Source organism: Sulfitobacter sabulilitoris (genome assembly GCF_005887615.1).
Taxonomy (GTDB): domain Bacteria; phylum Pseudomonadota; class Alphaproteobacteria; order Rhodobacterales; family Rhodobacteraceae; genus Sulfitobacter_E; species Sulfitobacter_E sabulilitoris.
The window spans coordinates 285,671-339,064 of the sequence record NZ_VANS01000001.1; the positions used below are offsets into that span (position 1 = coordinate 285,671).

A 53,394-nucleotide genomic window follows, 5' to 3' on the forward strand; every position below is an offset into this window, starting at 1 on the left:
ACGGTGGGATCGCTGGGCATTCCCGAGACGCTTCTGGGCCCAATCGCCGCGATCTGGAATGCGCGCTACACCTTCCACGATACCAACCTGTCGCATCTGGTCGAGGCCGCGCGCCATGCCGTGGCGCTCGACGAGCGACGGGTGTTCTATGCGCCCGCGCTGTGGGACAACCTCGAGGCATCACGCGACGGGCCGGGGCTGAACGCCGGGGACAGGGGGCCGACGCGCCCCTATCAGCAGGTGTGGTTCGTCGGTGATCACGGCATCGCCGGCGGCAGCGGGGCCGCGCGGGGGCTGTCGGCGATCACGCTCGACTGGGTGCACGACGGCGCGCGCGAAGCGGGGCTGACGCTCGCGCCCGGTGCGCGCCTGCTGGATGCCGACATCGACCCGCTGGCCCCGGCGCCCGAGATCGACGACCCCAGCCTTTTCTACCGTGTTGCGCACGGGCTGTTGCGGTGGCGCGACGGTCCGGGCCACGACATCGACCTGCATCCGACGGCGCGGGCCCGGACGCAGGCCGACGCATCCTACCGGCCCGGCAGCCTGCGCAACCTGATGCGCGACCTGTTCACCTGATACCCGCGCCTCAGATCAGCGCGCCATCGGCACTCAGTAGCGTCTTGCCGCCAAGGTAGGGCGCCAGCACATCGGGCAGCAGCACCGATCCATCGGCCTTCTGACCGTTCTCGAGCACCGCGATCAGGCAGCGCCCCACGGCCAGCCCCGACCCGTTGAGCGTGTGAACGAACTGCGGCTTGCCGCCATCGGCGGGTTTGAACCGGGCATTCATGCGCCGCGCCTGGAAATCGCCGGTGGTCGAGACCGAGCTGATCTCGCGATAGGCGTTCTGGCCGGGCAGCCAGGCTTCGATGTCATAGGTGCGGCGCGCGCCGAACCCCATGTCGCCGGTACACAGGATCACGGTGCGATAGGCGATGCCCAGCCGCTCGAGGATATCTTCGGCGCAGCGCAGCATGCGCTTTTGTTCGTCGTCGGAATGATCGGGGTGGGTCACGCTGACCATCTCGACCTTCTCGAACTGGTGCTGGCGCAGCATTCCGGAGGTGTCGCGGCCCGCCGATCCGGCCTCTGACCGAAAGCACAGGGTATGCGCGGCATAGCGGCGCGGCAGGTAGCTTTCCTCGATCACATGATCCGCCGCGATATAGGTCAGCGGCACTTCGGAGGTGGGCACAAGCCACCAGCCGTTCGTCGTGCGATAGCTGTCCTCGCCGAATTTGGGCAGTTTGTCGGTGCCATACATCGCCTCGTCGCGCACCAGCACCGGCGGATTGGTTTCGGTCAGGCCGTTTTCATCGACGTGGGTGTCGAGCATGAATTGCGCCAGCGCCCGGTGGATCCGCGCCACAGCGCCCGACAGCAGCACAAAGCGCGCCCCCGAGATCTTGGCGGCGGTATCGAAATCCATCGAGGGGGCGACGCCCGCGATCTCGTAGTGTTCCTTTGGGGTGAAGTCGAAGCCGGGCACATCGCCCCAGCGGTTGACCTCGACGTTGTCGGACTCGTCCGCGCCGTCGGGAACGTCGTCGGCGGGCAGGTTGGCGATGCGCGCCAGCATGTCGGTCAGTTCCGCGTCCAGCGTCTTGGCCTGGGCCTGCATCGCGGCGACTTCGGCCTTCTTGTCACTCACCAATGCGCGCAGCCGTTCGAATTCGGCCTCGTCGCCCTTGGCCTTGGCCGCCCCCACCAGCTTGGAAGCCTTGTTCTGCTCGGCCTGCGCGGTCTCTGCCGCCGCGATCTTGGCGCGCCGCGCCTCGTCCAGCGCGAGGATGTCGGAGGACACCGGCGCATCGCCCCGGCGCGCAAGTGCGGCATCAAAGGCGGTGGGGTTTTCGCGGATGGCGCGGATGTCATGCATGGGGGCGGTCCTTTTGTCAGGCGCGGAAGTGTGGGGGGAGATATGCCCGATCGGCCCCGACAGGAAAAGGGGGGATTTGGCGGCGGGCGCAAGGTGCTACACGCGCGGCGCGCGCCATCACATCGGGCTGGGCGGTTTGTGCCCGATGGGGCGCTGCAAGGCGCGGCATGCGGTGATGAAGGCAGACCAACCGTCGGAGTGCTCCAGGAACCGGTCGGGAGCGGAAATGACGGCGACCGACAACACTGCGCTGTCCGGGAGTGTCTGAAAAATACGGATCACCCGCGTGCCTGTACTGCAACCTGCGTACGATCACCGACCTGTGGCTTCGTGTCCTCCCGATTCACGGCCTTTCCACCTTGCGTCCGTCCCCGCGCGGCCATAGGTTCTGCCAAAATTCGGGCACCCGCCCGCTTGGTTAAAAAAGGACATATCCCATGGAAGCCATTGGCCAGTTCGTGCCCCTTATCCTGATCTTCGCGATCATGTATTTCCTGTTGATCCGCCCCCAGCAGAAAAAGGCGAAGGAACATGCCGCGATGGTGCAGGGCCTGCGCCGCGGCGATCAGGTGGTCACCCAGGGCGGGCTGATCGGCAAGGTGGCCAAGGTCAAGGATGACGGCGAGATCGAGGTCGAGATCGCCGAGGGTGTCAAGGTGCGCGTCGTGCAGTCGACCATCGCCACCGTCGTGTCCAAGACCGAACCGGCCAAGTAAACGCGCCGTCACACCCATCTGAAAAAGGCGGTTTCATGCTGCAATTTGATCTTTGGAAACGGGTTGCGATCTGGCTGACCTGCGCGGTGGGCCTTTGGCTGGCGTTGCCCAATGCCTTCTACACCAGGGTCGAGCAGCACAACGATGCCGCCGCCGCCATCGCCGTGGCGGGATCCACGCCCGAGCTTGAGGCGCAGCTGAGCCGGTGGCCAGACTGGATGCCGTCGGGGCTGGTGAATCTCGGGCTGGACCTGCGCGGCGGTGCGCATCTGCTGGCCGAGGTCAAGGTCGCGGATGTCTATGCCAGCCGCATGGAGGCCGCATGGCCCGAAATTCGCGATGCCCTGCGCCCCGAGCGCGCGACCATCGGCACCATCCGCCTGCAACCCTCCGCCCCCGACGAGATCCGCATCCGCATCAGCCAACCCGAGGGGATGGAACGCGCGCTGGACGTCGTCCGCGGGCTTGCGCGGCCCGTGCAGACGCTGACCGGCGTGGGTGCCAACGACATCGAGGTACGCGGCGAAGACGACGAGATCGTCGTGACCCTGTCGGAGGCCGAGAAACTCGCCAGCGACGAGCGCACCGTGCAGCAAAGCCTCGAAATCATCCGCCGCCGCATCGACGAGGTCGGCACCCGCGAGCCGACGATCCAGCGCCAGGGCGCGGACCGAATTCTGATCCAGGTGCCCGGCATCGGCTCCGCCTCAGAGCTGAAGGCGATCATCGGCACCACCGCGCAGCTGACATTCAACCCCGTGGTCACGCGCGGCACCGACCCCGACGCCGCCCCCGGCATCGGCAACAAGATCGTGCCCTCGCTGGATGATCCGGGTGTCTATTACACCATCGAATCCGCCCCCGTCGTGACGGGCGAGGAGCTGGTGGATGCGCAGCCCTCCTACGATCAGAACGGGCGGCCCGCGGTGTCGTTCCGCTTCAACACCTCGGGCGCGCGCAAGTTCGGCAATTACACGGCGGAAAACATCGGCAGCCCCTTTGCCATCGTGCTTGACGACGAGGTCGTCAGCGCGCCGGTCATCCAAAGCCATATTCCCGGCGGGTCGGGCATCATCACCGGCAACTTCGACCTGGCCGAAAGCACCAACCTGGCCATCTTGCTGCGCGCGGGCGCCCTGCCTGCGGGGCTGGAGTTCCTCGAGGAGCGCACCATCGGACCCGAACTTGGCCAGGACAGCATCGACGCGGGCAAGGTCGCCACGATCGTCGCCTCCATCGCGGTACTGGTGTTCATGCTTGTCAGCTACGGGCTGTTCGGGTTGTTCGCCAATGTCGCGCTGGTGATCAACATCGGGCTGATCTTCGGCCTCCTGAGCCTTGTCGGCGCGACGCTGACGCTGCCGGGCATCGCGGGGATCGTGCTGACCGTCGGCATGGCGGTCGATGCCAACGTGCTGGTGTTCGAGAGGATCCGCGAAGAACTGCACACCGCCAAGGGGCCGGCGCGCGCGATCGAGCTGGGTTATGAAAAGGCGCTGAGCGCGATCATCGACGCCAACATCACCACGCTGATCACGGCCGTGATCCTGTTTGTCATGGGCTCTGGCCCGGTGCGCGGCTTCGCCATCACGCTGGGCTTTGGCATCGTCACGTCGGTCTTCACCGCAATCTACGTCACACGGCTCTTGATCGTCATGTGGTTCCGGGCGCGCCGCCCCAAAACAATCGAGGTCTGAGATGCGTCTGCGACTGGTCAAACAGAACACGAGCTTTGATTTCTTCAGCCGCTGGAAGATCTGGCTGGGCATTTCCGGCCTGATGATGGTGGTGGCGATGATCTCCTTCCTCGTGCAGGGGCTGAACTACGGCATCGACTTTCGCGGCGGCACCACGATCCGCACCGAAAGCCCGCGGCCGGTGGATATCGGCGAATATCGCGGTGTGCTGGATCCGCTTGGCCTTGGCGACATCACGATCACCGAGGTGTTCGATCCGACCTTCGGCCCCGATCAGAACGTGTCGATGATCCGTATCCAGGCACAGGACGATCAGGAATCGGTATCGGCAGAGACGGTCGCCGCCCTGCAGGAGGCGCTGGTATCGGTCCGGCCCGACCTCAAGTTCATCTCGGTGGAATCGGTCGGCCCGAAGGTGTCGGGCGAATTGATCCAGACGGCGGCCATCGCCGTCCTTCTGGCGATCGGGGCGGTGCTGATCTATATCTGGCTGCGGTTCGAATGGCAGTTCGCCCTGGGCGCGGTGCTGGCGCTGGTCCATGATGTTGTGCTGACCATCGGCGTCTTCTCCGAGGTGCAGATCAAGTTCGACCTGGCGATCATCGCGGCCCTGTTGACCATCGTCGGCTATTCGCTGAACGACACGGTCGTGGTCTTTGACCGGGTCCGGGAAAACCTGCGCAAGTTCAAGAAGAAGGACCTCAAGGAGGTTCTGAATATTTCGATCAACGAAACCCTCAGCCGGACGTTCATGACCTCGGTCACGACGCTGATCGCGCTGATCGCGCTGTTCATCCTGGGCGGAGACGTGATCCGCGGGTTCGTCTTTGCGATGATCTGGGGCGTGATCGTGGGCACGTATTCCACCGTTTTCGTGGCGACCGCGATTTTGCTGTACCTCGGCGTCAAGCGCGACTGGTCCAAGCCCGACGCGAATGCCGGCAATCAGTTCGCGAACGTCGATGCCTGACATCGCCGCCCAGACTCTCGCCCTTCCGGGGCTGGTCTGGGTCGTCGCCATCACGCTGGTGGCCGGAATCGTCTATGGCTTTGCGGGCTTTGGCGCGGCGCTCGTATTCATGCCGGTGGCCAGTGTCTTTGTCCCCGTCGAGGTGGCCGTCGCCGCCTTTTCGGTTTCTGCGCTGGCATCGCTGGTGACCGTCGTGCCGCGCGCCTGGGCGCAGGCCGACCGGCCCGCCACGCTCTGGATGATCGGCTGCGCCACTCTGACCGCCCCGCTGGGCATCTGGGTGCTGCGCACCACCGATGTGGCGACCCTGCGCTGGGGGCTGCTGATCGTGGTGGCGGTGACGCTGCTGGCGCTGATGACCGGGTGGCGCTATTCCACGCGACCGGGCCGCATGACGCGCGCGGGCGTTGGTCTTGGCACCGGGTTTCTGGGCGGGGCGACCGGGCTGTTGGGGCCCATCGTCATCCTGTTCCAGCTCAGCGGCGGCGATACCGTCGCGCGCAGCCGGGCCAACACGCTGGTCTTTCTGACCGTGACCAGCTTGCTGTTGCTGCCGTTCATGGCCTTGCAGGGCATCCTGTCGCCCGAGGCGGTCGCGCTGGGGCTGGTGCTGCTGGTTCCCTACGGTCTGGGCGCGCGGATCGGGCAGGGCCTGTTTGATCCCGCGCGCGAAACCTTATATCGCAACTGTGCCTATTGCATCATCGCGGCGGCCATCGTGCTTGGCCTGCCCCTCTGGGACTAGGAAGACCGACATGCGCCTGAACGAAGTTGTCTTTACCGACGCCAAACCCGTCGAAGGCTACGGCCCCGGCTTTTTCCGCATCGGCGGTCAGGTGATCCGCGGCGCGGTGATCGCGGGCCCCAAAGGCACCGGGACATGGGGCGGCTATGACGACACGGCGGCGCTGCTGGATCTGGCGGGCCAGATCGACGTGCTGTTCGTCGGCACCGGACCCGAGATCGCGCATATCCCCGACGATTTGCGCAGCACGCTGGAAGACGCCGGGATCGGCGTCGAGGTGATGGCCAGCCCGGCGGCCTGCCGGACCTACAATGTTCTACTGAGCGAAGGGCGGCGCATCGCGCTGGCCCTGATCCCGGTCTGACGGCCCGCGCGTGCCGCTGATCGTGACCGACCTGGCCGTGGCGCGCGGCGGCGTGCCGGTGCTGACCGGCGTCACGCTGCGACTGGACCCCGGACAGGCGCTGATCTTGCGCGGGCCCAACGGATCGGGCAAAACCACGCTGCTGCGGACGCTGGCGGGGTTGCAGCCACCGCTGTCGGGCACCATCGCCGGGGCCGAGGACCGCATCGCCTATGCCGCGCATTCCGACGGGCTGAAGTCGATGTTGAGCGTGGCGGAAAACCTGATCTTCTGGGCGCGTGTCTTTGGCCGTCGCGAGATCGACGCGGCGGTGCAAGCCTTCGATCTGCACGACCTGCGCAACAGGCTTGCGGGCACCCTGTCGGCGGGACAGAAACGCCGCCTGGGCCTGGCGCGCCTGCTGGTCACCGGGCGGCCGGTCTGGATGCTGGACGAACCCACCGTGTCGCTGGACACCGGGGCCGTCGCGCTGTTTGCGGATGCGGTGCGCGCCCATCTGGCGCAGGGGGGGGCGGCGCTGATCGCCACGCATATCGAGCTTGGCCTCGATGCCGCGATGCTTGATGTGACGCCCTTTCGCGCGACCCATGACACCCGTGCCGGGGCCAGCGACGAGGCCTTCCTGTGAACGCGCTTCTGATCCGCGATCTGACGCTCGCGTTCCGTGCCGGCGGGGGATTTGGCCTCGGGCTTGCGTTTTTTCTCATCGTCACCGTGCTGGTTCCGTTCAGCGTCGGCCCGCAAGAGGCGCTCTTGTCGACCATCGCGCCGGGGGTGTTGTGGCTTGGCGCCTTGCTGGCCTGCCTGCTGTCGCTCGATCGCCTGCTGGCGCTGGATTTCGAGGATGGCACGCTGGATCTGCTGGCCACCGCCCCGCTGCCGCTGGAAGCGGCGCTGAGCGTCAAGGCGCTGGCACATTGGATCACCACCGGCCTGCCGCTGGTGCTGGCCGCCCCGGTGCTGGGGGTGCTGCTCAATCTCGGGGGCGATGGCTATGCGTGGTTGGTCGGGTCGCTGGCGCTTGGCACGCCCGCACTGTCGGTGATCGGCACCTTCGGTGCGGCGCTGACGGTCGGGATCAAGCGGGGCGGCTTGCTGATGTCGCTTCTGGTCCTGCCGCTTTACGTGCCGACGCTGATCTTCGGGGCCGAGGCCGCCCGCCGCGGCGCCACCGGGCTCGACCCCACGACGCCGCTGCTGATGCTGGCGGGGATCACCGCCGGGGTGATTGCGCTGATGCCCTTCGCCAGTGCGGCGGTCCTGCGGGTGAACTTGCGGTGATCTCGGTCTTTTGCCCATTGAGCGCCCCCCGACAACATATTAGGTAATCGCCATGTCTCTCTGGCAATATGCAAACCCCGTCAAATTCCTGTCGCTGAGCGAGCGGCTTTTGCCTGTCTTGTGGGTCGGCGCCGCGCTGTGCCTGGCGGCCGGGCTGATCTGGGGCTTTTTCGGCACACCCGACGATTACCGCCAGGGATCGACGGTCAAGATCATCTACCTGCACGTGCCGTCGGCCCTGATGGCGATCAACGCGTGGTTCATGATGCTGGTGGCCTCGATCATCTGGCTTGTCCGCCGCCATCACGTCAGCGCGCTGGCGGCCAAGGCGGCAGCGCCGGTGGGCGTCGTGATGACGCTGATCGCGCTCGTCACCGGGGCGATCTGGGGTCAGCCGATGTGGGGCACCTGGTGGGCATGGGATCCGCGGCTGACGTCGTTTCTGATCCTGTTCCTGTTCTATCTGGGCTATGTCGCGCTGTGGGAGGCGATCGAGGATCCCGATACCGCGGCCGACCTGACGTCGGTCCTGTGTCTGGTGGGGTCGGTCTTTGCCGTGCTGTCGCGCTATGCGGTCAACTTCTGGAACCAGGGTCTGCACCAGGGGGCGTCGCTGTCGCTGGACAAGGAAAAGAACGTGGCGGATGTGTTTTACCAACCGCTGTTGCTGGCGATCGCGGGCTTTGTGCTGTTGTTTCTGGCCCTCGTGCTGTACCGCACCGGCACCGAGATCAGGATACGCCGCGCGCGGGCGCTGCGGGCGCGGGAGGTGCGGACATGATGCCCGATCTGGGGAAATACGCGGCCGCCGTGCTGTCGGCCTACGGCGCGTCGCTGGTGCTGCTGGCGGCGCTGGTGCTGTTGACGCTGCGGCGGGGCCGCCGCGCGCGCGCGGATCTGGCCGAGGTCGAGACGCGGAGCAAGCGACGTGGCTAAGATTTCACCGCTGATGATCGCGCCGCCGCTGATCTTCGCGGGGTTCGTCGCGCTGGCCGCCTTCGGCATGTTCCGCGACAATCCCGACGATCTTCCCTCGACGCTGGTGGGGCAGGCGGCCCCGGCCATTGCCGCCACGCCGCTGGCGGATTTCCCGCCGGTCACGCCCGACATGATCGGCGGCGGAGAGGTGACGCTGGTGAATTTCTGGGCCAGCTGGTGCCCGCCCTGTCGTGCCGAGCACCCCAAACTGCTCGAGATGCAGGCGGCGGGGGTGCGCATCATCGGCGTGAATTTCAAGGATACCCAAGGCCCGGCGACCAGCTATCTTGTGGACGACGGCAACCCGTTTGCGGGCGTGGCGTTCGACCCCAGGGGCCGCACCGCCATCGACTGGGGCGTGACCGCCCCGCCCGAGACCTTCATTCTGGGCCGCGATGGCACGGTGCTGTTCCGCTTTGCCGGGCCGCTGGTCGGCAGCGATTACCGACAGCGTTTCGTTCCCGCGCTCGAAGCCGCGCAGGGCGCGGAGTAGGGCGCGCGCCGCCGCGCGCGCCCTGTCGCGGTCACAGGAAACTGAGCCCGAGCGCAATGATCGCGCCCGACAGGATCAGGTGCACCATGCAAAAGCCCATGATGTCCTTGGCGCGCAACCCCGCGATGCCGAGGATGGGCAGCGCCCAGAAGGGCTGCACCATGTTGGTCCAGGCATCGCCCCAGGCCACCGCCATCGACACCCGCGCAAGATCGGTGCCCAGGGCTTCTGCCGCGGGCAGGATCACGGGGGCCTGAACCGCCCATTGCCCGCCACCCGACGGCACAAAGAAGTTGACCACCCCGGCCGAGATGAAGGACCAGAACGGCAGGCTGGCGTCGCTGGCAAAGCCGATCAACCCCTGCGACACGGTCGCTGCGAGGCCGCTGTCGACCATGATCGCCATGATACCCGCGTAGAACGGAAACTGGATCACGATGCCCGCGCCGCCCTTGACCGCCTGGTTCAGCGAATTGAGCAGGTTGCGCGGCGTGCCGTGCAGCAGGATCGCCAGGGTCAGGAAGGCAAAGTTGATGACGTTGAGCGACAGCCCCCCGCCGGCGAGGAAATATTGCAGCAGCCATGCCGCGCCCGCCGCGCCGATCAGCATCGAAAGCGCGGGGCTGGTTTCGATCCGGTCCGCCGGCGTGCCCGTGGGGTCGCGGTCGTCCTTTTCCTCGGCCAGCAGCTTTGGGTCGATATAGACGCTGTCCTCCTCGCGCGGCATCATCGCGCGGTTGATCAGCGGCACCGCGATGAACAACGCCACCACGATCGCGAGGTTGAAGGGCGAAAAGATCGTCTGCGACGTGGGGATGATCCCGGTGATCGCCTCGAAGGGATGGCCTTCGGTCGCGATCGACAGCGGCACGCTGCCCGCAAGACCGCCGTGCCAGACGATGAAACCGGAATAGGCCGACGCCACCAGCAGGCGGTAATCCACCCGCACCAGCCGCGCCAGTTCCTTGGCGAAAAGCGCGCCGACCACGAGACCGAACCCCCAGTTGATCCAACTGGCGGCCAGCGACACCACGCTGACCAGCAGGATCGCCCCGCCGGCGCTGGAGGCAAGCCCCGCCAGCGCCGCCAACCCGCGCCGCACCAGCGGGGTCGAGGCCATCATGTAGCCGGTCACGAGCACCAGCAGCATCTGCATCGAAAAGGTCAGCAACGACCAGAAGCCGTTGCCCCACATATCGACCACCTGCAGGGGCGAGGTGCCCTGCACCAGCCCCGCGGCGACCCCCGCGATCAGCGTGAGGACAATGACAAAGACGAAGGGATCGGGCAGATACCGATCCACGATGCGCACCATCGGGCGCGAAAGGGCGTTCAGCATGGTATAGCTCCTTTTTGATTAAAATTTGCGCTGTGCCTAACAACTGGGCGTCAAAAGGAAAACCCGGCTTTTGACCTAGGGTGAAGCCGCCCGGTGTGACGATGCCGTCGGCGCAATATCCCGCAGGATCGCGGCGGCGGCTTGGACAGAAAATGTTGCAATTCCGCGCGGCCCTGGTGTTTTCATGCATCCCTGTGCGCGCATGAACAGGGAATGTGGCAAATTTCACGGGGTCGAGACCGGCTTGATTGCGGTCGCGGGGTCGCCCGGGGGCGGAGCCCGACGCGAAAAGGCCCCGAACGCAAGGTCCGGGGCCTTTTGCCGTTGTCGCGTGGTGCGGCGTGCTAGGCCGCCTTGGCCAGGTTGCGCAGCACGTAGTGCAACACGCCGCCGTGTTCGATGTATTCGATCTCGATCGCGGTATCGATCCGGCATTTCAGCATGATCTCCTTGACCGATCCGTCGGCCATGGTGATCTCGCAGGGAACTTCCTGCAGCGGCTTGATGCTGTCGAGGCCCTTGATGTTCACGCTTTCCTCACCGGTCAGCCCCAGGGATTTGCGCGTGTCGCCGCCGGTGAATTCGAACGGGATCACCCCCATGCCAACCAGGTTCGACCGGTGAATCCGCTCGAAGTTCTCGGCGATGACGGCCTTCACGCCCAGCAGTGCCGTGCCCTTGGCCGCCCAGTCGCGGCTGGAGCCCGCGCCGTATTGTTCGCCGCCGAAGATCACCAGGGGCGTGCCCTGATCCTGATAGGCCATTGCCGCCTCGTAGATCGAGGTCTGCTTGCCGTCGGGACCCTTGGTATAACCGCCCTCGACACCGTCCAGCATCTCGTTCTTGATCCGGATGTTGGCGAAGGTGCCGCGCATCATGACTTCGTGGTTGCCGCGGCGCGATCCGTAGGAGTTGAACTCGCGCACCGGCACCTGGCGTTCGATCAGGTACTGACCGGCGGGGGTGCTGTCCTTGAAAGATCCTGCCGGGCTAATGTGGTCGGTGGTGATCATGTCGCCCAGCACCGCCAGGACGCGCGCGCCCTCGATGTTGGAGATCGTGCCCGGCTCGGAGCCCATGTCCTTGAAATAGGGCGGGTTCTGCACGTAGGTCGAGGTCGGCGGCCAGTTGTAGGTCTTGCTGTCCGTGGTCTCGACGTCCTGCCACTTATCGTCGCCCTTGAAGACGTCGGCATATTTCTCTTGGAAGCTTTCGCGTGTCACGGTCTTGTCCACAAGATCCGAGATTTCCTTGCTCGATGGCCAGATGTCCTTGAGATAGACATCGTTGCCGTTCTTGTCCTGGCCCAACACGCCGTTGGCCAGATCGACGTTCATGTCGCCCACAAGCGCATAGGCCACGACCAGCGGCGGCGAGGCGAGGTAGTTGGCGCGCACGTCCGGGCTGATCCGGCCTTCGAAGTTGCGGTTGCCCGACAGGACGCTGGTGCCGATCAGGTCGTAGTCGTTGATCGCCTTGGAAATCGCGGGCTCCAGCGGGCCGGAGTTGCCGATGCAGGTGGTGCAGCCGTAGCCGACGAGGTTGAAGCCGATGGCGTCCAGATCCTCTTGCAGGCCCGCGGCCTCGAGATAGGCGGACACGACCTGGCTTCCGGGGGCGAGCGATGTCTTGACCCAGGGCTTGCGCGTCAGGCCCAGCTCGCGCGCCTTGCGCGCCACGAGGCCCGCACCGATCATCACGTAAGGGTTCGAAGTGTTGGTGCACGATGTGATCGAGGCGATCACGATGGAGCCGTCGTGCAACTGGTAGTGGCCGTCATCGGTGGGCACGTAGCCCCGCTTGTGGTGGCCTTCGTCGCCGGGGATATCCTCCGGCTCGGGGTGGCCGCCTTCGCCTTCCCAGCGGATTTCGGCGGTGGGCGAGGCATCCTCGCCGGACCGCACGCCTTCGATGTACTCCGCAAAGGCCGTGTGCGCCGAGGTCAGCGCGATATAGTCCTGCGGGCGCTTGGGGCCGGAAATCGCGGGCACGATGGTGCCCATGTCGAGATGCAGCGTATCGGTATAGACCGGCGCATAATCCGCGCCCCGCCAAAAACCGTTCTCGCGGGCATAGGCCTCGACCAGGGCGATGCGGTCCTCGTCCCTGCCGGTGTTGCGCAGATAGCGCAGGGTTTCCGCGTCGATCGGGAAAAAGCCGCAGGTCGCGCCGTATTCCGGCGCCATGTTGGCAATGGTTGCGCGGTCGGCCAGCGGCAGGTTGTCCAGACCGGTGCCGAAGAATTCCACGAATTTGCCGACGACGCCTTTCTGGCGCAGCATCTCGACGACTTTCAGAACCAGGTCGGTGCCTGTCGTGCCCTCGACCATCTGGCCGGTCAGCTCAAAGCCCACGACCTCGGGGATCAGCATGGAAATCGGCTGGCCCAGCATCGCGGCCTCGGCCTCGATGCCGCCAACGCCCCAGCCCAGAACGGCCGCGCCGTTGACCATCGTGGTGTGGCTGTCTGTGCCCACCAGCGTATCGGGATAGGCGACCTCATGGCCGTTCTGGTCGGTATCGGTCCAGACCGTCTGGCTGAGGTATTCGAGGTTGACCTGGTGGCAGATGCCGGTGCCGGGCGGCACCACGCGGAAGTTGCGGAATGCCTTTTGGCCCCACTTGAGGAAGGTATACCGCTCCATGTTGCGTTCGTATTCGCGGTCGACGTTCATCTGGAACGCGCGCGGATTGCCGAATTCGTCGATCATGACCGAGTGGTCGATGACCAGGTCAACGGGGTTGAGCGGGTTGATTTTATCCGCGTCTCCGCCAAGGTTGATGATCGCATCGCGCATCGCGGCCAGGTCGACGACCGCCGGCACGCCGGTGAAGTCCTGCAAAAGTACGCGCGCGGGACGGTAGGCGATCTCGCGCGGGTTCTTGCCGCCCTTCGTCGCCCATTCGGCAAAGGCCTTGATGTCGTCGGTGGTGACGGTGTTGCCGTCCTCGAACCGCAGCATGTTCTCAAGCACGACCTTCAGCGCGGCGGGCAGCTTGGAGAAATCGCCAAGCCCGGCCTCTTCGGCGGCGGCGATGGAATAATAGGCGACGCTCTGGTCGCCGACCGTGAGGGTCTTGCGGGTCTTGGACGTATCGTGACCAACTGAAATGGGCATTCGGGGCTCCCTTGGATGTGAATGGGTGTTGGGAAAGGTATTGCCTGCTCAATGCATCAGGACGGGTCGCGGATCAACTCAAATCCCGGGTTCTGCGTCATTTTGTATACCATTGTGTACCGAGTTGCGCGCACGACCGCACCACATTCCGGCGGAACGTGCGCTGAGGCACAGTTTGGTCGCGCAGGTCTCAAGAAACCTTGATTGGTTATTTCAGGACCGCGAGAGTACCTAGGAACCACGCCCCGAAATGAAACAGCAGCGGAATGACATGAAAAGACTGGTTCTCGCCTTCGCGGCACTATGGTTGACTGCCGCACCCGCCTTTGCGCAAGGCTCGCCGGTCGTGGTCGAACTCTTTACCTCGCAGGGCTGTTCGTCCTGTCCGCCGGCGGATGAGATCCTGCATGAACTGGCCAAGCGGGACGATGTGATCGCGCTCGCGTTGCATGTGGATTACTGGGACTATATCGGCTGGAAGGACGAATTCGCCGACCCCGCCCATGCCGAGCGGCAACGCGCCTATGCGCGCGTGGCGGGGCGCCGGTCGATCTACACCCCGCAGATGATCGTGAACGGAAAGACCGACATCGTCGGCGCCAAGCCGATGAAGCTGATGGAGGCGATCGCCGCGCACAAGGCGAATGCGCCCCGCGCGACCGTCGCCCTGACCCGCAGCGGGGATACGATCACGATCGATGCGCGGCGGCTTGATCCGACCGTGGGGCCGATGGACGTGATGATGCTTCGCTATACACCCGAACGCGAAAGCCGGATCAGCAGGGGCGAGAACGCGGGCAAGACCATCACCTATGCCAACGTCACCCAAGGGCTGACGATGGTGGGAAAATGGGACGGACGCGAGGCGCTGACCCTGACGGCGCAGGCACCCGGCGATGCGCCGGTGGCGGTGTTGCTGCAGGCAAGCGGCACGGGGCCGATCCATGCTGCGGCGGCGCTCGACTGAGCAGAGGCGCCTGCGGGGCCCGCAACGCCCGGCTCAGACGTGCCTCAGTTGTCGTGGATCCGCCAGCGGCGGTGCACCCAGAACCATTGCGTCGGGTCCGCCTCGATCCGGGCGCCGAGGCTGTCGTTCAGCGCCTGTGTCATCGCGCGCGGATCGGTACCGCTGACCGGCGCTTCGAGAACGGCATCGAACGACAGGCCGTCGGCGCGCCGGATGCCGTAGAACGGGATCAGCAGCGCATCATAGCGCAAGGCCAATTCCGCCGCCGAGAGCGCCGTATTCGCGGGTTGGCCGAGAAAATCCAACGGCGGCGCGCCGAACACATGCTGGTCGAACAGCAGCACCAACTGCCCCCCGGCCTTGAGGTGGCGCACGAACCCGGCCGTGCCGCGACGCCCTTGCGGGAACACCGGGCCGCCGAACGCTTCCATCGTCTTGACGTAATGCGCGTTGAAATAGGGGTTCGCCATATCGCGGTACAGCCCGCCGATATCAAAGCCGCGCGCGACGAGCGCCGCGCGCGTCGCCTCGTAGTTGCCGTAGTGACCGGTGACCAGGATCACAGGCTGTCGCTTGGCCGCCGCGCGCTCAAGGGCGGCCAAACCGGGCCCCTGCGGCACGACACCGGCCATGCGTTGCGGGAAATCGCGGGCCGAATAGTTTTCGATGAAGGTGCGGCCCGCGTTGTTGAGGCATCGCCCCGCGATGGCCCGGCGGCGGCGGGCGGGCATGTCGGGATAGATCATCGCCAGATTGTCGATTGCGCGCCTGCGGTAGCCCGCCAACGGCCCCAGCCCGTGTTGCACGACCCATCCCACCAGCCGGACGCGGGCGGCATAGGGCAGCAGCAGCGCCAGCCGGATGATGCCGACGATCACAAGGTTGCTGACGTAGTGGCCGATCCGGCGCGGCAGGGGGGAAGGGGTGTCAGACATCTGTCGGTCGCGGGCCTTGATCCGGGGCGCGGCAGGCGGAGCGCCTAGCGCCGTTGCCGTTCGCGGTGCCAGACATACAGACCCGTCGCCGCGATCACAAGCGCGCCCAGCAGCGTCAGCGCATCCGGCACCTCGCCGAAAAACGAAACCCCCCAGAGCGTTGCAAACACCAGTCCGAGGTAGTTGAACGGCGCCAGCAGACCCGCCTGCGCGGCGCTGAGCGCGCGGATCAGCAGCAGTTGCCCCAAGGTGCCGAAGCCCGCGATCATGGCCATCTGCACCGCTTCGCGCGGGCCGGGCGCGACCCAGACGAAGGGAATCGCCACACTCAGCAGCAGCGATCCCACAAGCCCGGTATAGAACAGCGATGTCCATACGTCCTCATCCGCGCCGACGCGGCGGGTCAGCAGGGTATAGGCGGCAAAGCAGATCGCCGCGGCAAGCGGCAGGAGCGCGGCGGGGGTGAACGCCCCGGTGCCGGGGCGGATGATCAGCAGGGCGCCCACCAACGCCACGGCGATGGCGATCAGGCGGCGGCGTCCCATCGGTTCGCCAAGAAACAGCGTCGCGCCAAGGGCGATCAGCATCGGGTTGATGTTCATCACCGCCGCCGCTTCGGCCAATTCGATATGCGCGAGGCCGGAAAAGAAAAAGAACGTGGCGCTCATCAACAGGACTGACCGGCCAAGATGCAGCGGCAGGTAACGTGTCTGCGCGACCTGCCGCAACCGGGGGGCCACCAGAACCAGCACGAACAGCATCTGCCCCGCGTAGCGCGCCCAGAGCGCGGGCAGAGTGCCAAGTTCGGGCGTTACGGCCTTGACCGAGGCATCCATGCCCGAGAAACACAGCACCGCGCCGATCATCAAGGCGATCGCCCCTGTCGGGGCCGCGGGAATGGGACGCGGCGGCGGCGGGGCCACGGTGGGCGGTGTCGGGGTCAGGGTCATGCAACGGGCTTAGGGCGCGGCGCGGCATCTGTCCAGCGATGTGATCGCGCCCGGCGGTGAGACCGCCAACGCGGAAATTTCCCTGCGCCGGACCCGTCAATGCACCGCAGGGGCGTGCCGGGCCCGCGCGGTTCGGGGATCGGAGCGGGAGCGCCGTGCCTGCCCCAACCGGGTCTTGCCGATCCGCAAGGCCGCCGCACCGAGAGGCACGGCGCGGCGCCCGTCCACCCTTTGGCCAGGCCGGCGCCGGATCCATCGCGGCTCAGCCGTCCGCCTCGTCCTCCGGCACCACGAGCAGCAGGTCGCCCGCCGCCTCCATCCTCCGGATCACCGATACCATGGTGGCCATCGCCTCCTCCACCTCGGTCGTCTTCAGCTTGCCGGCCTCGCCCATCTCTTCACGCAGCTGATCGGCCATGCGGCCCGACATGTTTTCCAGGATGAACTCCGCCGTGTCGGCCAGGCCCGCGGCCTCTGCCCCGGCAAGGGCGGTGACAAGCTGCGCCTGATCGACTTCGCGCAGAACGCGCGGAATGTCGCGCGGGGCGATCCGTTGGGGGATGTTGGCGAAGGTAAAGATCGCGCGGCGCACCAGATCGGCAAAGCCCGCGTCGGTTTCGTCAAGTCCTTCTAGAACATCGTCGCGGGTGATCGAGGTCGAGGAATTGAGGATCGCCCCCACCCGTTCGACCGGGTCGTTGTCGAAGGCCCGCAGCGGTTGCGCGTCGAGTTGGCTGGCCAGCGACAGGCCGATCCGATCCACCGCGTCGGGCGTGACGGCCCCTGTCTGCGACACGGCGTAGGTGATGCGCCGGGCGTCCGGCCCCGGCAGTCGACCCAGCAATTCCGCCGCGGCCGAGACATCGAGCTTGGACAGCAGAACGGCCCCGACCTCGATGCTTTCGGTTTGCAGAACCGGCAGAAGGCGATCGACCTCAAGGCCACGCAGCCGCGTCCACGGATCGCCGGAGGCCCGCACGCCCGCCTCCTTGCGCAGCCGGTCGGCGGTGCGGCGCGAAATCTTGCCATCCAGCGCGTCAAGCGCGCCCGCGATCCCGCCGGGAAAGGACAGGCCGATCCGCTCCAGCTCTTGCGAGAATTCGTCGACCACGTCGGCCAATGTGTCGCGGTCCACCAGGCGCATCGATCCCATCTGCTTGGTCAGATGCGCCTGCAACTCCTCCGGCAGGTCCTCGAGCGGGATATCCGCGCCTTCGTTCAGCAGCAGCCGCACGACGATGGCGGCCTTTGCCCGACGGCTCAGCCGTGGTGCGGCGCCGCCCAGGGCCCCCGGCAAGGGCGCAAGGCCGTCCATCGGAATCATCTGTGTCATCTTTGCCCGCCTCGGAATGATGTGTCCGACTGTGTGGCAGGCAAAGGTGAAGTTTCTCTGAAACCCGGCGCGGTTCAGTAGCTGTAGGTGGTGCCGGTCGCAATCGCGTTGCGCAGCGACGTCTCGGCCCATGTTCCGGTGCCGCCCTGCGCGCGGATCGCCCGCAACTGCCCCATCGCCCCGGCGACATCGCCCGCCTCGACCATGCCCTGACCCATGTAGGACCGGGCCAGGATATTGCCGGGATTGCGCGCGATCGCCCTGGAATAGAACACATCGGCCAGGCCTGTATTGCCCAGCTTGCGATGCGTGAACCCCATGTACGTCAGGCGGCGGTCGTCGTTTTCCGGCAGCGCCGCCAGCAGCATCTGCGCGTCGTGATAGCGCCCGGCATAGGCGAGCTGGCGCACGCCCTGATAGACCTCGTCCGCATCCAGATGGTCGTTGAAGGCGTTTTTGCAGGTGCCGGTCTTGTCGTCATATATTTCGCCCGAGGTGCACCCCTTGGTCGGTTTGGGCGGCGCGGTTTCATCGCCGCCACCGGCGGCAAACAGGCCGGTGGGGCAGATCAGGGCGGCAGCAAGAAGAAAACGCATGGAACACTCTCCGGAACAATGTGACTGCGCAAAAAATAGCGCAGCCTTACGAAGGGTAAAGCTGCGCGGCAGTCACGTTTTCGTTTTCCGCCCTGTCGGCGGTTGGCCTAGCTGTTGACGGAGGTCACGCAGGTGCCGGTCGCGGCGTCGTAGGTGGTTCCCTCGGCGCAGGACATCGCCTGACGGTCATAGGAACAGCCCTGCGCAAGGCTGAGTGTCGGGGCCAGTGCAAGTGCGACTGTGACGGCAAGGGTCTTGAAGGACATGACGATGCTCCCTGTCTGAAAAACACTTTGTGCGATTGCCAGACAGGGTAGCAAGAATTGCCGTAGGGTCAACTAAAACCACTTCGCAGGGCAGGGCGCGGGGCCGATCGACCGCCGAACGCCGCCGAATGAACGGCGGTCGATCCCGATGTCGGGATCCTCAGTCCTTGAACACCCGCTTGAAAATCGTGTCCACATGCTTGGTGTGATAACCGAGATCGAATTTCTCCTCGATCTGCTCGGCGCTCAGGGCCCTGAGCACATCGGCATCGCCCAGAAGTTCGGTCTTGAAGTCCTTGCCGTCTTCCCAGACCTTCATCGCGTTGCGCTGCACCAGCTTGTAGGCATCCTCGCGGCTGACCCCGGCCTGTGTCAGCGCCAGCAGCACCCGCTGGCTCATGACAAGGCCGCGGAACTTGTTCATGTTGGCCAGCATGTTGTCGGGATAGATCACCAGCCTGTCGATCACGCCGGTCAGACGCGACAGGGCGAAATCCAGGGTGATCGTGGTGTCGGGTCCGATGTTGCGCTCCACGCTCGAGTGCGAGATGTCGCGTTCGTGCCACAGGGCGACATTTTCCAGCGCCGGCACCACCGACATGCGCACCAGGCGCGCCAGGCCCGTCAGGTTTTCGGTCAGCACCGGATTGCGCTTGTGCGGCATCGCGCTCGATCCCTTTTGGCCGGCGGAAAAGAACTCCTCCGCCTCGAGCACTTCGGTACGCTGCATGTGGCGAATTTCGATCGCGATGTTCTCGATACTGCTCGACACCACGCCGAGAGCCGCGAAAAAGGCCGCGTGACGGTCGCGCGGGATCACCTGCGTGCTGATCGGCTCGGGCTCGAGCCCCAGTTTCCTGCAGACGTGCTCCTCGACGGCGGGGTCGATGTTGGCAAAGGTGCCGACGGCACCGGAAATCGCCCCGGTCGCGATCTCGCTGCGGGCCACGCGCAGGCGGGTCAGGTTCCGGTCCATTTCGGCGTAGAACCGCGCGAAGGTCAGGCCCATCGTGGTCGGTTCCGCGTGGATGCCGTGGCTGCGCCCGATCCGGACGGTGTCCTTGTGCTCCAGCGCCCGGCGCTTGAGGGCGGCCAAAAGCCCCTCCATATCCGCGATGAGAATGTCGGCGGCGCGGGTCAACTGCACGTTGAAGCAGGTATCGAGCACATCCGAGCTTGTCATGCCCTGGTGCACGAAGCGCGCCTCGTCGCTGCCCACGTGCTCGGCCAGATGCGTCAGAAAGGCGATCACGTCATGCTTGGTGACGGCCTCGATTTCGTCGATGCGGGCCACGTCGAACTCGACATCCTTGGCTTTCCACACCGCGTCGGCATTGGCGCGCGGGATCACACCCAGATCGGCCATCGCGTCGCAGGCGTGGGCCTCGATCTCGTACCAGATGCGGAACTTGGTCTCGGGCGACCAGATCGCGACCATTTCGGGGCGGGAATAACGCGGGATCATGGGCAAAGACCTTTTTGACAGTGTGTTCATCGGTTGCGCAGGCTCTTAAACTGACCTGTAGCGCACCACAAGGCACCCACCCGCGAAATGCGGCCAGGGGCAACACGAGGGATCATGGATCACGACGACACAGATAACGACGCCGACACCCGAGACACCCGAGACACCCGCGATGTCCGCGCGCGCGTATTGGCGGATTTCGAGGGCCGCTGGCGGATCGAGCGCCGCATCACGCAGCACGATGGCCCGCCCGCGCGGTTCGACGGGCAGGCGGTCTGGTCGCCGGAGGGCGACGCCCTGCGCTATGTGGAACGCGGTGAACTGCGGATCGAGGGGCAGCGCGCGATGCAGGCCGAGCGGCGCTACCTGTGGCGGGCCGATCTGAGCGTCTGGTTCGAGGATGGGCAGTTTTTTCACCTGGTCCCCCCCGGCGGCGGCGATGCGGCGCATTGGTGCGCCCCCGATGCGTACGATGTGTCCTATGACTTCGCACTCTGGCCCCGGTTTCGCGTCGTCTGGCGGGTGCGCGGCCCGCGCAAGGATTACACGATGACCAGCACCTACGCGCCGCTGTGAGTGGCGGTGATCCGGCGGAGAGGCGCCGCCGGGCGGCGGCGCCTCGTTTCATTCCGGGTGCCCGTGGCACCGCGAGCCCATGGGCTCAGCCCTCTGCGCGTGGGCCCCGCGCTGCGGCGGTCGCGTCAGGCGACGAGTTCGGTGAGCACCGTCGAACTGCGTTCCAGCGTGCGGTGAACGGGGCATTTGTCGGCGATCTCCAGCAGTTTGCGGCGCTGGGTGTCGTCGAGCGGACCGCGCAGCGTGATGCGTCGGCGCCAGGTGTCGATCTTGTCGCCCACGCCGGTGTCGGCATCCTGCGCGTGGACCTTGTCGTGGCTGACATCGACCGAGACATGCTCCAGCCGCCAGCCCTTGCGGCGGGCGTACATGCGGATCGTCATCGAGGTGCACGCCCCCAGACCCGCCGACAGCAGACCGTAGGGGGTCAGCCCGCGGTTGGTGCCGCCATAGGCCAGCGGTTCGTCGGCGAGCAGGTGGTGCGACGGACCCGATGACACGTCCTGAAGATAGCCGTCGGGGTCTGCCTCGGACACGCGCACGATGCCTTCGGGGGCGCCGGGAGGCGGGGCCGGTGCCCTGAGCGGGATGTAGCGGCGCGCCCAAGTGGCCATCACGTCGGCGGCATATTCCGCATCCTCGGCCCGGCTGATCAGGTGATCGGCCCCGTCCAGCGTGACAAAGCTCTTGGGGTGCCTTGCGGCAAGGAAAATCTCGCTGGCATTGTCGATGCCGACGATGGCGTCGCGCGGCGCGTGCAGGATCAGGAGCGCCGCATCGAGGTTGGAGATCGCCGGTGTCAGCGCGCCGGCAGCCACATCTTCGAGAAAGGCCTTGCCGATCTTGAAGGGCCGCCCGCCGAGCGACACCTCGGCCACGCCCTTGGCGATGATTTCGGGCAGGGCATCCGCGAAATTATGGGTCACGTGCTGCGGATCGAAGGGCGCGCCGATGGTCGCCACCGCCCTGATCTGCGGGATCTGCGATGCGGCCTTGAGCACGGCGGAGCCGCCAAGGCTGTGCCCGATGAGCAGGTCCGGCGGCAGGCCGCGCCCGTCGAGATAGCGGCAGGCGGCGATCAGGTCTTCGACGTTGGAGGTGAAGGAGGTATTGGCGAATTCGCCCTCGGAATGGCCCAGTCCGGTGAAATCGAACCGCAGGACCGCGATGCCCATCGTCGTCAGCCGCGCGGCGATGCGCCTTGCGGCGGGAATGTCCTTGCCGCAGGTAAAGCAATGCGCAAAGAGCGCCGTGGCCAGATGCGGGCCATCGGGCAGATCGAGCCGGGCGGCAAGCTCCGCGCCATCGTGGCCGGGAAAGGTGATGCGGTCGGTTGGCATGGCGCGGCTCCTGCGGTTTGGGATCAGAGTGGCGTTGACGCGGCGGGCCTGCAAGGGCTGTCACGGGCGGGTCACGAGGAGGTGACGGCGCGGGACCATCGAGAGCCCGTGCCGGCGACGGCGCTCCCGCAGGGCGACGGATAGGTGCGAAGGCTTGGCGCGATGGCCTGGCGGACCGCGCGGCGCAGCTTGGACCATGACGGGATCGCGGAGACAGGGCCGCGCCCGCGACATTGCCCGCGGACCCCGACAGGGTGGCTCAGGTTTGGCCCATCAACGCCGCGTCGAAGGGATAGGTGGTCAGGTTTTCGTAGCCGTCTTCCGTCACCAGCACCTGATCCTCCAGCTTGATCGAGAAATCGCCCCCCTCGGGCGAGATCAGCGCCTCGACACAGATCACCATGCCCGCTTCGAGCGGGTAGTCGAACGCGCCGTCCACCGCCTTGTCCGGGTAGGCGACCATCGGCCATTCGTCGCACAGGCCGACGCCATGCATCAGGCAGCCGTATTTCTGGGCCTGGAACTGCGGATCCAGCACATGGGTGCCCGCGGTCAGTTCGGGCATCGTGATGCCGGGGCGGAGCATGTCCATGTTGGTGCGGATGTGCTCCACCCCGTGCTGCATGGCATAAATCATGTCCGGGCGCGGCCGCCGGTCTCCGATCCACCAACTGCGCGAGATGTCGATGCAGATGCCGTAGGCTCCGACAAGGTCGGTATCGAAGCTGATGATCTCGTTGGGCTGGCAGATGCGCGGGCCGCATTCCTGAAACCACGGATTCGTGCGCGGGCCCGAGGCCAGCAGCCGGGTCTCGATCCATTCGCCGCCGCGGCGGATGTTCTCGGCATGCAGCACGGCCCAGACGTCGTCCTCGCAGGTGGAGCCGTCGCCCACATTTTCACGCGCGAATGTCTCCATCGCGCGCACCGAGGCCTCGCAGGCGTGATTGGCGCAGCGCATGGCCAAAATTTCGTCCGGGCCTTTGACGGCGCGCGACTTTTCGGTGACTTCCTCGCCATCCTCGATCGTCAGCCCCTGCGCCTCGAGCGCGCGCGCGCCGTGCAGCATGATCTTGTCCACCGCGATCCGGCGGTTGCCGGGGGCATGTTCGGCCAGCAGCACGCGCACTTCGTTGGCAAAGTCGTTCGCGGCGGGGTCGATCCGGTCGCCGTTGGAGAAATAAAACATCGACGCGCCGGACCGCTGTTCGCGCACCAGAGGGTTGAAACTGCTCAGGAACGGCGAATTCTTGTAGTCCCAGATCACCATGTAGCCATCGGCACAGAGCAGCACGGCACGGAACGGGTTGTGCGTGTTCCAAAGCTGCATGTTGGTGCTGTCGGTGGCGTAGCGGATATTGAGCGGGTCGAACATCAGCAGACCGGCATAGTCGCGCGCCACGACGTGCCGGGTCAGCCGGTCCCAGCGGTAGCGGCGCATCGCGGGCAGGTCGGGCGGCACCAGCCCCGCCGCCGCCCAGTCCTGGCGCGCCAGCAGGGTAGGGCCGATTTCGATGCGGTCGGCGTCATTGGGTGTGCCGTCGGGCAGCATCGGCCCTGCACCGGGGTCGATCTTGCGGGTGTCGCGGTAGTGTCGGTTCATGGCGGGCGCTCCGAAGGCAAGGGCGATGCGACAAGCCTGCGCTGAAACCGCCGCGCCCGTGCGACCGTTTCCGACGCTTTTCAATGTCGATTTTGGGCGGACAGCGGTGCGAAACTGACGTATGCGACGTGGATGGCCGCAATTCTACACTCCTCGCTTCCGCCCGAAATGGCCCGGCCGCGCCCTCTGCCGGGGGTTGCGCCGGCTGCCGCCGACGACTGGGTGCGGGTCGATGAAACCTATGCGCGACAGATGGCGCGCCGCGAGCAGCTGCTCGATCGGGCGCGCGCCGATGTGCTGTGGATGGGCGCGGATGCGCTCGACGCCGCGCAAGAGGTCCTGACCGAGGCGCTGGCGATCTTGCCGCGCCTGGGCTTTGCGGTCGGCCCCGAGATCGTGCGCTGCCCCGACGGGCGCCGCGTGACCCTGCGCCGCGAGGACCCATTGGGCACGCTGGGCCGGCTGGTGCAGGAAGACATCTGCATTCTTGAGAAGCGCCGCGACGAGCATGTTCTGACCGCGGCGGTGCTGTGCTTTCCGGCAAGCTGGCGGCTGGCGGACAAGGCCGGGCGACCGCTGGGGGCGATCCATGATCCGGTCGCGGCCTACGACGCCGATCTGGCGCGCCGGGTGCAGCGATTGTTCGACGGGGTGCGGCCGGGCCGCCCGCTCTGGCGGCACAACCGGCTATTGTACGCCGACCCCGAATTGCACCAGCCGTGGCGTTCCGGACCCGATGATGCGCCCGCGGCCTACCTGCGATCCGAACGGCAGTGTATCCTGCGGCTTGCGCGGACACGGGCGGTGGTGTTTTCGATCCACAGCTACGTCGTCGCGCTGGACGCGGCGCAATCTGAGGATGTCGCGCAAGATGTCGTCGGGTAGTCGGCTCAGAGCGGAAGCGCCGCCAGGGCCTCGGCCATCGCGCCGGTCGTCTCCAGCACCAGCATCAGCGCGCTGACCGCAACCGCCTGCGAGGTCAGGCGCAGGTTTTCGCCCTTGGTCAGGTTGATCGCCGCCACCGTCACTGCGACAGGTGCCGCCACAAAGGCCAGAACGCCCGTCATCCCCCAGGAACTGAGCCGCTGGATGTCGTTGTGTTCCGCCTCGGCCTGATCGGGAAATTCGGCGCGCAACTCCGCCATCGACGGGGTTTCGCGGAAGCGTTGGACAAGCCGCGCCTCCTGGGCGCGGGCGGCGCTGGCGCGTTCCGCGTCGCGGCACGACAGGCCACAGGCGCGCGCATCGATCCGGGCAAGGCGCGGCGCGCGCGACAGGCCGCCGCGGGCCGGGGCCACGCGGCGCGGGCGCGCAGGCCCCAGTGCCGCAAGAAAGGCGGGTCCGGTCAGCATCGCATCGGGCTGAAGCCATTGAACGTAATCGACATGGGTGGTGTGGATCATGCCGGCGACGGTCCCGGCAAGCGCGGCCTCCAGCGCAGGGATGTCGCACGGGTCGGCGGGCACCAGTCGCAGGACGATGCGCGTTTCGATGCTGGGATCCTGCGGTTGCGGCAGGGTGAACAGGTCGATCAGCAGAACCGCGGTCTCGCAGGTGATCTGCATTTGCGTTCCGCTCAGCCGGGTCATGCGTTCCATCCGCAGGCCGTGCTGGCCGATCAGTTGCGCGATCAACGCGCCGGTGTGGCCGATCTCTGTGCCGCAATGGCTGGTGTAGATCAGCGACGCGGTCATCTGGCCGATGGCGGTCTCGGCGCCCGGCGCCGTGGTGTTCTGTTCAGTCTGTGTCATCGCGACCTCCCCTCGGGTACGGGTTCACGCCATGGCAGCGGCGCGCGCCAAATGAATTGGCTGTTGCGACCAGTCTAGGGGCGGGACGTGACCGAAACCGGGCGCGACTGCGAAAGGTCGGACAAATTTAGACTGGGTGAAATCGCGGAAAGCGTCGAAAAAGATGACATTTGAATCAGTTTCGCCTTGTTTTCGCCTTTTGGCCGACGTGTGCGGAGCGTGGCGCAAAGCAGGCGCGTCAGCCGTCGATTCGGGCGGCCATGATGGCGATCGCCTGCTGATAGACGGTGGCGGCGTTCCACTGCTTGATGACGGCAAAGTTCGGCTCGCCCTCCTGGTAGCCAAGACCCGGCTGCCAGCCCTTCTGCCGCAGGAAATTGGCGGTGGAGGCCAGCGCATCGGTGATGTTGTAGAAATCGACCAGGCCATCGCCATTGGCATCCACACCATAGCGCAGGGCGTTGCCCGGCAGGAATTGCGTGTGCCCCAGCTCGCCGTGCTTGGCGCCCTTGGTGCCGGCGGTGATCGTGCCGCGATCAACCAGCGTCAGCGCGCCGATGGCGTGGGGGACAAAGAAATCCGACCGCCGGCAATCATAGGCCAGCGTCGCGATGGCCGACACCACCGCACTGTCGCCCATGAAGCCGCCAAAAGCCGTTTCCATGCCGTGAATCGCGATCAGCACACCGGCGGGCACGCCATATTGACGCTCCAGCGCCTGGTAGAAGGCGGCGTCGCGGGCGCGCCGTTTGCGGCCCTGCGCCACGATGGTGTCCGCGCCCCGGATCTGCATGAACTTCGGCAGTGAATAGCGAAAGGATTTCTGGTTGCGATCGGCGGCGATGGTCCGCGAGGCATACCGCGATTGCGCCAGCGCCTGAAGCCCGCGCTGGCCGACCCCGGCGCGCCGCGCCTCTGCGGCAAAGGCGGCCTTCCAGGTGTCGAACCCTGCCGCGGTATTGCCGCATGGCGCCGCCAGGGCGGCGGGCGGCGCGGCCAGAACGGCAAGCACAAGACAGGTTCGGCGAAACAGGGTCAGCGGCATGGCATCAAAGCCTCCGAAGCGATCACGGACGGCCCAGTATTGCCCGAAGGCGCGCATTCGTAAACGCCCGATTCCGATCGGAAGGCCACACGTCAGGCAACGGCATGCCGATGCGTTCGGATCCGGCGTGCCGCAGTCGGGGTCAGTCGCCCGTCGCGCTGCGCGATGCATCGAACGGGGCATCCGCGCTGGCGACATCGTTGCCGTTGCGGCCCAGCAGCGTTCCGGCGGCAGAGACCACCAACAACGCCGTGGCGGCCAGCATCACCGTCGGTGCGATCCGCGCAACCAGGCTGTGCTGCGCGGTGACGTGCCGTGGCTTCAGCGCGATCAAACCGCTCAGATCCGGATCGGGCAGTTTCGCCTCGGGGCGGTCGGTGGGCTGGCGCGCCGCGATCCGGCCGATGCGCGCCTGAAACCCTTGCAGCACGGGCGGCCGCGCGGGCGTCTTGGCCACGACGCGCACCGGCACCACGATCTGCGGCCAGAGCGACGCGACGATCCTGTCGGGACCGCCCGCCGCGTCCGGGTCGCGCCGGACATGCAGGGTCATTCCCGGCGCCGGGGCCAGCCGCGCGCCACGGCTCAGCGTGGCGCGGCCCGACAGATGCGCGCGCAGCAGGTTGATCAGGATTTCTTCCATCGCTGACAGGGACGCGTCCTGCGGCGCGCCTTCGAGCGTGAGGGTGCACCCGGTCAGGAGCGCGGCACCGTGTAGGGCAATGTCCTGTCCGCGCGCACCGCCGGGGCCGTCTCGCCAATCGCCGGATTCGGCCCGCACCAGCAGCGGTAGCGGCAGGTCGCCGTCATCGAGCGCGGCCAGATCCGCAGGCATCAGCACACGGTTCGCGGGGTATACATGCATCGCACCGGGTTGCGCACAGAGCGACACCGCATCGAGCAAACCGTGCAGCAGCCGCAGTTTTGTCGCGGCAGGGCAGGCGGGCGCGGTCCGCCAGGTGCTGGAAAGGTCGGTGCCGGTCTGCGGCGGCAAAGGGGCATCGCCATCGCCGACGTCGATCCGCAGGTGCGCGGCGTGCCCGTCGATGACCGCGCAGAGCGGTTCGGACGCCGTGTCCGGCAGGGCATCGCGCAGGGGCTGTTGCGGCGCGGGGGTGGCAACCACGCTGAGTGTCGCGTGCACATTCGCCCCGGTGATCACCGCGTAGCTGGTTGTGCTGAGCGGCGACAGGCTGAGCCGGGCCGCATTGTGCGCATCGCCCCGCGCGTTCAGAACCGCGAGGATCTTGTGCAGATCGAGCCGCGGTTTGGCCGCGTATAGCAATGTGGCGCCAAGGGCGAACGGCTGATTGGGCATGGCGGTACTCTGCGGATTGGAACAAGGGCGCGTGTCACCTGTGGTTGTCGGCCAAGGGCGGGGCGCGATTGTGGCCGACACATGATAAGACCGGGGCATATTGCGGGAAATATGAACAAAAAGCGGCGCGGCGCGCCGGCTGCGCAGGGGCTGTCGCGGGCTTGCGCCGCGCGCTGCACGGCCACGCTGGCGACCGGTGCGGCGTGCCCGCAACGGATCGGCCTGCGCACTGGCTGCGCAGAGGCCCCAACGCGTGCGCGCGGTGTGCCAAGGATTGCACCGGCGGGTCGCAAACGTGCTGCGGGCCCGGGAATTCACGCCCGGGCCCGCCACAGATTTTTCAGCAGTTACAGATGCTTCAGCAGCTGTAGTACATCTGGAATTCGACCGGGTGCGGCGTGTGCTCGTAGAGCTCGATCTCTTCCATCTTCAGGCCGATGTAGCCTTCGACCTGGCTGCGGGTGAACACGTCGCCGGCCAGCAGGAAGTCCATGTCCTTGCCCAGCTCGTCGATCGCCTCGCGCAGGCTGCCGCAGACGGTGGGGATGCCGGCCAGCTCTTCGGCGGGCAGGTCATAGAGGTTCTTGTCCATCGCCTCGCCCGGGTCGATCTTGTTCTGGATACCGTCCAGACCGGCCATCAGCAGCGCGGCAAAGCACAGGTAGGGGTTGGCCGAGGGATCGGGGAAGCGGGCCTCGACGCGCTTGGCCTTGGGGCTTTCGGTCCACGGGATCCGAACGCAACCCGAGCGGTTGCGCGCGGAATAGGCGCGCAGAACGGGGGCCTCGAAGCCGGGGATCAGGCGCTTGTAGCTGTTGGTGGACGGGTTGGTGAACGCGTTGAGAGCCTTGGCGTGGCTCAGGATGCCGCCGATGAAATACAGGGCTTCCTGGCTCAGATCGGCATATTTGTCGCCCGCGAAGACCGGCTTGCCGTCCTTCCAGATCGACATGTTGACATGCATGCCGGTGCCGTTGTCGCCCGCGATGGGCTTGGGCATGAAGGTGGCCGACTTGCCATAGGCGTGCGCCACGTTGTGGATGACGTACTTGTACTTCTGCAATTCGTCGGCCTGCTTGGTCAGGCTGTCGAAGATCAGGCCGAGTTCGTGCTGGCAGGACGCCACTTCGTGGTGGTGCTTGTCGACCTTCATGCCAAGGCGCTTCATGGTCGAGAGCATCTCGGCGCGCAGGTCCTGCGCCTCGTCGATCGGGTTGACCGGGAAATAGCCGCCCTTGACGCCGGGACGGTGGCCCATGTTGCCCATTTCATAGTCGGTATCGGTGTTCCAGGACGCGTCGGACGCATCAACTTCGTAGGATACCTTGTTGATCGAGTTGGAGTATTTCACGTTGTCGAACAGGAAGAACTCGGCCTCGGGACCCATGTAGGCGACATCGCCGATCCCGGTGGACTTGAGGTAGGCCTCGGCCTTCTGCGCGGTGCCGCGCGGGTCACGCTCGTAGGGTTCGTTGGTGTCGGGTTCGACCACGGAGCAATGCAGGCAAAGCGTCTTTTCGGCATAGAACGGATCGATATAGGCGCTGTCCTGATCCGGCATCAGCTTCATGTCGGAGGCTTCGATGGATTTCCAGCCCGCGATGGAGGAGCCGTCGAACATGAAACCTTCTTCAAGGAAATCCTCGTCCACGAGATCGGCCACGACGGTGACGTGCTGCAGCTTGCCGCGCGGGTCGGTGAAACGGATATCGACATAGTCGATGTCCTCGTCCTTGATCATCTTGATTACGTCAGTGCTCATTCTTGGGTGTCCCTCTTGGTTGGAATGGGTGTTGTATCTGGGTCTGTCGCGTCAGAGCGCGTCAGAGCCCGTCTCGCCGGTGCGGATGCGGATGGTTTGCTCCACCGGCGATACGAAAATCTTGCCGTCGCCGATTTTTTCGGTCTTGGCAGCGGCCACGATGGCGTCGATCGCGGCATCGACCTGATCGTCGTCAAGCACGACCTCGACTTTGACCTTGGGCAGGAAATCGACGACATATTCCGCGCCCCGGTACAGCTCGGTATGGCCTTTCTGGCGGCCAAAGCCCTTGACCTCGACGACCGACAGGCCTTGCACGCCAACCTCTTGCAGCGCTTCCTTGACTTCATCGAGCTTGAACGGCTTGATGATTGCTTCGATCTTTTTCATCGGGATCTCCTCACCACGTGATAGGCCTGCAAAGACCACTTTGGCGGGGACGGGTCCACCGGGGCCGGGCGCGTTGTCCCGACCGGGCAGAGAAAATGAAATCCTGACGCGCAAAACTTGGGCGACATGATTAAAAAAGCGGCGAAATGAAAACGTTGTGGGGGATCCGATGACCGAACTTCTGACTGCCGCGCAGATGCGTGCGCTGGAGCGCGCCGAAATCGAGTCGGGTGCGGTCACCGGGCTGGCGTTGATGGAGCGGGCCGGGCAGGGCGTGGTGGATGCGATTTTCGCACAGTGGCCCGAGTTGGCGGCCCCACTGAGCGCCGACACTGAAGAGGGCGCGGCGGCCGATGTGGCGCAGAGCCGCCGGCGCGCGATGGTGCTGTGCGGGCCGGGCAACAACGGCGGCGACGGCTTTGTCATCGCGCGCATGCTCAAGGCACGGGGGTGGGCCGTCGATACGTTCCTTTACGGCGATCCGGCCAGGTTGCCCCCGGATGCCAGGGCAAACCACGACCGCTGGGCGGCCGAGAACCCTGTGTCGCTGTTGGTCGCCGCGAACGTGCAGCGCGCCCCCCGCCCGGATCTGATCGTCGATGCGGTCTTCGGGATCGGCCTGACGCGGCCTGTGCCGCCTGAGGTGGACAAGGCGCTTGCGGCGGGCGGTGACGGTCGCGCCGCCAACCTGCCGGCGATCCGGCGGGTGGCGGTGGATTGTCCGTCCGGGCTAAACCTCGATACCGGCATGGTCCAAAGGGGCGGCGGCCCGGTCGATCCTGATTTCGGGCGCTGGCCGGCGACAGTGAGCATGGCCGACCTGACGGTGACATTCCACAGCCCCAAGCCGGGACATTACCTTGGGCAGGGGCCTGCGCTATGCGGTGTGCTCAAGGTCGTCGATATCGGTCTTGGCGGCGATGCGCTGGAACGGGGGATGATCGGCGTGCCACCCGACGCCGACCGCGTGCGGCTGGTGGAGCCGGTCCACATGGGCCGTCCGTTACCGGGACGGATCTGGCCCGGCGCGCTGATCGCCAAGGCGCGTCATGCGGGGCACAAATACGATCACGGGCATGTGGTGGTCTTTGCCGGCGGCGTGGGGCGCGGCGGGGCTGGGCGGATGGCGGCGCGCGCGGCGCTGCGCGTGGGCGCGGGGCTGGTCACGCTGGTCTGCCCACCTGCGGCGCTGCAGGAAAATGCTTGCCGGCTTGACGCCGTCATGCTGCGTGCGGTGCGCGGCCCGGAGCATTTGGGCGATGTGGCCGACGACCGCGTGACGGGCTTTGTGATCGGTCCCGGAATGGGGGTGTCGGAGCGGACGCGCGGGTTCGTGCGGTCCGTGTTGGCGCGCCGCGCCGGGGACCGGGATTGGCGCGATCCGGTGGTGGTGCTGGACGCCGATGGCTTGAGCAGTTTCGCCGCGGATCCGAAGTCGCTGTTCGAGTGGACCCATGCGCGCTGCGTCCTGACCCCGCATGACGGCGAATTCGCGCGGCTCTTTCCGGATCTTGCCCCATCGCGGCGCGGTGCGATGTCCAAGATCGACGCGGTGCGCGCGGCGGCGGACCGGGCGGGATGCGTGATCTTGCTGAAAGGCGCGGACACCGTGATCGCGCGTCCCGGCGGCGGCGCAAGCCTCCATGCTGCCGCCTATGACCGTGCGGCGCCGTGGCTGGCGACAGCCGGGGCGGGCGACGTGCTGGCAGGGTTGATTGCGGGGCTTTCCGCCTCCGGCTTGGCGGGCGATCTGTTCAACGTGGTCGAAGCGGCGGCCTGGCTGCATGTCGAGGCCGCGCGCAGTTTCGGCCCCGGCCTGATCGCCGAGGATCTGACCGAGGAATTGCCGAAGGTGTTGCGCGGGATCGGGCTTTAGGCGGCGTGAAGCACGGCCCCGCGGGCCCGCGCGCCATCCGCCGTCGCCAATTCGAGGCCGTCCGCATACAGGATATGCGGCCCGTCGCAGAAGATCTGGAACAATGTCTGGTCCTGCACGCCGAGGTCGGTGATGAATTCGCCGTCCACCAGCGCCCGTGCCGCCACCAGCGCGCGATCGGAGCTGAACAGTGCCTGCGCCCGCCAGTCGCGGATCAGCACCATCTGGTCGCCCGCCAGAAGCGCGTCGCGTTCGGGCCGGGTGTGCCCCAGCGATCCGGCGGCCAGCGCGATGGTGCGCATCCGGCGTGTGACGGTCTGGATGTGGTCGACTTTTGCGATACCGCTGTCGCGCGTGATCACCTTGTCGCCCTGCGACAGGAATTCCACCGGAATTTCGCCATCCAGGGTGAGCAGTGTGGTGCCCTTGATCAATCCCGTATCGAGATCGACATAGCGCGTGTATTGGCCCGTCTGCGGAATTTGCCCGCCAACGCGCCCGACCGTATTCGGTTTCATGGGCGTCTCTTTCTTGTCTAACCTGCCTCTAGGTTAGCAGCAGACTATGGCAAGAAAGGGTTAATGTCTTGCATTTTTTGCTCTCGCCACGGGGGGCCAGCTTTGATAGCACCACGCCAGTCGCGCGGATCACCTGATGCGTGCGGAGGATGCGGGTGTGGCGGAATTGGTAGACGCACCAGATTTAGGTTCTGGCGCCGCAAGGCGTGGGGGTTCGAGTCCCTTCACCCGCACCACGATCTCGACCCAGTTGGCTGGCCGGGCCGTCCTGCGGCGGGCTCAGGTCGCCTGACCTGGGTCAAAGCCGCGCGCGGCGTTGCGGAACCTTGCCACGACGCCCGGATGCATCCGCTCCAGCTGATCCAGGCTGATCGGGTCGCCCTGTGGCGTGGTGGCGTGCAGCCGGTCCCGCGACAGGAACAAAAACGCGACAGGCGCCTTGTGTCCGCGCGCCACGGTCATGCCGCTTATCCGCCGGGCGTGGGCGCTGCGGGTGCAGACGGCGGCCAGAACCGTGCCGCCGACCTTGAGCGGAGCATCGAGAACGTAGCCGGTTTTGCCGTCGCAGGTGGGGTCCGTCATGGTCTGGGGCCAAACATGCGCCAGGCCAGGCGCGCCAGAGGACCGACAAGGCGCAGCGGGACGAACGACACGCGAAGCTCGGCCTGCGCGTCGCAGACGGCACGGGTGAAGTCGGGTTCGACCGCGATGTCTGACGAGATCGGAAGCCGCAGCCCGTAGAGCAGCGGGCACAGCATGCCATAGGCTGCACCGGTATCCGCCGGATCGCCCGTGCCGAAGCGGCCCTTGACCGTCAGATCGTCGATCCGGAAAACGCGCATCAGGGCCGCGCCTTCGCGGCGCAGGGCGCGCGGCAGGCCGGCGGGCGGCCGCGGAATCGCAGACCGGTGCGCCGGCCGTGATCCCTGAGGCTTGCGCGACCGGCGCCTGGTGCTGTCATAGAGGCGCAAACGTGGCCAGCCCAGGGCGGTCGGGGCCAGGTGCACCTGTGCCACCCACCGCGGCGCGGTGCTCAGTCGACAGGCCGCGCCCCACCGCAGGATCAGCGCCAGAACGACTGCCGCGGCGAGCCCCGCAAGGATCACCCACAGACCGGTCCAGACAAGGCCCACGCCCATGTCAGCCTTCCTTTTCGGGCTCGCCGGTGCCGGGGCGCCCGGCGGTCGCCGATCCGACGGCGCGGGCGGCGGTTTCGCCCAGCACTTCCGCCAGACTGGTGATCGCGCCCTTGACCGCCTCGACGCGGGCGCCCTTGTCGTCAAAGATGATGGCGCCCAGCGGTTTGATCCCGCCACCGCCGCCCGTGCCGCTGCCGGAGCCGGATTTGCCCCCGGTCGATCCGCCCGCGCCAAAGCCGAAGCCGTAGCTGACGATCGGGATCACGGTGGATCCGCGCTTTTCGATCGGATCGCCCAACACGTTCTTGGCGTTCAGCAGGCGGTCCAACTCCTCCACCGTGCCTTTCAGCAGTCGCTCCACGTCTTCCATGAGGTTTCCTTTCTGCGGTTGCATCCGTCCAGTGCGGGCGGTGTCAGGACATACCGCGAATCGACGCTTTGGCGGTTGATCGGTGTCATCCGGTGGCCCGGACCGTTTGTCGTGCCGGTGGCGCGGCGTGCTCCGCACGGCGCCAACGGGCCGGCGCAAAGGGCGCTGATAACGTCATGTTAAGACAGCTGCCTTAGCTCTGGCCCAGCAGGGCGCAAAGCGAGGGCAGGGGCCGGATATGTCGATATTTCTTGCAGTCCGACTGACGGGCGTTTTGACGGGTGGTCGGCTGCCGCGCCCGTGGCCTTTGGCGTTGTTCGCGCGCTTTTGGCGGATCGGCGTGGCACATGCCTGCCTGGCATTGCTTTTGGCGGGCGCATGGCCATCTTCGGCCGTGTCGGGGGCGCCGGACGCCGCCGAGAATGCCAAGAACCACATCAATCTGGCGGCCCGTCAAAGAATGCTGTCGCAGCAGATGGCACGGGATGCCTGTTTCGTGATGGCGGGGATCGACGGCGACCGCTTCGCCGGCAAGGCGGTTGCGACGGTGCAACGCTTTGGCTCGACCCTGGCCGCGCTGCGGAGCGGCGATGAAAACCTGCGTCTGTTGCCGGAAACGGACCCGGCCGTGCTAGACGCGTTGACAGAGGTGGACGCGCTGTGGGCAACGCTGGGCCCTGCCGTTCTGCAGATCGCGGCGCATGACCTGCATTCCGTTCCGATGCGCCAGTTGATCGAACTGAACATGACGGTGTTGACGCGCCTTGAAGCCATGATGGTCGAGGTGCGGCGCGTTCATTCCGGCAGTGGCGAGGACGCGGCGGATTTTGCCGTCACGGTCAGCATCGCGGGCCGCCAGAGGATGTTGTCGCAAAAGATGTCCAAGGATCTGTGTTTGCTGATGCTGGATATCGATCCCGTCTCCACCCGGGCCGCGCTCGAGGAGAGCATAGTGCTGTTCGAGACATCGATGCGCGACTTGATGACCGGAGCGCCGGAGCGCGGTATCTTGCCGCCGCCGAAGGCGCAGGTCACGCGGCAGTTGGGCAAGGCCGACAAGGTGTGGCAGGATTTCCTGGTGTTGCTGCGGCGCAGTCTCGACACTCCCGACCAGTCGGATATCGACAGGGTCAGGCTGGCCAATCTCAGCAATCACCTGTTGCTTGAAATGAACAGCGCCGTGATGCGGTATCTCGAATAGCGGCGCGGGCGTGGCCGGTGCATGCCGATCCCGCCTGTGGGCCTGCGGTGGTGTCCGGCTTCACTTCCCAGTCGCGACCCCCTTGCGCCTTGGTCGCGGGGCACATAGAAGGGCGGAAATTTTACGCCCGCGCCCATCCGGCGCGCCTTATCCTATGGAGCACACATGCAGGTCACCGAGACGCTGAACGAAGGTCTGAAACGCGGCTACGCCATTACCGTCACCGCCGGCGAGCTGGAGGCGAAGGTCAACGAAAAGCTGGCCGAAGCGCAGCCTGAAGTCGAAATGAAGGGCTTTCGCAAGGGCAAGGTGCCGATGGCGCTGCTGAAAAAGCAGTTCGGTCAGAAGGTCATGGGCGAGGCGATGCAGGAAAGCATCGACGGCGCGATGAACGAGCATTTCGAGAAGTCAGGCGACCGCCCCGCGATGCAGCCCGAGGTCAAGATGACCAACGAGGACTGGAAGGAAGGCGACGACGTTCAGGTCGAGATGTCCTATGAGGCGCTGCCCGAGATCCCCGAACTGGACCTGAGCACGATCACGCTGGAGCGGATGGTCGTGAAGGCCGAGGATGCGGCCGTGGACGAAGCCCTGGCGAACCTGGCCGAGAGCGCGCAGGATTTCAAAGCCCGCAAGAAAGGGTCCAAGGCCAAGGACGGCGATCAGATCGTGATGGATTTCGTCGGCAAGGTCGACGGAGAGGCGTTCGAAGGCGGCGCGGCCGAGGATTATCCGCTGGTTCTGGGCTCCAATTCCTTCATTCCCGGCTTCGAAGAGCAGCTGGTGGGCGTGAAGGCGGGCGACGAGACGGCCGTGACCGTGTCCTTCCCCGAGGATTACCAGGCGCCGCATCTGGCCGGCAAGGAAGCCGTGTTCGACTGTACGATCAAGGAGGTGAAGGAACCCGTCGCCGCCGAGATCAACGACGAGTTGGCCACGAAGTTCGGCGCAGAGGATCTGGCCGCACTGAAGTCGCAGATCGCGGAACGCCTGGAGGCGGAATACGCCGGTGCCGCGCGCGCCGTGATGAAGCGCCACCTGCTGGATGCGCTGGACAAGATGGTGGATTTCGATCTGCCGCCGAGCCTGGTCGAGGCCGAAGCGGGCCAGATCGCGCACCAGTTGTGGCACGAGGACAACCCTGACGTGCAGGGCCACGACCACCCAGAGATCGAGACGACCGACGAGCACAAGACGCTGGCCACCCGCCGCGTGCGTCTGGGCTTGCTGCTGGCCGAACTGGGCCAGAAGTCCGAGGTTCAGGTGACCGATGCCGAGATGACGCAGGCGATCATGAGCCAGGCGCGTCAGTACCCCGGTCAGGAACGCCAGTTCTTTGAATTCGTGCAGCAAAACCAGCAGATGCAACAGCAACTGCGCGCGCCGCTGTTCGAGGACAAGGTTGTGGACCACGTGGTCGAACAGGCCACGGTGACCGAAAAAGAGGTCAGCAAAGACGAGCTTCAGAAGGCCGTCGAAGCGCTGGAAGACGAATAAGGCGATCGTCGTTCGGCCGGTGATCGGTGGGGCCGTACCTTGAGGGTGCGGCCCCTTTTTTGTGCGCCACGGCTTTGACGCGCCCGGATTTTTGGAAGAACCCGGCCCGGATAATTCGAATGGTCCGGATCAGGGGGTCCAAGGCGCGTCCTTGGGGCAGGGCGGCAGCGCCTCCAACGCCGTCAGAGCGGCCTCGATATCGTCGAAGGGCAGGGCGGAGATATCCGACAGCGGCCTGTCCCACCAGCGCGCTGCCAGCAACCGCTCCACGATGTCGGGCGCAAAGCGGTAGCGCAGAACCCGCGCGGGGCTGCCTGCGACGATGGCGTAGGGCGGCACATCGCGATTGACAAGCGCGCCGCCGCCGATGACCGCACCGTGGCCCACGGTGACGCCGCGCAGGACCACGGCCTTGGCCCCAATCCACACGTCATGGCCGATGACCGGGCCCGGTTTGCGGTCAAAATTGACGCGCTTGATGTCCTGAACCTCCGGCTGGCCACGAAAGTGATGTTTGGAATACTGGAAGGGATGAGTGCTGAGATAGTCGGTCGGGTGGTTCACCGCGCCCAGTTCCACGAAGCGCGCGATAGAGCAGTAGCGGCCGATGCGCGTCCCATCGCTGCACACGGCGTATTCCGACAGGTAGGACATGGCGCCCATCACGCATTTCGGCCCCAGTTGGGCAAACCGGTCCAGCCTGATGGGGGTCTCGTGGCGCGATGACCTGTTCTTGACGGCGCGGGGGTGAATGACGTCTTCCATGTCCGGATAAAAGGCCATGTCGCGCGCGGTGTCACCCAGGAATGTGTGCGATCACCCCTGTCGCAGACCGGTTGCGACCAGCATGCCACGGCGCTTGGCCTCGTAGTAGTAGCCGCGGGCGTACCATTTGATCGCGGTGGCAAAGTCGCCGTCGGACAAAAGCCATGCCCCGCGCAGGTATTTGACGCCGTATTTCAGGTTCGTCTCGGCATCCAGCAGATCGGCGGCCGACCCGTCGTGGCCCATCGACCGCGCGGTGGCCGGCAGGATCTGCAACAGACCGTAGTAGGGACCGTTGCGCGCGTCCGGGTTGTGCGTGCTTTCGCGGATCGCGAGGCGGTGCACGAGCGGGCGCGGTACGTCGTAGAGGTCGGCATAGGTGTTGATCAAGCGGCGCAACTCGGGCGTTTCGTTGGGATGAAGCGGGGGCCCAGCGGCGATTTCGGGGGCCGGGGCCGTCTGGGGTGCATCGCCGCAGGCGGCAAGCGGGATCACGAAGAGCATCGCCAGAAGGCTGCGTCGGATGAAGGGGACCATGTCGGGATACACGCGCTGTTGAAACTGGCGGGACGTTAGACGCGGTCACAGCCCGGGCAAACAGCGGATTTCGCGGTGCGCGGCAAGTTGCCGTTGCCTGCGCGGAAGGGCGCGCAACGCAAAACGCCGCGCAGGGGGCTGCGCGGCGTTTTCGTTTTTCGGAATGTACCGGCGATCAGGCCTTGGACGAATCGTCGTCCTCGTCCGCGGATTGCTCCTGAACGGTTTCGGCCAGGTCTTCGTCGTCGGACGCGGCGGAGCCGATATCCTCGAACAGTTCGGAAATCTCGAACTCGGCTGCGGCTTCTTCTTCCGCGGCCAGTTCCTGGATCGACTTGCCCGCGGCCTGAAGCTCTGCCTCTTCGGGCGACCGGGCGACGTTCAATTCGACCGTCGCGTCGACCTCGGGGTGGAGCACGACGGTGATCGTGTGAATGCCCAGTTCCTTGATCGGCTGCAGGACGACCTGCTTGCGATCAACCGTGAACCCGGCTTCGGTGGCCACATCGGCAGCGTCACGAGTGGTGACGGAGCCATAGAGCGCACCGGAATCCGACGCGGAGCGAATCACGACGAACTGCTGGCCGTCGAGCTTGGCGGCCAGCGCCTCGGCTTCTTTCCGGGTCTCGAGGTTTTGCGCCTCGAGCTGGGCCTTTTGGCCTTCGAAGGCTTCGATGTTGGCCTTGGAGGCCGACAGCGCCTTGCCCTGCGGCAGCAGGAAATTGCGCGCGAACCCCGGCTTCACGTCGACGACGTCGCCCATTTGACCCAGCTTGGCCACACGTTCGAGAAGGATGACTTGCATGATGTTCTCCTTACTTTACGGCGTAGGGCAGCAGGGCGAGGAAGCGGGCGCGCTTGATGGCACGGGCCAACTCGCGTTGCTTCTTGGCCGAGACGGCGGTGATGCGGGAGGGGACGATCTTGCCACGCTCAGAGATGTAGCGTTGCAGCAGACGCGTGTCCTTGTAGTCGATCGCAGGTGCGTTGTCGCCCGAGAAGGGGCAGACCTTGCGGCGACGGAAAAATGGTTTTGCAGCCATGGTTTATGTCCTTTTCATCAAGCGTTGATCAACGGCGCTCGCGGCGTTCGCCACGGTCCGGGCGCTCGTCGCGCTTTTGCATCTGAACCGACGGCAGTTCGGCGTGCGCGTCGACCTTGATGGTCAGAACGCGCATCACGTCGTCGTGCAGGCGCATCAGGCGTTCCATTTCCTGAACGGCGGGTGCGGGTGCATCCGAGCGCAGGAAGGCATAGTGGCCCTTGCGGTTCTTGTTGATCTTGTAGGCCATCGTCTTGACGCCCCAGTACTCGTGATCCACGAGGCTGCCGCCGTTGTCGGACAGCACGGTACCGAAATGTTCGATGAGGCCTTCGGCTTGCGTGTTGGACAGATCCTGACGCGCAATCATGACATGCTCATATAGCGGCATGCGTACTCCTGTTTTATATCAAGGCGCATTTCAAAGACGGGGCCAGTGACCCTTTGCGGCCCCGCCACGAGAGACTGCGCGGTTGGATAGAGTTGCAAAGGAATGGCCGATATACACGGTTTGACGCGCGGCGCAAGCGGTCAGCGCCATGTGGGGCTGACTGCGGCTGTGTGCGGCAGAGGTATTCAACCGGGGGCGACGCTTCGGGACCCACAGGACTGCCAGTGTCTGTTCTGCGCGGTATGTCACGACAACCGCCGAACACGCCATGACCGGTCGATGTGCAGGCGCGACGCCAAAGGCCTTGGCCCGGCGGCACCCATCGCGGTGCAGCAACAGTTTTTGAGAAATCCGCTTATTGTACGTGTGATACCCGGAAAGTCGCCGACACGACGCCATATGGCCCCGGCGCCGCCCCGGACCTGTCCCATTTTGGTCTTGATTGTCCCGCTAGATCGTCGGCATCACCAAGGAGGAACAGGATATGACCGCTCGGACAGCAACAGCCGCCAAGGCAATCGATCTTCACCCGGTCGGGTCTGCGAACGGCACCCGCATGATCCTGCGGGGCGTGCAGCGCGTCATCGGGGCCTCGCTGGTTCTGTCGGTTCTGGGGCTTTGGATCGCGCCGGGATCGAATTGGGAGAGTGATCCGCTGTTGATGAAATTGCTGATGTCCGTCGTCGCGGGCCTGGCGGGTGTCGCGCTTTTGCAGGCCAGTGCAAGACCGTCGGGCATGGATTCGGAAATTGACATCGAGCGCGGCGAAATCCGCCTTGTGCGCACCGTCGGCGGACACCGCGACGTGGTGCAGCGGTGCAGCTTTGATGCCTTGTCGGATGCAGAGGTGCGCGGCAACCAGATCCGCTTCTGGGATGCCGACGGCGCTTTCATCGCCGAAGTGACGCTGACCGCATGTGCGACGCGGCAGGAACTGACCCAGAGCCTGCGCCGCGCCGGCAAGATCTGAGCGGAGCCACGTCGGCGCAGGTGCCCCGCGTGCACTTGTTCCCTCCACACGGTGTTCGCTGGCGCGCACGTGATGTTGAACACTGCAGGATTGCCCGCAGCGCGAAATACTCCAATTGATCTATGTGATATTGATCAAACGGAGTACCGCCAAAATGAAATCCCTTCTTCTCGCGACAGCGTTGACTGCAACCGCCGGCATCGCGTTTGCCGCGCCCGAAAAATACAACCTCGACGCAAGCCACAGCCAAATCGTGTTCAATTACAACCACCTCGGCTTTTCCACCGGCTACGGCATGTTCTCGGGCTTTGACGGCGAGATCATGTTCGACCAGGAAGACCCGGCGAATTCGTCCGTGACCGTATCCTTCCCCGTCCGGTCGATGATGACCGGTTGGGAAGCACGTTTCGAGCACTTCATGTCCGAAGACTTCTTTGGCGCGGGCGAAGACGAGATGGTGACCTTCACGTCCACCGGGATCGAGGTGACGGGCGACACCACTGCGCTGATCACCGGCGACCTGACACTGAACGAAGTGACCAAGTCGGTCGTTCTGGATGCCGTGCTGAACCAGGTGGCCGAGCACCCGATGGAAAAGAAGCCATGGGCCGGTTTCTCCGCGACCACGACGGTCCTGCGCTCTGACTTCAACGTCGGCCAGTTTGCCCCCTTCGTCAGCGATGAAGTGCAGATCGAGTTGTCTGTCGAGGCGATGAAAGCCGAATAATCCTTTCGCATGTGTAGCGAGTTCACGCCGCCGGGGATGTCCCCGGCGGTTTTTTTGTGTGCGGATCACGGCGCGACGCGGTCAGAAAGCACGCCCGCTCGAAATGTGATGGAGAGGATCGAGGCAAAGTCGCCCCCCGTCGCGTGCGAGTGAGCGGCGGGGGGCGGGGCGGTCAGTCGGCGGACTTGGATGCGGTCACGGCGACGTCCACCGCGACACTGAACCCGACCGAACTTTCGTCCTTCATGCTTTGGCCGATGCCGAAGTCGCGGCGATCCAGCGTCAGGTTGCCCTGCATGCGGGCCGTATCGTCGGTGATCGCGAGCGTGAAGGGAAGGGACACGGGCACGTCGCTGTCCTTGAGGGAGAGTTTGCCTTCGGCGGTGTAGCCTTCCGCTCCGGCAAGGATGTCGGCGGTGAAGGTGGCGGTCGGAAAGGCTTCGGCGTTGAAGAAATCGGCGCCCATCGCCTGATCGGTGACCGACCCCAGCTTGAGCGAGCCGATGGCGATCGTGACCTCGACCGATCCGGCGGGCCCCTGGGTCACGGTTTCGTCAAAGGCGATGGCGGCGGTCCAGTCGGCAAAGCTTCCTGTGACGGCCGAACCCATCTGCTGCACGGTGATCTCGATCTTGCCGTCCTCGACCTGCCACTGCGATGCGACGGCGTCGAGTGACGCAGTTTCGGTGGCCGGAGTTTCGGCGGCAAAGAGGCCAAGCGATGCGCCCGCGACCAATGCTGCGGCCCAGATGGCCAGCGCGGTCACAATGGGGGCGGCGATGGGGTGATCGCCCGAGACCTTTGGCAAGGACGGCTGACCCGGCAGCATGCGTCGCAGCGTGGCGTCGCGGTCGATGACGTGGTGCTTGAGCGCGCCGCCGATGTGAGCGGCGAGCGTGACGATCAGAACCCAGACGAACACCTCGTGCAGCCCCGCAAAGATTTCCGCGAAATCGGGATCCTTGGGAATGAAGGGCAGCGACTGTCCGAAGGGCCACCAGATCGGCGCGAACCCGGTGGTCGCCGCGTGATGGATCCAGCCTGACAGGGGCACCACGATGAGCGAGCCATAAAGCACCCAATGCGCCGTTTCCGCCGCCCAGCTTTCAAGTTTGCGGTCCGCGTGCAACAGCCCCGGCTTTGGCTGGCTGATGGCCCAGGCAATGCGCAGCAGCGCCACGAAAAACACCGTCACGCCAAAGGTCTTGTGGACCGAGAACAACAGCGCCTTGACCGCCAGCTGTTCGGAGGTGTCATAGGGCCATGCGTTCGCCACGAGCCCAAGGGGGATAAGCGTCAGGATCAGGAGGGCGGTGAGCCAGTGGAAGGTCTTGCTCACGGTGCCGTAGCGGGCGTGGTCATTCGTCATCGACATCGTCATGCTCCGGTAAGGGCGGTTGGTGGGTCAGATAGCGATTGCGCCCGCCGGGGCAATATCGTTGTGCGCACAGAGCCTGCGCGGTCGAGGTCAGCACCGTTGCGTCATCATCCGCCGCAGGCTAAGCCATTGCGAACAGAAATTTCGTGAAAGGCGCAGAGGTATGAGCATCGCATTCGTTTTCCCCGGTCAGGGGGCGCAGACCATCGGCATGGGGCAGGCGCTGGCGCAGGCCTATCCGGCGGCGCGGGCGGTCTTTGACGAGGTGGACGAGGCGCTTGGCGAAAAGCTGAGCGGGCTGATCTGGGAAGGCGATATCGAGGCGTTGACCCTGACGCAGAATGCGCAGCCGGCGCTGATGGCCACGTCGCTGGCGGCGATGCGCGCGCTGGCGGCCGAAGGTGTCGGGATCGACCGGGCGGCGTTTGTCGCGGGTCATTCGCTGGGCGAATATTCCGCGCTGGCCGCCGCCGGGTCGCTGAGCGTCGCCGACACCGCGCGGCTGCTGCGGATCAGGGGGCGCGCGATGCAGGCCGCCGTACCGGTGGGCGAGGGCGCGATGGCGGCGCTGCTGGGGCTGGGGATCGAGGATGCCGAGCGCGTGGCGGCACAGGCCGCACAGGCCGCACAGGGCGACGAGGTCTGCCAGGTCGCCAATGAAAACGACCCCGCGCAAAACGTCGTCTCGGGCCACCGGGCCGCCGTCGAGCGGGCGCTGGACCTGGCCAAGGCCGCCGGTGCCAAGCGGGCGCTGATGCTGCCGGTGTCGGCCCCGTTCCACTGTGCGCTGATGCAGCCCGCCGCCGAGGAAATGGCCCGTGCGCTGGAGGGGGTGACGATTGTCGCGCCCAAGGTGCCGTTGGTGGCCAACGTGCTGGCGGAGGCGGTCAACGAGCCCGCGCGCATCGCCGGCTTGCTGGTCGAGCAGGTCACCGGCCGGGTGCGCTGGCGTTCCAGCGTGGAATGGATGGCGGCGCAGGGCGTGACGGAGGTTTGGGAAATCGGTGCCGGCAAGGCGCTGTCGGGCATGGTCCGGCGCATCAACAAGGACGTGGCCACACGCAGCATCGGCACCCCCGATGAGGTGACAGCAGCCGCGGCAGAGGCAGAGGCATAAGGAAGAGAACATGTTTGATTTGACGGGGAAAAACGCGCTGATCACAGGCGCATCGGGCGGCATCGGCGCGGAGATCGCACGCGTGCTGCACGCAGCGGGGGCGACGGTCGGACTGTCGGGCACGCGGACCGAGCCGTTGGAGGCGCTGGCCGCGGACCTTGAGGCGCGTGCGCATGTCCTGCCCTGCAACCTGGGCGATCCGGCCGCCGTCGATGCGCTGCCCAAGCAGGCGGCGGAGGCGATGGGATCGGTCGACATTCTGGTCAACAACGCGGGAATCACGCGCGACAACCTGTTCATGCGGATGTCGGACGACGAGTGGCAATCGGTGCTGGACGTGAACCTGACGGCGACGTTCAAGCTGTGCAAGGGCGTGATGCGCGGCATGATGAAGGCGCGCTGGGGCCGGATCGTGAATATTTCGTCCATCGTCGGTGCCACCGGCAACCCCGGGCAGGCCAACTATGCCGCCAGCAAGGCGGGCATGATCGGCATGTCGAAATCATTGGCCTACGAGGTCGCAAGCCGGGGCATCACGGTCAACGCGGTGGCGCCCGGCTTTATCCAGACGGCGATGACCGACAAGCTGACCGATGATCAGAAATCGGGAATCATGGGGCAGATTCCCGCCGGTCGGATGGGCACGCCCGCCGAGATCGCCAGCGCCGTCCTTTACCTTGCGGCACCGGAATCGGGTTATGTCACGGGCGCAACACTGCATGTGAACGGCGGAATGGCGATGATTTGAGCCTGACCTGCATAAGCGTTTGCCATCCGTGCCGCGTGTGCTAAAGGGTGCGCAGAATTCAACCCGGGGGCAGTTCAGACTGCCTGCGGAACCTCTTGGTCTTGGCGCGGATATATGCGTAAGGTCTTGGGACAGAGCCGCCCTTCGGGGCATACTCCTGCCGACCCCGGATACATGGGGCGGCCAGGAACCGGAAAAAGGGCCAGATCTGGCCCGAAGGAATGAGGACTTAAAATGAGCGACATCGCAGACCGCGTAAAAAAGATCGTTGTGGAACATCTTGGCGTTGAAGAGGACAAGGTGACCGAGAATGCATCGTTCATCGACGATTTGGGTGCCGACAGCCTCGACACTGTCGAGTTGGTGATGGCGTTCGAGGAAGAGTTCGGTATCGAGATCCCCGATGACGCGGCCGAGACGATCCAGACCTTTGGCGATGCCGTGAAGTTCATCAAAGAAGCGTCCTGATCCAGGTCAGTTCGTTCAAAAGCGCGGCGTCGATCCCTCCGGATTGGCGCCGTTTTTTTGTGCCGGGTGGTTTCGCGGTTGAAACTGCGCGCTGCCCGCGTAAACGTGGTGATTGTAGAGGGCGCCAAGCCCCGCCATGTGATCAAAGGCCGAGCCCCCGATAGATGTCGCGCACCATTCCCACGATCAATACGCACCGCCTGACCCTGCGCGGTATGCGTCCGGAAGATTTCCGCCGCTTTGCCAGCATCTGGGAGATGCCGGAAGTCGTCGAGCAGATCGGCGGTGAACCCTGGCCGCGCAGCAAGGCCTGGGCCGCGTTTCTGCGCAATGCCGGCCATTGGCAGATCACCGGGTTCGGGCAATGGGCGATCCAGTTGCATGGCCAGGGCCAGATGTCGGGCCAGGTCGGGTTCTTCTACGGCAAGCGCGACCTGGGAGAGGATTTCGATGCCTTCCCCGAAGCGGGCTGGGTGCTGACGCCCGATGCGCATGGATCAGGGCTGGGCACCGAAGCGGCGGTGGCCGCGCATGATTGGTTCGACCGGGTCGTGACGGGGCGGCTGGTGTGCATGATCGCGCCGGACCACCGTGTGTCGTTGCGCGTCGCCGAGCGGTTGGGCTACGAGCCGCTGCGCGACACCGAGCACGAGGGCGCCCCGGTGCGATTGATGGTGCGCAAGAACCCGCCGCAATAAATCTGCTTTCCTGCGATGATACGGGCTTATTGCCGGAAATGGACGGGCCGCTGCGCTCTTGAACACAGCCGCATGCTCGGGCTATGAGCAGGTCATGAAACAAAAGGGATAATGCGATGCGCAGAGTGGTAGTTACAGGCCTTGGATTGGTCACCCCCCTGGCGGATGGTGTCGAGGCGAGCTGGAGCCGGATTCTGGACGGCCAATCCGGCGCCGGCCCGATCTCGGGGTTCGATGCCAGCGCTCTGGTCACGCAATATGCCTGCGAAGTGCCGCTTGGCGATGGCAGCGACGGCACGTTCAATGCCGACGCCTACATGGAGCCCAAGGAGCAGCGCAAGGTCGATACCTTTATCCTGTTCGGTATGGCGGCTGCGCAGCAGGCGGTCGAGGATTCAGGCTGGATGCCCACCGATGCCGAAGGGCAGGAGCGCACCGGCGTTCTGATCGGGTCGGGGATCGGGGGGCTGAATTCCATCGCCAACACCGCCGTGATGATGAAGGAAAAGGGCCCGCGCCGTGTAAGCCCGTTCTTTGTGCCCGGTGCCCTGATCAACCTGATCTCGGGTCAGGTCAGCATCCGCTACGGGTTTCGCGGGCCGAACCATTCCGTCGTCACGGCCTGTTCCACCGGTGCCCATGCCATCGGCGATGCCAGCCGCCTGATCCAGCATGGCGACGCGGATGTGATGATTGCCGGTGGCGCCGAGGCGGCGATCTGCGAAATCGGGATCGCGGGGTTCAACGCCTGCAAGGCGCTGAGCACGAAGCGCGGCGACGACCCCAAGAAGGCCAGCCGCCCCTATGACGCCGATCGCGACGGCTTCGTGATGGGCGAGGGCGCGGGCATCGTGGTGCTGGAGGAATACGAGCACGCGAAGACGCGCGGCGCCAAGATCTATGCCGAGGTCCTGGGCTACGGCCTGTCGGGCGATGCCTATCACATCACGGCACCGTCCGAGACAGGCGAGGGCGCGGAGCGGTCGATGCGCAACGCGCTGCGCAGTGCGGGGCTTGAGCCACGGGATATCGATTACATCAATGCGCATGGCACCTCGACGATGGCCGACACCATCGAACTGGGCGCTGTCGAGCGGATGATGGGCGAAGATGCCGGCAAGGTGACGATGTCGTCCACCAAGTCGGCGACAGGGCACCTTTTGGGGGCTGCGGGCGCGATCGAGGCGATTTTCAGCATCCTGGCCATTCGTGATCAGGTCGCGCCGCCGACGATCAATCTGGACAATCCGGCGGTCGAGACGGCGATCAACCTGGCACCCAATGCAAGGCACGACCGCGAAATCAACGTCGCGCTGAGCAATTCATTCGGCTTTGGCGGCACGAACGCCAGCGTCCTGTTCGGAAAAATCGGCTGATGTGGCGTAATATTGCCTCCAACGCGGTGACGTTCCTGATCGTCGGGCTGTTCTTGCTGGGCGGTATGGTGCTGTGGGGCAAGTCCCAGTACCAGAGCGATGGCCCCTTGGCCGAGGCGATCTGCCTGCAGGTGCGCAGCGGATCGAACATGCGCGCCGTGAGCCGCGATCTTGAAGCCCAGGGCGCGGTGACCAGTGGGGCGATCCTGCGCATCGGGGCCGATTACACCGACAAGACGGCGCTTTTGAAAGCCGGCAGTTTCCTGGTCGAGCCGGGCGCGTCGATGCAGGAGATCGTCGATACGGTGACCCGAGGCGGCGCCAGCACCTGCGGGACCGAAGTGATCTATCGCATTGGCGTGAACCGCGTGGGGGTGCAGGTGCGCGAATTGGATCCGACGACCAACGCCTTTGTCGATGTCGCGGATTTCCAGCCGGGAGTCGAGGAAACGCCGGCGGTCTTTGCCGAAAAGACGGCTTTGCCCGACACCCGCTTTCGCGTGGCGCTGGCGGAAGGCGTCACGAGCTGGCAGGTGGTCGAGGCGTTGAAAGCCGTCGATCTGCTGGATGGTGACGTGACGGAGTTGCCTGCCGAAGGCGCTTTGGCGCCGGACAGCTACGACTTCCGCCCCGGCGGTGACCGCATGGAGATCCTTGACCGGATGCGGGCGGCACAAGAAGAGCTGGTGGCGGCCGCATGGGCCGCGCGCGACCCCGGCTTGCCGGTCGAGACACCCGAAGAGTTGCTGACGCTGGCATCGATCATCGAGAAGGAAACAGGCGTGCCAGACGAGCGAGGGCAAGTCGCCAGTGTTTTCGTCAACCGCCTGAACGCGGGCATGCGATTGCAGACCGATCCGACGGTGATCTACGGTATCACCAAGGGGCAGGGCGTCTTGGGTCGGGGCCTGCGCCGCAGCGAATTGCGTGCCGAGACGCCTTGGAACACCTATGTCATCGACGGGCTGCCGCCCACTCCGATTGCCAACCCCGGACGGCAGAGCCTGATGGCGGCGGCGCAGCCCGACGAGACCGATTTCGTGTTCTTCGTGGCCGACGGCACCGGCGGACATGCCTTTGCCGAAACGCTGGACGAGCACAATAGCAACGTTGCGCGCTGGCGCCAGATCGAGGCGGAGCAGGCGGATACGGGCGGCACATCGAACAACTGACGGGGTGGTGTGCGGCGCGGTGAAATTAACAATTTGTTAATCATACCGTACGCTTAGCCGCCGTCGCGCACGTCATTTCGCTTGACTTTGCGGACGGTCCAATGTACACCTTGTGACATGCTAGAAGAAGTGGGCAAGCGACCCCGGGACACCCTCCCGGCGGTCGCTTTTTCATTTCTCTCGTGCGGGGGATGTCACGCATGAGAGGTACGCGAGCACATGACTTTAATCACCCCGGAGAAGGTGGCGCTTGAAACCGAAGGTCTGCTGGCCTCGGTTCAGGACGCAATCCGCGAATTGCGTCAAGAGCTGGAAGACCTGAAGAAACGGGTCCGGGCTGGGGACGGTATCGATGCGACGAGAGACGGCAGAACGGTGGCTTCGGCCAACCAGTTGCTGACGACCTGTCTAAAAGTGGAGACGAGCCTTGCAGAGTGTCGGAACAAAACATCAGGAATTGCCCAAGGGGGCTACGCTCTTGACCTCGATCGGGCAAGGGTTGAGATCGGGTGCCAGTTGGATCGGCTCCGCTGCACCGCACCTTCAGGAACAGTTCCTGAATGAACTGAAGGAGGGAGAGCTTCTGGCTCTCCCTTTTTTGTTCGAGTTCTGGGCGATGGAACATCAGTTGCCGCCCGCCGGCAACTGGCGGACCTGGGTGATCATGGGTGGCCGCGGCGCGGGCAAGACGCGTGCCGGGGCGGAATGGGTGCGCGCGCAGGTCGAAGGGTCGAGGCCCTTCGACCCGGGGCGCGCGCGGCGGGTGGCGTTGGTGGGCGAGACGATCGATCAGGTGCGTGAGGTGATGATCTTTGGCGACAGCGGGATCCTTGCCTGTTCTCCGCCCGACCGCAGGCCGACGTGGGAAGCATCGCGCAAACGGCTGGTATGGCCCAATGGCGCGGTGGCGACGGTGCATTCGGCGCATGACCCGGATGGTTTGCGGGGGCCGCAGTTCGATGCGGCATGGGTCGATGAGATGGCCAAGTGGAAGAAGGCGCAGGAGACCTGGGACCAGTTGCAGTTCGCGCTGCGGCTGGGCGACGATCCGCGCGTCTGCGTCACGACGACGCCGCGCAACGTGGGCGTTCTGAAAAAGGTGCTGGCGGCCTGTTCGACGGTCACGACCCATGCGCCGACCGAAGCCAATGCGGCCAATCTGGCGGCGTCGTTCCTCGAAGAGGTCCGGACCCGCTATGACGGCACGCGGTTGGGGCGGCAGGAGTTGGATGGCGTTCTGCTGGCCGATGCGGAAGGGGCATTGTGGACCAGTGCGGGAATGGAGGCCTGTCGAACCGACAAGACGCCGCACTTTGACCGGATCGTGGTGGCGGTGGATCCGTCCACGACCAGCGGGTCGACGTCCGACGAATGTGGGATCGTGGTGGTCGGCGCGGTGACGCAAGGCCCGCCGCAGGATTGGCGCGCCGTGGTGCTGGCCGATTGCACGGTCCAGGGCGCCACGCCGACGGGCTGGGCCCGCGCGGCGATTGCGGCGATGGAAATGTACGGCGCGGACCGGCTGGTAGCGGAGGTCAACCAAGGCGGACAGATGGTTGCCGAGGTGATCCGCCAGATCGATCCGCTGGTGCCCTACAAGGGCGTGCACGCCAGCCGTGGAAAGGTCGCGCGGGCCGAGCCCGTGGCGGCCCTGTACGAGCAGGGGCGCGTGGCCCATGTCAGGGGGCTGGATGCGCTGGAGGATCAGATGTGCGCCATGACCGCGCGCGGTTTCGAGGGGGCCGGGTCGCCCGACCGGGTGGATGCGCTGGTCTGGGCGCTGCATGAGTTGCTGATCGAGCCCGCAGCGCATTGGCGCCGCCCGCAGGTGCGGTCGCTTTGAGAGACCCGCGCGGGCGGTGAGCCCAAGGATGGCGCTGGGGCGAGTGCCCTGATCCAGGACAATTGAGGCGACAGGACGGATCGCGCGGGAAGCAATGCCGCGTGACCCCGTTGGCGTGGCCGCGGAACACATGAGGAGCGACAGAGATGGTGTTTGATTTTCTAAAGCGCGGGGCACCGGTGGAGGTCCCGGAGCAAAAAGCCAGCGCGACCGGCCCGGTTGTGAGTTACACGACCGCAGGCCGGGTGGCCTGGAGCCCGCGCGACGCGGTGTCGCTGACCCGGACGGGGTTTTCGGGCAACCCGGTGGGCTTTCGCTGCGTCAAGTTGATCGCGGAGGCGGCGGCGGCGTTGCCGCTGGTGCTTCAGGATGCCGAGCGGCGCTATGACAGCCATCCGTTGTTGGCCCTGGTGCATCGCCCCAATCCGATGCAGGGGCGGGCCGAATTGTTCGAGGCGCTTTATGCGCAGGTGCTGCTGTCGGGCAATGGATATGTGGAGGCGGTGGCCGGCGACGGCGACGTGCCGACCGAGCTTCATGTGCTGCGGTCGGACCGGATGAGCGTGGTGCCGGGGGCCGATGGCTGGCCGGTGGCATATGACTATACTGTGGCCGGTCGCAAGCACCGGTTTGACATGGTGGGCGGGATCGGCGCCATCTGCCACATCAAGAGCTTTCATCCGCACGACGATCATTACGGGTTCAGCCCGATGCAGGCAGCGGCGATGGCGGTGGATGTGCACAACAGCGCCAGTCGCTGGTCCAAGGCGTTGCTGGACAATGCCGCGCGGCCTTCGGGGGCGATTGTCTATCGCGGCACCGACGCCCAGGGCGCGATGAGCACGGACCAATACGAGCGGCTGGTCAGCGAGATGGAGAGCCATCATCAGGGTGCGCGCAACGCCGGGCGTCCGATGCTGCTTGAGGGGGGGTTGGATTGGAAGCCGATGGGCTTTTCCCCCAGCGACATGGAGTTTCAAAAGACCAAGGAATCGGCGGCGCGCGAGATCGCTTTGGCCTTTGGCGTGCCGCCGATGCTGTTGGGGATCCAGGGGGATGCGACCTATGCGAATTACCAGGAGGCGCATCGCGCGTTCTACCGCCTGACGGTGCTGCCGTTGGCGACGCGGATCACGGCGGCACTGGCGCATTGGCTGGCGGGGCAGGGTCCGGGTGCGGGGTTGGATCTGAAGCCTGATCTGGACCAGGTTCCGGCCCTCGCGGCCGAGCGCGACGCGCAGTGGGGCCGGGTGGCACAGGCCGATTTTCTGACGCAGGCCGAAAAGCGCAGCCTGTTGGGATTGCCGGCGGTGAGCGACGATGCGTGAGCCGTCGGTGGACCGGTTTCAATGCGCGCCGGGGCTTCGGTTGCAGGCGCATGAGCGGGTGAGCGAGATTCACAACGACAACCTGCTGCGGAGGCTCGACCGGGTGGAGGAGATGATGGAGCGGCTGGAGCGACGGTTGTGGCTGACGGTGTACGGCATCGTCGGAATGATCCTGGCCGAGGCGTTGCAGTCGTTTCTGGCGGCTGTCCCTTGACCGGATGGCGGAAGATTTCAACAATCTTGAGGAGTAAGGCGATGGAGACGCAGTTGAGGCCCGGACCGGCGCCGGGCCTGGAGCACAAGTTTGCGCGGTTCGGCGAGGCCGTTGAGGTGACGGACGGCATCGTGATCAGCGGTTACGCGAGCCTGTTCGGTGCGCCCGACCAGGGCGGCGACGTGGTCGAGGCGGGTGCCTATGCTGCATCGCTCACGCGGTTGGCGAAGCGCGACGCGCGCGTCAAGATGCTGTGGCAGCATGATCCGGCGCAGCCCATCGGCATCTGGGACGAGGTGCGCGAGGACGCACGCGGTCTGTGGGTCAAGGGCCGCCTGCTGGATTGCGTGGCGAAGGGTCGGGAGGCGGCCGCGCTGATTGCGGCGGGCGCCATCGACGGGCTTTCGATCGGCTATCGCACCGTGCGGGCCAGCAAGAACACCAAGGGCCAGCGGCTCTTGACGGAACTGGAGCTTTGGGAGGTGTCGCTGGTGACCTTTCCGATGTTGCCCAGTGCGCGGGTCGCGGCCAAATCGGGTGATGCCGATCTGGATGCGGCCTTGCGCGACATGGCGGCGGCCTTTGAGGGCGCGCGCGCTGATCTGGCGCGTCGCTGAGACGGCCATTCATCCACAGGAAACGAGGATTTGCGCATGAGCAAGACCGAGGCGAAGGCCCGGAGCGGGGAAGATCTGTCTCCGGCGGAAGAGGTCAAACGGGCGGTCACGGGCTTTGTCCGTGATTTCAAGACCTTCCAAGACGAATTCGACATCAAACTGCAACAAACAGAAGAGCGACTGATCATGCTGGACCGAAAGACACAGACCCCTGCACGCATGCCCCTGGCCGGGGCGACCGACGTGGGTGCGCCACACCAAAAGGCCTTCAACGCCTACCTGCGGTCGGGCGATGACGACGGCCTTCGCGGCCTTGAAGTGGAGGTGAAATCCCTCTCCACGGCGGTCAATTCCGATGGCGGTTACCTGGTCGATCCGCAGACGGCGGACCGGGTCAAGTCGGTGCTGAATTCCACCGCGTCGATCCGGTCGATCGCCAGCGTGGTGAATGTCGAGGCGACGTCCTATGATGTTCTGGTCGATCATTCGGATGTCTCCACCGGCTGGGCGACCGAAAGCAGCACGATCGGCGAAAGCGACACGCCGCAGATCGACCGCATCACCGTGCCGCTGCATGAGCTGAGCGCGCTGCCCAAGGCAAGCCAGCGCTTGCTGGACGACAGCGCGTTCGACATCGAGGGCTGGCTGGCCAGCCGGATCGCGGACAAGTTCGCCCGCGCCGAGGCATCGGCCTTTGTCGGCGGCGACGGCATCGACAAGCCCAAGGGGTTCCTGACGCATACGAGCGTGGACAACGATGTCTGGGTCTGGGGTAACCTGGGCTATGTGCCCAGCGGCGTGGATGGCGATGTGACGCCCGAGGCGATCATCGACACGGTCTATGCGCTTGGCGCGCAGTATCGGGCCAACGCCACCTTCGTGATGAATTCCAAGACCGCCGGGCTGGTGCGCAAGCTCAAGGACAACGATGGCCGTTTCCTGTGGTCCGACGGTCTGGCGGCGGCCGAGCCCGCGCGTCTGATGGGGTATCCGGTGCTGATCGCCGAGGACATGCCCGACGTGGCCAGCAATGCCACGGCGATCGCTTTCGGTGATTTCGCCGCTGGCTATACCGTCGCGGAGCGCCCTGATCTGCGTATTCTGCGCGATCCCTTCAGCGCCAAGCCGCATGTCCTGTTCTATGCCACCAAGCGCGTGGGCGGTGACGTCAGCGATTTCGCAGCGATCAAGCTGCTGAAATTCGGCCTCTCCTAACCGGAGGCGTCGATCCGGGCATGAGGCGTCCCCTCGTGCCCGGCCGGGCGCGCACCGCAAACCGCCCGCATTGTCTAGCTGCTCCCCTCCGACCGAGCAATGTGGGCGGGTGCGCGTCCGGATCCTGCATCCCGCGGGGGGACGGAATTTTGGAGATGTTCCATGATGTTGATCGAAGAGACCACGGTGCCGGATGGAGCACTTCCGGTTGAAGATTTAAAAGCGCATCTGCGGCTGGGTACGAGTTTTGGCACCGATACGGTGCAGGACGGTGTGCTGAGCGGCTTTCTACGGGCCGCGATGGC

The 53,394-nt window shown here is 65.5% G+C and carries 58 protein-coding genes and 1 tRNA gene (2 of these 59 only partly in view); 33 read left to right on the forward strand and 26 right to left on the reverse strand.

Features of this window, described 5'->3' with window-relative positions; all coding sequences use genetic code 11:
• Window positions 1-579, forward strand: partial view of a DUF2235 domain-containing protein gene (locus FDT80_RS01270; protein WP_138660432.1) — the 3' portion only. 561 nt of this gene lie to the left of the window's left edge; the window shows 579 of its 1,140 coding nt (coding positions 562-1,140); its start codon lies beyond the left edge, outside the window; the stop codon is at window positions 577-579.
• Window positions 580-589: 10 nt separating this feature from the next.
• Here the strand turns inward: FDT80_RS01270 and serS are convergent, their stop codons facing one another.
• A complete protein-coding gene (serS, locus tag FDT80_RS01275) occupies window positions 590-1,882 on the reverse strand; it encodes a serine--tRNA ligase (RefSeq protein WP_138660433.1) in 1,293 nt (430 codons plus the stop codon).
• Between the two features lie 437 nt (window positions 1,883-2,319).
• Here serS and yajC point away from each other — a divergent pair, with 437 nt between their 5' ends.
• From yajC to FDT80_RS01325, 10 genes are read left to right on the forward strand one after another with little or no spacing between them, the layout of a single operon-like run.
• A complete protein-coding gene (yajC, locus tag FDT80_RS01280; RefSeq protein ID WP_138660434.1) occupies window positions 2,320-2,598 on the forward strand; it encodes a preprotein translocase subunit YajC in 279 nt (92 codons plus the stop codon).
• A gap of 35 nt (window positions 2,599-2,633) precedes the next feature.
• Complete coding sequence (gene secD / locus FDT80_RS01285; RefSeq protein ID WP_138660435.1) at window positions 2,634-4,295, forward strand: protein translocase subunit SecD; 1,662 nt, start codon at window positions 2,634-2,636, stop codon at window positions 4,293-4,295.
• 1 nt (window position 4,296) lies between these two features.
• Window positions 4,297-5,265, forward strand: coding sequence for a protein translocase subunit SecF (gene secF, locus FDT80_RS01290; RefSeq protein WP_138660436.1), 969 nt, complete (start codon window positions 4,297-4,299; stop codon window positions 5,263-5,265).
• Complete coding sequence (locus tag FDT80_RS01295; protein WP_138660437.1) at window positions 5,258-6,010, forward strand: sulfite exporter TauE/SafE family protein; 753 nt, start codon at window positions 5,258-5,260, stop codon at window positions 6,008-6,010. The genes secF and FDT80_RS01295 overlap by 8 nt, the downstream gene beginning before the upstream one ends.
• 10 nt (window positions 6,011-6,020) lie before the next feature.
• The gene (locus tag FDT80_RS01300) at window positions 6,021-6,374 is read left to right on the forward strand and encodes an Mth938-like domain-containing protein (protein ID WP_138660438.1); all 354 of its coding nucleotides are present in this window, start codon (window positions 6,021-6,023) and stop codon (window positions 6,372-6,374) included.
• A gap of 10 nt (window positions 6,375-6,384) precedes the next feature.
• Complete coding sequence (gene ccmA / locus FDT80_RS01305; protein ID WP_138660439.1) at window positions 6,385-7,002, forward strand: heme ABC exporter ATP-binding protein CcmA; 618 nt, start codon at window positions 6,385-6,387, stop codon at window positions 7,000-7,002.
• Window positions 6,999-7,655 carry a heme exporter protein CcmB gene (ccmB, locus tag FDT80_RS01310; RefSeq protein ID WP_138660440.1) on the forward strand — a complete coding sequence of 219 codons (657 nt, stop codon included), beginning with the start codon at window positions 6,999-7,001 and terminating at the stop codon, window positions 7,653-7,655. The genes ccmA and ccmB overlap by 4 nt, the downstream gene beginning before the upstream one ends.
• 52 nt (window positions 7,656-7,707) lie before the next feature.
• Window positions 7,708-8,436: a heme ABC transporter permease gene (locus FDT80_RS01315; protein WP_138660441.1), complete on the forward strand. Its 729-nt coding sequence runs from the start codon at window positions 7,708-7,710 to the stop codon at window positions 8,434-8,436.
• Entirely contained in the window at window positions 8,436-8,591 is a 156-nt protein-coding gene (gene ccmD / locus FDT80_RS01320; RefSeq protein WP_138661741.1) for a heme exporter protein CcmD, read from the forward strand. Before FDT80_RS01315 ends, ccmD begins: the two co-directional genes overlap by 1 nt.
• A complete protein-coding gene (locus tag FDT80_RS01325; protein WP_246039792.1) occupies window positions 8,584-9,126 on the forward strand; it encodes a DsbE family thiol:disulfide interchange protein in 543 nt (180 codons plus the stop codon). Before ccmD ends, FDT80_RS01325 begins: the two co-directional genes overlap by 8 nt.
• A gap of 31 nt (window positions 9,127-9,157) precedes the next feature.
• Here the strand turns inward: FDT80_RS01325 and FDT80_RS01330 are convergent, their stop codons facing one another.
• Window positions 9,158-10,465, reverse strand: a complete 1,308-nt coding sequence (locus tag FDT80_RS01330; RefSeq protein WP_138660442.1) for a short-chain fatty acid transporter — start codon at window positions 10,463-10,465, stop codon at window positions 9,158-9,160.
• 344 nt (window positions 10,466-10,809) lie between these two features.
• Entirely contained in the window at window positions 10,810-13,584 is a 2,775-nt protein-coding gene (acnA, locus tag FDT80_RS01335; protein WP_138660443.1) for an aconitate hydratase AcnA, read from the reverse strand.
• Between the two features lie 271 nt (window positions 13,585-13,855).
• Here acnA and FDT80_RS01340 point away from each other — a divergent pair, with 271 nt between their 5' ends.
• Window positions 13,856-14,551, forward strand: coding sequence for a DUF1223 domain-containing protein (locus FDT80_RS01340; protein ID WP_138660444.1), 696 nt, complete (start codon window positions 13,856-13,858; stop codon window positions 14,549-14,551).
• Window positions 14,552-14,595: 44 nt separating this feature from the next.
• Here FDT80_RS01340 and FDT80_RS01345 read toward each other — a convergent pair whose 3' ends face one another.
• The 6 genes from FDT80_RS01345 to purB all read right to left on the reverse strand — a co-directional run bounded on the left by FDT80_RS01345 (window position 14,596) and on the right by purB (window position 20,096).
• Window positions 14,596-15,486, reverse strand: coding sequence for a lysophospholipid acyltransferase family protein (locus tag FDT80_RS01345; protein WP_138660445.1), 891 nt, complete (start codon window positions 15,484-15,486; stop codon window positions 14,596-14,598).
• 44 nt (window positions 15,487-15,530) lie between these two features.
• Window positions 15,531-16,436: a DMT family transporter gene (locus FDT80_RS01350; protein ID WP_138660446.1), complete on the reverse strand. Its 906-nt coding sequence runs from the start codon at window positions 16,434-16,436 to the stop codon at window positions 15,531-15,533.
• Between the two features lie 262 nt (window positions 16,437-16,698).
• On the reverse strand, window positions 16,699-17,769 hold the full coding sequence (locus tag FDT80_RS01355) for a flagellar motor switch protein FliG (protein ID WP_138660447.1): 1,071 nt from the start codon (window positions 17,767-17,769) through the stop codon (window positions 16,699-16,701).
• A gap of 74 nt (window positions 17,770-17,843) precedes the next feature.
• Window positions 17,844-18,365: a tetratricopeptide repeat protein gene (locus FDT80_RS01360; protein ID WP_138660448.1), complete on the reverse strand. Its 522-nt coding sequence runs from the start codon at window positions 18,363-18,365 to the stop codon at window positions 17,844-17,846.
• Between the two features lie 107 nt (window positions 18,366-18,472).
• Complete coding sequence (locus FDT80_RS18800) at window positions 18,473-18,631, reverse strand: hypothetical protein (RefSeq protein WP_170311756.1); 159 nt, start codon at window positions 18,629-18,631, stop codon at window positions 18,473-18,475.
• 160 nt (window positions 18,632-18,791) lie between these two features.
• The gene (gene purB / locus FDT80_RS01365) at window positions 18,792-20,096 is read right to left on the reverse strand and encodes an adenylosuccinate lyase (protein WP_138660449.1); all 1,305 of its coding nucleotides are present in this window, start codon (window positions 20,094-20,096) and stop codon (window positions 18,792-18,794) included.
• Window positions 20,097-20,210: 114 nt separating this feature from the next.
• Between purB and FDT80_RS01370 the strand changes: the two genes are divergently transcribed.
• Window positions 20,211-20,672: a DUF6314 family protein gene (locus FDT80_RS01370; RefSeq protein ID WP_246039794.1), complete on the forward strand. Its 462-nt coding sequence runs from the start codon at window positions 20,211-20,213 to the stop codon at window positions 20,670-20,672.
• 125 nt (window positions 20,673-20,797) lie between these two features.
• Here FDT80_RS01370 and FDT80_RS01375 read toward each other — a convergent pair whose 3' ends face one another.
• Window positions 20,798-22,012 carry a bifunctional alpha/beta hydrolase/OsmC family protein gene (locus tag FDT80_RS01375; protein ID WP_138660450.1) on the reverse strand — a complete coding sequence of 405 codons (1,215 nt, stop codon included), beginning with the start codon at window positions 22,010-22,012 and terminating at the stop codon, window positions 20,798-20,800.
• Window positions 22,013-22,271: 259 nt separating this feature from the next.
• Window positions 22,272-23,615 carry a dimethylsulfonioproprionate lyase DddP gene (dddP, locus tag FDT80_RS01380; protein WP_138660451.1) on the reverse strand — a complete coding sequence of 448 codons (1,344 nt, stop codon included), beginning with the start codon at window positions 23,613-23,615 and terminating at the stop codon, window positions 22,272-22,274.
• A 132-nt stretch (window positions 23,616-23,747) separates the two neighbouring features.
• Between dddP and FDT80_RS01385 the strand changes: the two genes are divergently transcribed.
• Entirely contained in the window at window positions 23,748-24,500 is a 753-nt protein-coding gene (locus FDT80_RS01385; RefSeq protein WP_138660452.1) for a heme-dependent oxidative N-demethylase family protein, read from the forward strand.
• 5 nt (window positions 24,501-24,505) lie between these two features.
• Here the strand turns inward: FDT80_RS01385 and FDT80_RS01390 are convergent, their stop codons facing one another.
• From FDT80_RS01390 to FDT80_RS01410, 5 genes are all read right to left on the reverse strand, one after another.
• Window positions 24,506-25,366 carry a hypothetical protein gene (locus FDT80_RS01390; protein ID WP_138660453.1) on the reverse strand — a complete coding sequence of 287 codons (861 nt, stop codon included), beginning with the start codon at window positions 25,364-25,366 and terminating at the stop codon, window positions 24,506-24,508.
• Window positions 25,367-25,604: 238 nt separating this feature from the next.
• Complete coding sequence (locus tag FDT80_RS01395) at window positions 25,605-26,411, reverse strand: lytic murein transglycosylase (RefSeq protein ID WP_138660454.1); 807 nt, start codon at window positions 26,409-26,411, stop codon at window positions 25,605-25,607.
• Window positions 26,412-26,553: 142 nt separating this feature from the next.
• A complete protein-coding gene (locus FDT80_RS01400) occupies window positions 26,554-27,729 on the reverse strand; it encodes a hypothetical protein (RefSeq protein ID WP_138660455.1) in 1,176 nt (391 codons plus the stop codon).
• 358 nt (window positions 27,730-28,087) lie between these two features.
• Entirely contained in the window at window positions 28,088-29,491 is a 1,404-nt protein-coding gene (glnA, locus tag FDT80_RS01405; RefSeq protein WP_138660456.1) for a type I glutamate--ammonia ligase, read from the reverse strand.
• A gap of 51 nt (window positions 29,492-29,542) precedes the next feature.
• The gene (locus FDT80_RS01410; protein WP_138660457.1) at window positions 29,543-29,881 is read right to left on the reverse strand and encodes a P-II family nitrogen regulator; all 339 of its coding nucleotides are present in this window, start codon (window positions 29,879-29,881) and stop codon (window positions 29,543-29,545) included.
• Window positions 29,882-30,050: 169 nt separating this feature from the next.
• Between FDT80_RS01410 and FDT80_RS01415 the strand changes: the two genes are divergently transcribed.
• Complete coding sequence (locus FDT80_RS01415) at window positions 30,051-31,757, forward strand: NAD(P)H-hydrate dehydratase (protein ID WP_138660458.1); 1,707 nt, start codon at window positions 30,051-30,053, stop codon at window positions 31,755-31,757.
• Here FDT80_RS01415 and FDT80_RS01420 read toward each other — a convergent pair.
• The gene (locus tag FDT80_RS01420) at window positions 31,754-32,275 is read right to left on the reverse strand and encodes a Hint domain-containing protein (RefSeq protein WP_138660459.1); all 522 of its coding nucleotides are present in this window, start codon (window positions 32,273-32,275) and stop codon (window positions 31,754-31,756) included. The two genes, FDT80_RS01415 and FDT80_RS01420, sit on opposite strands and share 4 nt — an antisense overlap.
• A gap of 151 nt (window positions 32,276-32,426) precedes the next feature.
• Here FDT80_RS01420 and FDT80_RS01425 point away from each other — a divergent pair.
• A tRNA-Leu gene (locus FDT80_RS01425) sits at window positions 32,427-32,511 on the forward strand.
• Between the two features lie 43 nt (window positions 32,512-32,554).
• On the opposite strand, the gene FDT80_RS01430 is transcribed toward FDT80_RS01425, so the two are convergent.
• The 3 genes from FDT80_RS01430 to FDT80_RS01440 are packed head-to-tail and all read right to left on the reverse strand — an operon-like array spanning window position 32,555 to window position 33,784.
• Complete coding sequence (locus FDT80_RS01430) at window positions 32,555-32,857, reverse strand: hypothetical protein (protein WP_138660460.1); 303 nt, start codon at window positions 32,855-32,857, stop codon at window positions 32,555-32,557.
• Entirely contained in the window at window positions 32,854-33,414 is a 561-nt protein-coding gene (locus FDT80_RS01435; RefSeq protein WP_138660461.1) for a DUF2953 domain-containing protein, read from the reverse strand. The genes FDT80_RS01430 and FDT80_RS01435 overlap by 4 nt, the downstream gene beginning before the upstream one ends.
• Before the next feature lies 1 nt (window position 33,415).
• Window positions 33,416-33,784 carry a spore germination protein GerW family protein gene (locus tag FDT80_RS01440; RefSeq protein ID WP_138660462.1) on the reverse strand — a complete coding sequence of 123 codons (369 nt, stop codon included), beginning with the start codon at window positions 33,782-33,784 and terminating at the stop codon, window positions 33,416-33,418.
• A gap of 340 nt (window positions 33,785-34,124) precedes the next feature.
• On the opposite strand from FDT80_RS01440, the gene FDT80_RS01445 reads away from it, so the two are divergent.
• Window positions 34,125-34,985, forward strand: coding sequence for a type IV pili methyl-accepting chemotaxis transducer N-terminal domain-containing protein (locus FDT80_RS01445; protein WP_170311757.1), 861 nt, complete (start codon window positions 34,125-34,127; stop codon window positions 34,983-34,985).
• A gap of 165 nt (window positions 34,986-35,150) precedes the next feature.
• On the forward strand, window positions 35,151-36,482 hold the full coding sequence (gene tig, locus FDT80_RS01450) for a trigger factor (protein ID WP_138660464.1): 1,332 nt from the start codon (window positions 35,151-35,153) through the stop codon (window positions 36,480-36,482).
• Window positions 36,483-36,611: 129 nt separating this feature from the next.
• Here the strand turns inward: tig and FDT80_RS19150 are convergent, their stop codons facing one another.
• From FDT80_RS19150 to rpsF, 5 genes are all read right to left on the reverse strand, one after another.
• The gene (locus FDT80_RS19150) at window positions 36,612-37,265 is read right to left on the reverse strand and encodes a CatB-related O-acetyltransferase (protein WP_138660465.1); all 654 of its coding nucleotides are present in this window, start codon (window positions 37,263-37,265) and stop codon (window positions 36,612-36,614) included.
• A 33-nt stretch (window positions 37,266-37,298) separates the two neighbouring features.
• Window positions 37,299-37,784: a transglycosylase SLT domain-containing protein gene (locus tag FDT80_RS01460; protein WP_246039797.1), complete on the reverse strand. Its 486-nt coding sequence runs from the start codon at window positions 37,782-37,784 to the stop codon at window positions 37,299-37,301.
• Between the two features lie 175 nt (window positions 37,785-37,959).
• A complete protein-coding gene (rplI, locus tag FDT80_RS01465) occupies window positions 37,960-38,589 on the reverse strand; it encodes a 50S ribosomal protein L9 (RefSeq protein ID WP_138660466.1) in 630 nt (209 codons plus the stop codon).
• Window positions 38,590-38,599: 10 nt separating this feature from the next.
• Window positions 38,600-38,827 carry a 30S ribosomal protein S18 gene (gene rpsR / locus FDT80_RS01470; protein WP_005852865.1) on the reverse strand — a complete coding sequence of 76 codons (228 nt, stop codon included), beginning with the start codon at window positions 38,825-38,827 and terminating at the stop codon, window positions 38,600-38,602.
• Between the two features lie 28 nt (window positions 38,828-38,855).
• A complete protein-coding gene (gene rpsF / locus FDT80_RS01475) occupies window positions 38,856-39,218 on the reverse strand; it encodes a 30S ribosomal protein S6 (protein ID WP_138660467.1) in 363 nt (120 codons plus the stop codon).
• Window positions 39,219-39,702: 484 nt separating this feature from the next.
• Between rpsF and FDT80_RS01480 the strand changes: the two genes are divergently transcribed.
• Window positions 39,703-40,188 carry a hypothetical protein gene (locus FDT80_RS01480; protein ID WP_138660468.1) on the forward strand — a complete coding sequence of 162 codons (486 nt, stop codon included), beginning with the start codon at window positions 39,703-39,705 and terminating at the stop codon, window positions 40,186-40,188.
• 154 nt (window positions 40,189-40,342) lie between these two features.
• A complete protein-coding gene (locus tag FDT80_RS01485; RefSeq protein ID WP_138660469.1) occupies window positions 40,343-40,915 on the forward strand; it encodes a YceI family protein in 573 nt (190 codons plus the stop codon).
• A 172-nt stretch (window positions 40,916-41,087) separates the two neighbouring features.
• On the opposite strand, the gene FDT80_RS01490 is transcribed toward FDT80_RS01485, so the two are convergent.
• A complete protein-coding gene (locus tag FDT80_RS01490) occupies window positions 41,088-42,290 on the reverse strand; it encodes a cytochrome b/b6 domain-containing protein (RefSeq protein WP_138660470.1) in 1,203 nt (400 codons plus the stop codon).
• Between the two features lie 166 nt (window positions 42,291-42,456).
• On the opposite strand from FDT80_RS01490, the gene fabD reads away from it, so the two are divergent.
• The 13 genes from fabD to FDT80_RS01555 form a co-directional block, all read left to right on the forward strand.
• Window positions 42,457-43,410 (forward strand): ACP S-malonyltransferase, encoded by a 954-nt coding sequence (gene fabD, locus FDT80_RS01495; RefSeq protein ID WP_138660471.1) that lies wholly within the window; start codon window positions 42,457-42,459, stop codon window positions 43,408-43,410.
• 10 nt (window positions 43,411-43,420) lie between these two features.
• Window positions 43,421-44,158 (forward strand): 3-oxoacyl-[acyl-carrier-protein] reductase, encoded by a 738-nt coding sequence (gene fabG / locus FDT80_RS01500; RefSeq protein WP_138660472.1) that lies wholly within the window; start codon window positions 43,421-43,423, stop codon window positions 44,156-44,158.
• A 234-nt stretch (window positions 44,159-44,392) separates the two neighbouring features.
• Window positions 44,393-44,626 carry an acyl carrier protein gene (locus FDT80_RS01505; RefSeq protein WP_111735012.1) on the forward strand — a complete coding sequence of 78 codons (234 nt, stop codon included), beginning with the start codon at window positions 44,393-44,395 and terminating at the stop codon, window positions 44,624-44,626.
• A gap of 164 nt (window positions 44,627-44,790) precedes the next feature.
• Complete coding sequence (locus FDT80_RS01510; protein ID WP_138660473.1) at window positions 44,791-45,324, forward strand: GNAT family N-acetyltransferase; 534 nt, start codon at window positions 44,791-44,793, stop codon at window positions 45,322-45,324.
• Window positions 45,325-45,440: 116 nt separating this feature from the next.
• Window positions 45,441-46,700 (forward strand): beta-ketoacyl-ACP synthase II, encoded by a 1,260-nt coding sequence (fabF, locus tag FDT80_RS01515; RefSeq protein WP_138660474.1) that lies wholly within the window; start codon window positions 45,441-45,443, stop codon window positions 46,698-46,700.
• Window positions 46,700-47,872 (forward strand): endolytic transglycosylase MltG, encoded by a 1,173-nt coding sequence (gene mltG / locus FDT80_RS01520; RefSeq protein WP_138660475.1) that lies wholly within the window; start codon window positions 46,700-46,702, stop codon window positions 47,870-47,872. Before fabF ends, mltG begins: the two co-directional genes overlap by 1 nt.
• 219 nt (window positions 47,873-48,091) lie before the next feature.
• Complete coding sequence (locus tag FDT80_RS01525; protein ID WP_138660476.1) at window positions 48,092-48,436, forward strand: hypothetical protein; 345 nt, start codon at window positions 48,092-48,094, stop codon at window positions 48,434-48,436.
• Window positions 48,372-49,715: a terminase large subunit domain-containing protein gene (locus FDT80_RS01530; RefSeq protein ID WP_170311818.1), complete on the forward strand. Its 1,344-nt coding sequence runs from the start codon at window positions 48,372-48,374 to the stop codon at window positions 49,713-49,715. Before FDT80_RS01525 ends, FDT80_RS01530 begins: the two co-directional genes overlap by 65 nt.
• A 146-nt stretch (window positions 49,716-49,861) precedes the next feature.
• Entirely contained in the window at window positions 49,862-51,043 is a 1,182-nt protein-coding gene (locus tag FDT80_RS01535; protein ID WP_138660477.1) for a phage portal protein, read from the forward strand.
• Entirely contained in the window at window positions 51,036-51,257 is a 222-nt protein-coding gene (locus tag FDT80_RS01540) for a GTA head formation protein, RCAP_rcc01685 family (protein WP_138660478.1), read from the forward strand. The genes FDT80_RS01535 and FDT80_RS01540 overlap by 8 nt, the downstream gene beginning before the upstream one ends.
• Before the next feature lie 41 nt (window positions 51,258-51,298).
• Window positions 51,299-51,874 carry an HK97 family phage prohead protease gene (locus FDT80_RS01545; protein WP_138660479.1) on the forward strand — a complete coding sequence of 192 codons (576 nt, stop codon included), beginning with the start codon at window positions 51,299-51,301 and terminating at the stop codon, window positions 51,872-51,874.
• Between the two features lie 36 nt (window positions 51,875-51,910).
• On the forward strand, window positions 51,911-53,089 hold the full coding sequence (locus FDT80_RS01550; RefSeq protein WP_138660480.1) for a phage major capsid protein: 1,179 nt from the start codon (window positions 51,911-51,913) through the stop codon (window positions 53,087-53,089).
• Between the two features lie 162 nt (window positions 53,090-53,251).
• Window positions 53,252-53,394, forward strand: the beginning of a protein-coding gene (locus tag FDT80_RS01555; protein WP_138660481.1) for a head-tail connector protein. Its footprint extends 457 nt past the window's final position; only the first 143 of its 600 coding nucleotides appear in the window; it begins with the start codon at window positions 53,252-53,254; its stop codon lies off the right edge, out of view.

What these genes read in the sequence shown, in the direction of transcription:
- FDT80_RS01550 (WP_138660480.1), top strand. Translation starts at nt 51,911, where the DNA reads ATGAGCAAGACCGAGGCGAAGGCCCGGAGCGGGGAAGATCTGTCTCCG.
- FDT80_RS01360 (WP_138660448.1), bottom strand. Translation starts at nt 18,365, where the DNA reads ATGCGTTTTCTTCTTGCTGCCGCCCTGATCTGCCCCACCGGCCTGTTT.
- FDT80_RS01375 (WP_138660450.1), bottom strand. Translation starts at nt 22,012, where the DNA reads ATGCCAACCGACCGCATCACCTTTCCCGGCCACGATGGCGCGGAGCTT.
- FDT80_RS01345 (WP_138660445.1), bottom strand. Translation starts at nt 15,486, where the DNA reads ATGTCTGACACCCCTTCCCCCCTGCCGCGCCGGATCGGCCACTACGTC.
- serS (WP_138660433.1), bottom strand. Translation starts at nt 1,882, where the DNA reads ATGCATGACATCCGCGCCATCCGCGAAAACCCCACCGCCTTTGATGCC.
- rpsF (WP_138660467.1), bottom strand. Translation starts at nt 39,218, where the DNA reads ATGCCGCTATATGAGCATGTCATGATTGCGCGTCAGGATCTGTCCAAC.
- dddP (WP_138660451.1), bottom strand. Translation starts at nt 23,615, where the DNA reads ATGAACCGACACTACCGCGACACCCGCAAGATCGACCCCGGTGCAGGG.
- FDT80_RS01540 (WP_138660478.1), top strand. Translation starts at nt 51,036, where the DNA reads ATGCGTGAGCCGTCGGTGGACCGGTTTCAATGCGCGCCGGGGCTTCGG.
- secF (WP_138660436.1), top strand. Translation starts at nt 4,297, where the DNA reads ATGCGTCTGCGACTGGTCAAACAGAACACGAGCTTTGATTTCTTCAGC.
- FDT80_RS01385 (WP_138660452.1), top strand. Translation starts at nt 23,748, where the DNA reads ATGGCCGCAATTCTACACTCCTCGCTTCCGCCCGAAATGGCCCGGCCG.
- FDT80_RS01315 (WP_138660441.1), top strand. Translation starts at nt 7,708, where the DNA reads ATGTCTCTCTGGCAATATGCAAACCCCGTCAAATTCCTGTCGCTGAGC.
- FDT80_RS01410 (WP_138660457.1), bottom strand. Translation starts at nt 29,881, where the DNA reads ATGAAAAAGATCGAAGCAATCATCAAGCCGTTCAAGCTCGATGAAGTC.
- FDT80_RS01295 (WP_138660437.1), top strand. Translation starts at nt 5,258, where the DNA reads ATGCCTGACATCGCCGCCCAGACTCTCGCCCTTCCGGGGCTGGTCTGG.
- FDT80_RS01355 (WP_138660447.1), bottom strand. Translation starts at nt 17,769, where the DNA reads ATGACACAGATGATTCCGATGGACGGCCTTGCGCCCTTGCCGGGGGCC.
- FDT80_RS01415 (WP_138660458.1), top strand. Translation starts at nt 30,051, where the DNA reads ATGACCGAACTTCTGACTGCCGCGCAGATGCGTGCGCTGGAGCGCGCC.
- FDT80_RS01545 (WP_138660479.1), top strand. Translation starts at nt 51,299, where the DNA reads ATGGAGACGCAGTTGAGGCCCGGACCGGCGCCGGGCCTGGAGCACAAG.
- FDT80_RS01440 (WP_138660462.1), bottom strand. Translation starts at nt 33,784, where the DNA reads ATGGAAGACGTGGAGCGACTGCTGAAAGGCACGGTGGAGGAGTTGGAC.
- tig (WP_138660464.1), top strand. Translation starts at nt 35,151, where the DNA reads ATGCAGGTCACCGAGACGCTGAACGAAGGTCTGAAACGCGGCTACGCC.
- FDT80_RS01340 (WP_138660444.1), top strand. Translation starts at nt 13,856, where the DNA reads ATGAAAAGACTGGTTCTCGCCTTCGCGGCACTATGGTTGACTGCCGCA.
- FDT80_RS01435 (WP_138660461.1), bottom strand. Translation starts at nt 33,414, where the DNA reads ATGGGCGTGGGCCTTGTCTGGACCGGTCTGTGGGTGATCCTTGCGGGG.
- fabF (WP_138660474.1), top strand. Translation starts at nt 45,441, where the DNA reads ATGCGCAGAGTGGTAGTTACAGGCCTTGGATTGGTCACCCCCCTGGCG.
- yajC (WP_138660434.1), top strand. Translation starts at nt 2,320, where the DNA reads ATGGAAGCCATTGGCCAGTTCGTGCCCCTTATCCTGATCTTCGCGATC.
- FDT80_RS01430 (WP_138660460.1), bottom strand. Translation starts at nt 32,857, where the DNA reads ATGACGGACCCCACCTGCGACGGCAAAACCGGCTACGTTCTCGATGCT.
- acnA (WP_138660443.1), bottom strand. Translation starts at nt 13,584, where the DNA reads ATGCCCATTTCAGTTGGTCACGATACGTCCAAGACCCGCAAGACCCTC.
- FDT80_RS01535 (WP_138660477.1), top strand. Translation starts at nt 49,862, where the DNA reads ATGGTGTTTGATTTTCTAAAGCGCGGGGCACCGGTGGAGGTCCCGGAG.
- FDT80_RS01460 (WP_246039797.1), bottom strand. Translation starts at nt 37,784, where the DNA reads ATGGTCCCCTTCATCCGACGCAGCCTTCTGGCGATGCTCTTCGTGATC.
- FDT80_RS01400 (WP_138660455.1), bottom strand. Translation starts at nt 27,729, where the DNA reads ATGCCCAATCAGCCGTTCGCCCTTGGCGCCACATTGCTATACGCGGCC.
- fabG (WP_138660472.1), top strand. Translation starts at nt 43,421, where the DNA reads ATGTTTGATTTGACGGGGAAAAACGCGCTGATCACAGGCGCATCGGGC.
- FDT80_RS01350 (WP_138660446.1), bottom strand. Translation starts at nt 16,436, where the DNA reads ATGACCCTGACCCCGACACCGCCCACCGTGGCCCCGCCGCCGCCGCGT.
- FDT80_RS01300 (WP_138660438.1), top strand. Translation starts at nt 6,021, where the DNA reads ATGCGCCTGAACGAAGTTGTCTTTACCGACGCCAAACCCGTCGAAGGC.
- FDT80_RS01395 (WP_138660454.1), bottom strand. Translation starts at nt 26,411, where the DNA reads ATGCCGCTGACCCTGTTTCGCCGAACCTGTCTTGTGCTTGCCGTTCTG.
- mltG (WP_138660475.1), top strand. Translation starts at nt 46,700, where the DNA reads ATGTGGCGTAATATTGCCTCCAACGCGGTGACGTTCCTGATCGTCGGG.
- FDT80_RS01525 (WP_138660476.1), top strand. Translation starts at nt 48,092, where the DNA reads ATGACTTTAATCACCCCGGAGAAGGTGGCGCTTGAAACCGAAGGTCTG.
- secD (WP_138660435.1), top strand. Translation starts at nt 2,634, where the DNA reads ATGCTGCAATTTGATCTTTGGAAACGGGTTGCGATCTGGCTGACCTGC.
- FDT80_RS01480 (WP_138660468.1), top strand. Translation starts at nt 39,703, where the DNA reads ATGACCGCTCGGACAGCAACAGCCGCCAAGGCAATCGATCTTCACCCG.
- FDT80_RS01490 (WP_138660470.1), bottom strand. Translation starts at nt 42,290, where the DNA reads ATGTCGATGACGAATGACCACGCCCGCTACGGCACCGTGAGCAAGACC.
- FDT80_RS01485 (WP_138660469.1), top strand. Translation starts at nt 40,343, where the DNA reads ATGAAATCCCTTCTTCTCGCGACAGCGTTGACTGCAACCGCCGGCATC.
- rplI (WP_138660466.1), bottom strand. Translation starts at nt 38,589, where the DNA reads ATGCAAGTCATCCTTCTCGAACGTGTGGCCAAGCTGGGTCAAATGGGC.
- FDT80_RS01420 (WP_138660459.1), bottom strand. Translation starts at nt 32,275, where the DNA reads ATGAAACCGAATACGGTCGGGCGCGTTGGCGGGCAAATTCCGCAGACG.
- FDT80_RS01510 (WP_138660473.1), top strand. Translation starts at nt 44,791, where the DNA reads ATGTCGCGCACCATTCCCACGATCAATACGCACCGCCTGACCCTGCGC.
- FDT80_RS01505 (WP_111735012.1), top strand. Translation starts at nt 44,393, where the DNA reads ATGAGCGACATCGCAGACCGCGTAAAAAAGATCGTTGTGGAACATCTT.
- FDT80_RS19150 (WP_138660465.1), bottom strand. Translation starts at nt 37,265, where the DNA reads ATGGCCTTTTATCCGGACATGGAAGACGTCATTCACCCCCGCGCCGTC.
- FDT80_RS01330 (WP_138660442.1), bottom strand. Translation starts at nt 10,465, where the DNA reads ATGCTGAACGCCCTTTCGCGCCCGATGGTGCGCATCGTGGATCGGTAT.
- glnA (WP_138660456.1), bottom strand. Translation starts at nt 29,491, where the DNA reads ATGAGCACTGACGTAATCAAGATGATCAAGGACGAGGACATCGACTAT.
- purB (WP_138660449.1), bottom strand. Translation starts at nt 20,096, where the DNA reads ATGATCCCGCGTTATTCCCGCCCCGAAATGGTCGCGATCTGGTCGCCC.
- FDT80_RS18800 (WP_170311756.1), bottom strand. Translation starts at nt 18,631, where the DNA reads ATGTCCTTCAAGACCCTTGCCGTCACAGTCGCACTTGCACTGGCCCCG.
- ccmD (WP_138661741.1), top strand. Translation starts at nt 8,436, where the DNA reads ATGCCCGATCTGGGGAAATACGCGGCCGCCGTGCTGTCGGCCTACGGC.
- FDT80_RS01370 (WP_246039794.1), top strand. Translation starts at nt 20,211, where the DNA reads ATGGATCACGACGACACAGATAACGACGCCGACACCCGAGACACCCGA.
- FDT80_RS01390 (WP_138660453.1), bottom strand. Translation starts at nt 25,366, where the DNA reads ATGACACAGACTGAACAGAACACCACGGCGCCGGGCGCCGAGACCGCC.
- fabD (WP_138660471.1), top strand. Translation starts at nt 42,457, where the DNA reads ATGAGCATCGCATTCGTTTTCCCCGGTCAGGGGGCGCAGACCATCGGC.
- rpsR (WP_005852865.1), bottom strand. Translation starts at nt 38,827, where the DNA reads ATGGCTGCAAAACCATTTTTCCGTCGCCGCAAGGTCTGCCCCTTCTCG.